The following is a 54,194-nucleotide window of genomic DNA, read 5'->3' as shown; positions in this document are numbered from 1 at the left end:
ATGATGACGACCAGCGCCATGAGCGCCAGAAGGACGAAGAGAAGTGCTACATCCATGGGGTTTCCGTTCCTCGTGTGGTTCTCGGTGGGGTGGTCTGGTCCTGCCGAACCGGTCGCATCTGCGCCGTCGGTCAGGCTTCTCGGGGTTCGGGGTCCTCCCAGGCGATGCCTGCGGCGGGCCGCAGGTAGACGATGGCACCGTCCACGGACTCCACGACGGCGGCCATGCCGGGCTCGATGCGGAAGTCGCCGGCCGCCCGCGCGGTCCAGGTGTCGCCGTCGACCTCCGCCAGGCCGGCGTCCCGGGTGACGGTCTCCAGCGGCTGGGCCTCCATGCCTGTCATCCGGTCCACATTGGTGAGCTGCTCCTGGGAGCCCTTCTTCAGATGCTTAAGCGCGACAGGGCGCACTGCGCCGAGCATCAGCAGCGCCGTCGCCGACCCGATGACCACCTGCATCCACCCAGGGCCTCCGGCCAGAGCGACAGTGGTCGCGGCGGCCGCCCCCGCGGCCAGCATCAGAAACAGCAGGTCGAGCATCAGCAGCTCGAGCACGAGGAGGACGAAGGTCAGGGAGAGCCAGGCCGCCCACAGATTCTCGCCGAACCATTCGATCATGCGATCGCCTCCTCCTGACCCCGATTCGTCGCCGACTCATCCAGTGCGTGCATCCAGTGCGTGCATCCAGTGCGTAGAGAAAACCCACAGGTGAGCCGCTTGTGCTCCTCATTCTGCCTGACGACAGTGCTCCCGTCATCCCCATCACAGCCGAACTGTGCACAACCCGCCGGCTCATGCGATCCACACGGTCACATCCAGGTCCACCGTCACCTCGTGCACACCGGCCTCGGCCACCGCGGCGGCCACGTCGGGGGCCTCACGATGATGGCCGGCCGGGCCCATCATCACCAGATCCACCGCCGTGGACTCGGCCACCGGCACGTGCGCGCGGACCCTGCGGCGCTCCACGGCATCTCCGAGGCGCCGCCCCATGTGGGCCGTGAGGTCCGCATGTTTGTCGGGACGCATGGCCAGCAGTCCGCCGTCAGCGAGCTCTGCCAGATGCCCCGGCCGCGGAGTGACGACGACGGCAGCCCCACCGGGGGCCAGCACGCGGGCATACTCGTCCACGTTCCGCGGAGCGAAGATGTCCAGCAGCAGATCCGCCGAAGAGCTCTGCAGAGGCAGGTCGCGCCACAGGTCCCAGGCCAGCGCGAGCGTGCGGGGATGCCGCGCCGCACGCTTCAGCCCGGCGGGGGAGAGGTCAAGAGCGATGCCGCGGGCGGAAGGGTGCGCCTCCAGCAGGCTCCGCAGGTGATGTCCGGTCCCGGCCCCGCAGTCCAGCAGCACGGGCCTCGACGATTGAGGCATCCTGAGGTCGGCGATCTCTCGGAGAGCCGAGGTTAGCGCCGAGAACACCCCGGCATCCTGGATGCGTTCGCGAGCCATGATCATCGCCGCCGTGTCGGGTGTGGCCCGAGATCCTGCGCCGACCAGCAGATTGACATAACCCTGACGTGCCGCATCAAAGCGATGCCCTGCGGCGCAGGTGAGCCCCCTGATGCGCGACCTGGCATGCAACTCGTCCGCCTCTCTCAGCTCTGTCAGCACCGTCAGTGGGGTCGGCGCAGTTGACAGGTGCAACGGGCAGCGCAGCGGCCAGCGGTCTTCACGCATCGGGTCGATCTGGTCGAAACTCTGGGGCGAGCAGGTCATGCCACCGAGCGTATCCGGTGGCATGACCTGCGGCACCGCGCCTGAGACCCACGGCCAGGTCACGGGAGATCAACTGCGGGAGATCGACTGTGGGCGTGACGGCGCCCGAATCGAGCAGAACCACATCACGCCAAATCGCCGATAATCTACATTATGTCAATCTACCGATGAGGGCGGGCATCCTCAGGAGGCCGTACCATGCCCGGAGGCCCCTGCCCCGTCCGGCGCCCGCCGCCTGCCCCGCGATCACCGGAGCGGGCCGGTGATCACTCCAGGTGAGCACTTCAGGCGAGCACTCCAGGATGCTCAGTTCGCCCGCGATCGGTGGATCTCCTCGGCGAGCAGGCGGATCCGGTCGAGTCGTGCATCCCAGCGCCGCCCGACATCCTGCAGCTGCGCCGTCGCGCGGGACAGCTGCTCCGGATCCACAGTGAAGCGTCGTTCTCGACCCTCCTGGCGAGCCTCCACGAGCCCGGCCCTCTCCAGGACGGCCAGATGCTTGGCCACCGCCTGTCGGCTCACCGGCATCTGCTCGCTGAGCCTCGTGGCGCTGCTCGGACCCGCGGCGATCATCACATCCATCAGAGCCCGGCGGGTCGGATCCCCCACGGCATCCCACAGCGTGTCGTCGATCCTGGACGATTCGCCGCCGCTGCGTTCAGAGGAGGCCGTCATGCCGCCGACACCAGCATCTCCGCATAGCTGGTCAGGCGCGGCAGGTAGGTGGTCCATCCGTGCACGTGGTCCTCGTACTCAGCCTGCACGGACGCCTCGCTCCAGCCGCGCTCCCGGAATCCGGCCTCAGTCATGGTGACCACACTCGACTGCTCAGCCTCGCCGGGCCGGATGTCGAAAGTCACCAGCAGCGAGCTCCCAGGTTCGGCGGATGCGTCAGCGTCATAGACCCAGCGGAATGCGAAGCGCTGCGGCGGATCCGCCTCCACGACGGCCATCGGCACTGTCTCTGCATGACCGCATGCGCTGGTCTCACCGAAGGTCAGTGTGCCGATCTCCCCCGCCTGGGGCGTGAAGTCCGCCCCATCCGGCCACCACTTCACGAGGTGGCCGGGGGTGCTGAGGACCTCGTAGACGATCTCCGGCGGCGCGGCGATCTCCATGGTTCGGGTGATGGTGCCCAGCTCGAGCTCTGTGATGCCCTGCCTACGGTCTTCCATGGCCTGCTCCCTGTGACGAGTGACGACATCCGGACCCCGGATGTGCAACCTAAAGTTGCATAGCGCTCACCATACCTCCGGGTCGCCAGATATGCAACATGTGGTTGCACAATGAGGATGTGATGCGCACGCGGCTCCCATCACCCCGTCAGGCCGAGTACGGCCACGCCGGCACAGGCCGCCGCCCACAGCACAGAGCAGAACGTACCGATGATGAATCTCTCCGCCGCCCCATTGGGCCGCTTCAGCTCGGAGTAGCGCGCGAGTCCCTTGACCGCGAGCACCACAGCCAGCCCCTCCGGCCAGGATGCAAGCAGAGTGGAGACCACCGCGAGGCGCTCGAGCAGGCCGATCCATGCACCTCCTCGCAGGACAGGACGGTCATCCTCGGCAAGGTCCTGAAGCGGCCTGCTGCGCGGCGCGACGGCACCCCAGGAGGCGTCACCTGAGAATTCCGCCCCTACGTCCGGGCGGCGGCGTGCATCGTGACGGGTCGCCGTGTCCAGCACTGCGGTGGAGATGCCGGAGCCACCGAGGCAGGCCGCCGTCGCTGCGGCGATGACCAGTCCGGCACGCCACCACGGGTCCCCGAGGTCCGAGACCTGCAGGGCGCACAGGGCGGCGGCTCCGAGCAGGGCCAGCTGAGCCGCCGCGGCGAGGTTCATCAGACCCACAGGTGGGCGCGCGACCCGCGGGAGGAGTGAGCCGGCGGCGGGGGCCGCCGACAGGAGCAGCAGGATCACGACGACGAGGATCATGCCTCCCCTCCCGGCCGCCCATCACCGACGCGTTCCTCCGGGATGTCGGTGGGATCGGTGGCATCGGTGGCATCGGTGACATCGGTGGCATCGGTGGCATCGACTCCATCGGTGGCATCCATGTCCTTCATGATGCCAGCAGCCACCGACAGGACCCGGCGAGTCTCTGTCCAGAGCCCTCTCTGCAGGCGCCTGGAGACCGCCTGCTGACTTGTGCCCAGCTCCTCCGCGGCGGCCGACTGCGAGAGCCCCTCGTCCACGAGCTTCCCAGCCTCCTGGCTCGAGTCCGTGCGCCGACGCTCAAGTTCGCAGAGCAGCTGCACCAGCGCCTCGGCCTGCTCCGCCGCCTCGGCGTCGGAGGCTGTGAGCGCCACTCCCCCGGATGCCCGCTTAGCCCGGGTGACGGCGTCGCGAGCCGCTTCGAACGCGGGGCCGCTCCCTGCGCGCGTCTCCTCAGGCAACGGGGTGCGCACCGCCCCGATGCCGATGCCGGTGCTCCACTGCTCGGTGCGCGCCACGGCGAGGGCGATCTCCAACACCGTCTGCGCGTCGTCCAGCACTCCCTGCACCTCGTCCCCGGCGGTGCGCTGGAATCGGCGCACCAGATGCGGTCCGGCCATCGCATCCAGCTCCGCGACGACTCGGTTCACCAGATCGGGCTGCCGCCGCGAGTCCTTCTGGTCGAGCGTCATGATGATCATGTGCACAACCTTAGCAGATTGTATCTACAGGAACACCCTTGAGGGGTTGTAAATTGCGGTACAACCTCCAGGAAGGACGGTCTAAGCTGGGCTGCGATGAAGACCGCCGACGACTCTGACATCACCCCCGGCCCCGTCCGAACCGCACCAGCGCCCGCTCCGCGGCACGCCGCGTGGCTCCTCGCAGCGGACGCGCTGCTGATCACGCTGTTCGCGGCGCTGGGGAACCGCACACATGTGAGCGGCCTGGGCCTGCTCGACATCCTCTCCACCGCCTTCCCGTTCCTCCTCGCCTGGGCGCTCGCCTCGACCCTGGTCCGGACGTGGCGTCGGCCGTCTCGGATCTGGCCCGACGGCGTCGTGGTGCTCGGAGTGACGGTGGCCCTGGGCATGCTGCTGCGCGTCCTGCTGGGGCTGGGCGGTGCACCGGTGTCCTTCGTCCTGGTCACCACCGTGACCCTGGCCGTCTTCCTCCTGGGACGTCGCGCACTGACCAGCCTGATCCGGCGCCCCGGCCGGGCCTGAGCTCCTCGACATCTTGGTCACGGACCCTGTCCGTGCCCCGCACCTGTCCCGCTGGCGTCTCGGTGGCCCGCTCCCCAGAACTTTCTGCTGATTTCCTGGGAGTTCCCTCACAATACGTCCCCACCCCGTTGACTGCGGAGGCCGACGGCGTAGGTTGGTGAGTGCAGGATCCCGCTGACGCGCGCCAGAGAGCTGACAGAAGGGAGACTTCCGGTGACATCGCATCACCCCCATCACGACACCCAGCAGGACCCACGCACCAAGCACCGTGGGGACGAGCTCCCCGCCCAGCAGCAGGAGGACCAGCCGGGACTGACCGGCCCGACGGCGCCCACGCCGGACCACGGCGAGGAGAGCTGGGTCGGCCACGGTCGGCTCACCGGGAAGAAGGCCCTGATCACCGGAGGAGACTCCGGCATCGGCCGGGCGGTGGCGATCGCCTACGCCCGGGAGGGCGCCGACGTCGCCTTCGTCCACCTTCCCGAGGAGGCCGAGGACGCCGCACAGACCCGCCGACTCATCGAGAGCGCGGGTCGGAATGCCTTCTCCTACCCTGCCGACATCACTGATGAGCAGAACGCGGTCGACGTCGTCGTACGTGCCGTGGAGGACCTGGGCGGGCTCGACGTCCTCATCCTCAACGCGGCCTACCAGCGGCAACGTGACGGCATCGACACCGTGCCCACTGAGGAGGTGCGCCGCGTCTTCGACACGAACCTGCTCGCCCATGTGGTGATGACCCGCGAAGCTGTGCCGCATCTGAAGCCAGGGGCCTCGATCATCACGACCACCTCGATCCAGGCGGTCGGCCCGAAGCCCCCGCTCTTCGACTATGCGATGACGAAGGCGGCACAGGTCGCCTTCACGGAAGCCCTGGCGCTGGAGCTCGGCGAGAAGGGCATCCGCGTCAACGCGGTGGCGCCGGGGCCCATCTGGACTCCGCTCATCCCGGCGACCGGGTTCCCCGACGACGCCGTCGAACAGTTCGGACAGGACACTCCCCTGGGTCGGCCCGGACAGCCGGCCGAGCTGGCCGGCGCCTATGTGTACCTGGCCAGTGAGGAAGCATCCTATGTGTCCGGCTCCGTGATCCCGGTGACCGGTGGAAAGGGGTTCTGAGATGGCCCGCGACAGCATCAAGGACGAAGAGCTCTACGAGCGGCTGCGCGATGAGGGCGAGTCCAAGGAGAAGGCTGCACGCATCGCCAACCAGGCGGCGGACGAGGGCCGCAGCGAAGTCGGTGAGAAGGGCGGGAAGTCATCGAACTATGAGGACCGCACCGTCGATCAGCTGCGGGACCGCGCCCAGGAGCTCGGCATCACCGGCTACTCCGACATGACCAAGGACGAACTGATCTCGGCCCTGCGCGACCACTGACCTGCGCGACCACTGATCTGCGACCGCTCACCCTCCCGGCGGGACGACTCGCCTCGGCCGCGGCGCAGGCGAGCTCGGCGGGCACGTGCCCGCACCGGAGCCCGTCGAAGCGGCCAGACCTCAGTCGCCAGGGACTCCGGTGGTCACCGCCGTGCTCAGACCGCCCCTGCGGCTGTCGAGATGCGCCAGCTGGGCGACCACCGGAACGTCGCTCACCAGGCAGAGGCCATAAGGCTCCCCCAGCGGGACGGCCTCGGGGTCGATGAGGTCATTGATCCGCACATGGGTGACCCGGCCGGCGCCCACCCTGATCCGGTAGGGCCCCACCGGCTCGCGTGCGGCGTGGTGGACCGTGACCTCCACACAGGCGTCAGCCGCCTCGGCGTTGAGCAGACACAGCACGTCTCGGCTGGTGAACTCCGGTTCGTGCCCGGTGCTCTCCGGCGGGATCCACCCGGCGGAGAACGCCCACCGACGGTGGCCGGGTCCTGCGGCGGCATCTCCTCCAGGGGGTGAGTGCCTCATCCTGTCTCCTGTCGTCGAGGACGTCCTCCGTGGGTCTCCACGCCGAAGATCTCTCCCAGATGGTCGTTGAGGAAGACGCGTTCCGGGTCCATCCGGTCTCGCACCTCCAGGAAGTCCTCCCATTCTGGATAGAGCTCTCGCAGCTCCGGGGCTCGGAGCGAATGCTTCTTCCCCCAGTGGGGCCGTCCTCCGAAGGCTCGCAGGAGCGGCTCCATGTCCGCGAAATACGCCTGGTGATCCAACGTGGCGTTCTGCAGCAGAGCGATGGTCATCGTGGGGCGTCGCTGCGCGTTGCTGATCATCGCCCGGTCCGGTGCGACCGTCCGGACCAGGATCCGCCAGCCCACGCGTGCCCGATGACGGGCCTTCACGCGCTCCCGAACGCGCCGGAACGCCTCCAACGACGCGTCTAGCGGGAGCATGTACTCCATCTCCTCGAACCGCAGATCGCGGGCATTCGGGATGATCTCGTAGGACGGCCCCGTCTCCTCGGTCTTCACAGTCCCGGGCGGGACAGCCCCCGGCTGGTCGGGGTCCGGCTCATGGCCCGGGATGTTCAGCATGCGCACCTGGGCCAGATCGCTGCGCGGATACCAGTAGAAGTCGACGCTGCGGTGCGCCGCGATGAGCGCGTCGAAGTTCTCCAGCACCCAGTCCACGTGCGTCATCACATTGACCCGGTGCAACTGATAGGCAGGTTCGACGCGCAGGGTCAGGCGGGTGAGGACCCCCAAGGCGCCGAGGGAGACCTGAGCGGCTCGCAGCAGGGGGTCGTCGGTGTCGCCGCCGGCATCCTCGCCGAAGGCGACGGTCTCTCCCCGACCGTCGATGAGCTCTCCGCCCACCACCGTCGAGGACAGGTTGCCCAGCCGCACGCCGGAACCGTGCGTCCCCGTCCCGACGGCACCCGCGATGGCCTGGTAGTCCACATCACCGAGGTTCTCCAACGCGACTCCGTGTACGGCCAGCTGCGCCCCGAGCTCGGCAAGCCCCGTGCCCGGCAGCACCGTGGCCCGGCCCGAGTCGACGTCGGCGCCGCAGACCCCGGAGAAGTCGTCCAGGCTGACGAGCACGTCCTCGGTGCTCATCAGCGGCATGGAGGAATGTCCGGATCCCACAGGACGCACAGTGCCCCCGTGGGCCGCCGTCTCGGCGACGGTCTCCGCCAACTCGTCCACGCCGACGGGGCGCAGCCACCGGGCGGGGCTGCATGACACGCTGCCGGACCAATTGGTGAATCTGGGCTCAGTCATGGATCTCCTGACGGCTGGGCAGACGGCACGGGGCACCGCCGCCACCGTAGCCACCAGCGGTCGCCCAGGTCAGCCTCCCGCGGCCCGGTGATTCCAGTGCGCACCTCCCACCCGATACGCTGATGCGGATGCACAGCCTCCAGGACGCCCTCATCGTCGGAGTGGACTTCGGCACCTCCGGAGTGAAACTCGTGGTGGTCGATCAGCAGGGTCGGCATCGGTCCTCCCACCGCGAGGACTACCCGACTGCGCACCCTCCGTCCGCGTCTGGGGACGTGATGACGGAGCAGGATCCCGAGCACTGGTGGGACGCCTTCCGCGCGGTGATCGCCGCCGCCGTGACGCGCCCCGGCCTGGCCGAGCGCGTCGTCGCCATCGGCCTCACCGGCCAGATGCAGGACGTGGTCCTCCTCGATGCGGCAGGCCTGCCCGTGGCCCCGGCGATCCTCTACTCGGACGTCCGCGCCCACGAGGAGTTCGACGAGCTGGCGGGGGACCTTCCCGACTGGGCGGCACGCAGCGGCAGCCTCCAGGACGCCAGCGGACTGATGCCGAAGCTGCTCTGGCTGGACCGTCACCGACCCCATGTCCTCGAGGACGCCGCCGACGTCGTCTTCGGGCCGGCCGCAGCCATCGCCCGCCGCCTCGGCGCGCCGGCGCTGACCGACCCCACCACCGCTTCCACCACAGGGCTGCTCGAGCTGAAGTCCCGCCGCTGGTGGACCGGCGGACTCCGGGCGCTGCAGAGCCGCAGCCGGTCAGCGCGCCTGGCCGCAGGCCTGCCGGACCTCCTCCCCTCTCTCGTCGGGCCAGGCAGCGTGGCCTGCCGCCTCCGTTCCGAGGACGCGGCCGAGCTCGGACTGGCCGCGGACACACCGGTGGTGCTGGGTCTGGGCGACGCGGGCGCCTCGACCGACGGGGTGAGCGGGGACTCCCCCGGCCGGGGTTACGCCTCCCTGGGCGGCTCCGGGTGGATCGCCGCCGTCACCGGTGATCACGACGTGGGACGCCCGGCGGACACGGCTTCGCCCATACATCGCCTGGCCCTCTCCGGTGACGCGGACCTGAGGATCGCGGCGGTGCAGTCTGCCGGGACCGTGGCCGAATGGGCGCGCCGAGAGCTCCTGGCGGGAGCCACCCCGCAGGAGGCCGACGAGGCTGCGGCCACCCGACTCGGCGTCTTGGCGCCGCGCCCCCTCTGCCTGCCGTCTCTGACCGGGGAACGCTACCCGGTCAGAGACGCGGCGGCCCGCGGAGCGTTCGTGGGGATCACTCCGGAGACGACCGCGGTCGACCTCTATCTGGCGGTCCTCGGTGGCGTCGCCTATTCCCTGGCCTGCGGCGTCGACGAGCTGAACCTGCGCCAACCCACGTTGCCGACGGTGGGCGGAGGAGCCTCCAGCAGAGTGTGGCGACAGCTCCTGGCGGACGCCACCGGAATGGACGTCCTGCACGTCTGCGGGGGCGAGGACGCCGCGGCACGCCACGCGGCCCGCGCAGCGGCCGAGACCGTGCTCCATCGGCACCAGATCCGACCGCTGGCGGACCAGTCGCGCCCCGCTCAGGACGCTGGGGAGGACTCACCCACGGCAGGAGCCGCTGCGGCGATATCGTCGGAGGTGCCGACGCGCCCCTCTCCCCTGGTGGCTGAGCATCAGCATCGGCGGCGGATGCACCGAGAGCTCCACGGTGCGCTGGAGAGCACGTTCTCCGCCTGGAGACGCTGAATCCGCCCCACCGCCACCGTCACCAGCGGGGGTGGATGACCTCCCGGAACGTCGTGTCGTAGAGGTCCCGGACGGCGTCCAGGAACTCCTGAGACAGCGGCTCGACCTCTCCGGCGGCGGCATTGGCCCGAGCCTGCTCCGTGGAACGGGCACCCGGGATCACAGTGCTCACGCCCTCCTGCTGAGCGACCCAGGCCAGCGCGGCGGTCGCCGGCTCGAGGCCGACGCCGCGGGCCAGCTCCGAGAACGTCGCGGCTGCTTCCACGCCGGCCGCATAGTCCACCCCGGAGAACGTCTCCCCGACGTCGAACGCCTCCCCGCCGCGGTTGAAGCTGCGATGGTCGTTCTCCGCGAAGACGGTCTCGGTGGTGTAGCGGCCGCTGAGGAGCCCACTGGCCAGAGGAACCCGAGCGATGATCCCGACGCCGGCGGACTGAGCGGCGGGCAGCACCTCATCCAGGGGCTTGCGCCGGAAAGCGTTGAGAATGATCTGTACTGTCGCCACGTGGGGCCGCGCGATCGCGTCGAGGGCCTGCCGGCAGGTCTCCACGCTGACGCCGTAGGAAGCGATCGCACCGTCTTCGACGAGGCGGTCGAGGGCTTCATAGACCGCATCGGAGGCGATGACGTCGCTGGTGGGACAGTGCAGCTGGACCAGGTCCAGGGTGTCCACTCCGAGGTTGCGGCGGGAACGGTCCGTCCATGCACGGAAGTTGTCGTAGGTGGCGTGCGCGAGGTCGGGCTCAGGCGCCCTGCGGATCATCTTCGTGGCGACGGTTCCGTCCCATGCCGGATTCTGCTGGAGCCAGCGCCCGATGAGGGTCTCGCTGCGCCCGTCCCCGTAGACGTCGGCAGTGTCGAAGAAGGTCACCCCTGACTCGGCGGCCTCATCCAGGACGGCCAGGGCGGCGGAGTCCTCCACATCGCCCCAGTCCGCTCCCAGCTGCCAAGTCCCCAGGCCGATGGCTGAGACCTCCCGACGAGTCCTGCCCAGAATCCTGTGGTCCACGTGTACTCCTGTGCGGTGTCGACGACATGTGGCGGCGCGATCGATCCGGCCGCCGAGGTCAACTCTAGTCCTTCCGCAGGACATAATCCGGTCGTCACACGCCACGGTCCCAGCGAGCAGCCGAGGAGCCGATGCCTGGAGGTCAGTCCCGCGAGCTCTCGGCTGCTCGGCGATCCCGCAGCTCGAGGAAGTGTGGGCTGTACATGAGGCCGAGGATGTTGCCGAACGGGTCGGCCACCTGGGCGGTCTCCCACCCTTCGGTGCCCCGTGGCGTCGGAGGTTCGAGCTCCGTGGCGCCGAGCTCGAGGAGGCGCCCGACCGCGCCGGAGACATCATCCACATGCCAGTACATGACCGCTCCCGCTGGACGGACCTCTCCATGACCTCCGGGACGGTACTGACTGCTGATCAGGCCGAGTTCGGCATCCTGGTCGCCGACCCGAAATTCCACGTAGGCCGGGTCCTCCCTCGACGGTCGGACGAAATAGGGCTCGATGCCCAGCACCTCCCGGTACCAGCTCGCGGCGCCTGCGACGTCGTCGACGTAGAAGTTGATGGTGGTGAATCCGTGGAGCATGGTGTTCCTTTCGGTCGTCTGTGGGGCCGCGGCTCTCCGAGGCGTTCAGGGATCGGGCGGCCTCCTCTTCTGGTACTCGACCAGCCCTGCTGGCCGCATCCGGTCCCCAGCGATGAGTCTCTCCGCCAGGGCGACGTTGCGCGCTGACCAACGGCTTCCACGACGACGGGGCGAGTAGCGCTGCAGATAGGTCTTGTCGTCGACGGCGCGCCGGTGACTGTCGATCCATCCGAAGCACAGGGCCGCTTCGGTCGCCTCCTCCGGCTGGATCGAGGGGATGCCGGAGGCCCGCTTGCCGATCAGGATCCACACCTCCGGTGCGGTGTCATGATGGGCCTCGAGCCAGCGCTCCCATTCGCCCGTGGTCTTCGCGGTGATCACATCCATGACGGAACGGCTCCTTCAGCGTGTCAGCGGTCTGGTCGCTCGCGGACTGCTCGGGCGGCTCCAGTTCGTGAACCAACGAAGAAGATGCTCCGCGGGTCCGTATCGGTGGCGCCGCAGCCACCATCGGCTCGCCACGACGGACCCGGCGAACACGATGCAGGCCGTCAGGATCAGCAGCGGCGGCGACACTCGGCCGGCCAGCCCGAGTCCGACTCCGGTGAACAGGAGGACGCCGACCACCGACTGCGCCAGATAGTTCGACAGCGCCATCCGACCGACCGGCGCGAACGCCTCGCGGATCCAGGCCGCCCGGTGCATGAGCTGCACCAGGGTCGACACGTAGGCGGCGGTCAGGAACGGCGCCGTCGCGACGCTCACGGCGACGGCGACTGTGTTGCTGTCGGCGCCCAGGAGGGCGTAGACGATGCCTCCGCCGAGGCCCACCGGGAAACCGACGACCTGGGCCTGCCGCAGCAGACGAGGGCGTTCGCTCAGCGCGGTGAACAGGCCGCGTCGTGCCGCGACCATCCCGAGGAGGAACATCGCCAGGGCAGTGGGTCCCTGGAGTGATGCCGCCTGCACCACCAGCAGATCGAGTCCGCTGAGGTGGTGCGCCACAACGTCGGCGGGACCGCCCAGCAGGAGCTGAGTCTGCTCCGCGGCGATGATCAACCGCTGAGCCTCTTCGGGCATGAACGCTGAGCGATCGATGAACAGAGCACTCATGATCAGGGACAGCAGCACGAAGGCGTAGATCGCCCCGGCGGCGCGGAGTGCGACGACGTCTCTCACGCGGTGCATCGCCACCAGGATCAGACCCACCACGGCGTATGTGGTCAGCACATCTCCGCCGTACAGCACCACGATATGCCCGACCCCGAGCAGGAAGAGGCCGAGGATCCTGCGCAGCATCCGCGGGACGAAGGCCTTCCCCGCTCGTCGGGACGCCTCCATCTGGAGGACGAAGCTGTAGCCGAAGAGAAAGGAGAACAGGAGGTAGAACTTCATCGAGAACAGCACCGCGACGAGGAAGCGTGCGATGTGGTCGACCGGCGACGAGAACGACGGGTCGTCCACCAGGTTCCCCGGGTAGGCCGATGCCATGAAAGTGATGTTGACGACGAAGATGCCGAGCAGGGCGAAGCCGCGCAGGGCGTCGACGTCATGCAGCCTCTGGTGTGTGGCGATGCGCGCCGTCTGGGGAGATTCTGGGGCCATGCGGAAACTATAACAGCTAAACTATATATTGTATACTAAGTGGCCTCAGGTATCCTGGGACGCGCCCGAAGCCATCGGGCGGACCAGCCACCGGATCGGGACCATGAACGACAGCACCGTGCCTGACCTCATGCGCCGCCAGTGGCGGCTCCCTGCGAGCCAGGCGCGTCAGGGACGCAAGCCGAGACTGGATCTCGAGACGGTGATCACGACGGCGGTAGAGCTGGCTGACACGTCAGGCCTGGATGCAGTGACTCTGCCCCGCATCTCCGACCAGCTGGGCGTCACGGCCATGTCGCTGTACCGGCACATCGGCTCCAAAGAGGATCTGCTCCACCTGATGATGGATGCCGCGAGCGAACTGCCCGGCACGTCGGCACCCCCTGGCGGATGGCGCCCCGGCCTGCGCCAATGGGCGCTTGACCTCTGGGACCTGTACGTCCGGCGCCCATGGATCCCTCGGATCCCGGTGCATCGCGCGCCGTCAGGCCCACATCAGATCGCCTGGCTGGAACGTGGTCTCGAACCCCTGGCCGCGACCCGGCTGACGTGGCGCGAGAAGATCCGCGTGATCACTCTGCTCAGCGGTTTCGTGCGACAGTCCATCCTGCTCATGCAGGACCTCCACGACGGCCGCCCCGCAGGTCAGGCCCAGGCTGAGGCCGAGCACGAGTACGGGTCGGCGCTGACGCAGCTCGTCACAGCGGACCGCTTCCCCCAGGTGGCCGAGATGCTCGCCTCGAGCGTCTTCCCCGAGACGGACGAGCCGACGCAGGTCACCGAGAGGAGAGAGTTCATCCACGGCCTCGACCTGGTGCTCGACGGACTTGAGGTGCGAATCGAGGAGGCGAGCGCCGCCGCGGGGTGAGCCCGCCTGCACCCCTCTGGGAGCGGATCATCTCCAGACGCAAAAATGCCCCGTCATCTGACGAGGCATCTCTGGGTAATTCATCTATCGGTGGAGGTAGTGCGACAGTGCTCTAACCTTGCCCCGGCCCTACAGTTGGCAGTCTCCTCACATCGAGCGATCCGGCGTCGGCACGGGTCAGCGGCGGCACCAGCCTTCTCGCTGCCGTTGCCGCACCCGGTTCCGCGGTTGACGGCGGCGATGATGGATGAGGCGGAGCGCCGATACAAGGGCGGCGAGATCCTGCGGGCGATCGCGGGTGATCTGGGCGTGAGTCGGCAGCGGATCGCTGACCGGTTGCGGGAGCGAGGCGTGCGGCTGCGCGGTGAGAAGCCGTCTTTCGAGCAGTTGCGCGAGATGTGCCTGCGCTACGAGCAGGGTGAGTCGTTGTCGAGAGTGGGCGCGCGCCTTGGATTCAACCCCAGTTCCGTGCGTGTCGCGCTCCTCGCTGCGGGTGTGAAGCTTCGGGACACTCATGGGCGAGTGCGGTGAGCCTCGGGGCCCTGTCTGGGTGTTACTCGATCGCCCCGAGGATCGATGCGACTCGGGGTGGCAGCAGAGGCTTCGTACCTGTGGTGTTCACAAGTGTGGCGAGGTTGCGCCAGGCGTGGGCTCGGATCTGAGCAGTGGTGACGCCGCGCTGCTTGGCGAGAGCTGCTTCGACGTCGCGGACGTTGCCAGGTTGATGCGGGCGGGCTCCGCTGCGGTTCCCATCTGGGTGGTCTGTTTCTAGGAGAAGACGGTCCATGGGGATGAGATCGATGGCGTCGCTTCGGCGCAGGGTGGCGGTGTTGATCGAGAAGTAGGCCCCGAGTTCAACTGCGCGCCTTGTGACGGCCCGCTCGCCCAGCCACCAGTGCAAGATCGCGCCGGTGATCGGGGTGCGTTCGAGATGCTCCACGACTTCGCTGGTTGCCCGGTAGCTGTGGATCGACGTGAGGCGAGGCGTCACTTGGAGTTGTGTGAGCAGCGCGGCCAACACCTCGTGCTGTTTGGCGAGGCGGGATGGAACTCTCGCGTCGAGTCCGATCTCGCCGACGTAGGGGGTGCGGGCGATGAGACGCTCGAACTCCTCTGGGTCGTAGCCGTCAAGTGCGGTCTTTACTCCTGGGTGAACACCGACGCCCCAGATCGCGAGCAAGTCGTGGTGCTGGCGATCGAGGGCGCGACGCGACTCGTCGAGGCTTCGGCTAGCAGCGAAGATCACAGCTCGGAGGTTCAGAAGGTCCCGAGGTGCGATCGTCGGGTCGATGTGGGCGTGGAGGTCAACGGCCGGCAAGTTGGTCATGTCAGCGTCTCCAGCTCGCGCGCGCCGCGGACGCACAAGTCACGGGCGTCGGTTGCGGAGTAGCCGTCGGGCAGGCGCATCGCTGCGATGTCGCTGACCCGGATTCCGCGGGCCAAGAATCCTCGGATGCTGGGAAGGATCGACGCTTTTTCGAGTTGGGATCTCGCGGCCTCGCTGGGAGGGGCGTCGATCACATACGTGCTTCGGTCGGTGAGCTCAGCCGCCGCGAACGATGCCCGGCGCACCAGGCACCCGAAGCACGTTCCGCAATGGTCGGTCGCTGTCACGCCGAGCCATCGTCGGTTGGTAAACGCGCACGAGTTAGTGGCGCTGAGGAGCTCCGAGGCAGGGTCATCGCCGACCTGATCCGCCAGCCACCGGAACATCTCGCCCTTCGTCTGTGCCGCGAATGGATTGGACAGGGTTCCCCATGCGCCAGCGGCGGAAATGAGTCTGGACAGTTCGGTGAGGAACCACGGGTGGGTGGTGCGGGTGGAGAGACTCCCGAGCTGGTCAGGGCCCAGGGGTGGGTTCAGTGACGCGAATCCGTTCTCGGGGATCCAGAGCTCCACCTCGTTGACCGAGGCAAGGGCGAGGCCGAGCGCAAGGAACAGGAACGATCGGGTTCGCGTGGTGTTCTCATTCTTGAACCGGTGGCCTCCGGGTTGCGTCTGGCGTCGGGTGAAGCGGATCTGCGCGTGCTGCTGCGTGATGCCCTCGGGGCAGAGGTCTCGTATACGTTCGGCGACGTCCTGCTGAATGGGTGAGATCGATGTCGCCCCGACGTGAGATACGAGCAGGTGCGGTTCGGGCCGGGTGCGCGCGAGGAATGCACCGGTGGCGGAGTCGGCGCCGCCGCTCATGAGCACCACGCGCTGCACGTCGGGATACCCGTTGGGCGCGATGTCCTCACGAGGGATGCGTGCTGCACGGAAGGTGAGCGTCCATCGGTCACCGGACAAGAAGTCGAGGAGCTGCTGCAGCTGGTTCGTGATGGCGTTCCAGGGTGCCGGGTCGTGGACGGGGACGCTCAGAGCGATGTGGCGTTGGGTCCAGTTCACGCCGCCGGCCCGGCGCGGAACGGAACGGTCTGCGGCGTACACCATCGCAGCGAGACGGAACAGTTCGATGTTCTCGCGTCGCACCGGGCCGAGCTTGCCCAGCCGGGGCCCCAGTGAGGTGTTGAAGGTGCCGGCCCCAGCGGTGGGCCAGTAGAACGTGCGCTCGGCGGATTCGGGAGTGAGCACCGATGGGACTTGGAAACGAAGGTCGAACTGCGTCATCTCAATCCGCCTCGTGAATGGTTCTGAGATATTCCAGTCCGTCTTCGATCGCGCGCGTGAACTCCTCCGCACTGGGTCCGCTAGGCGAGAGATCCGCGTGCGCGGCAAGCTCTTCCGCGGCCTGACGAATCCCGTCCTCGAACGCCGCGCGTTCGGCCCCTGACATGTCCTTGGCATTCAGAGTGGATGCGGTCTCCACGAGGTATGCCTCGGCCAGGATCAGGGCAACCGCTTCCTCGGCGATCTGCCCGAGCGACACGTCCGTTCCCGTGTTGTCGCTCTCGACGAGCCATTCGGCGAGTCTGCCGACGACCTCCATCTGCTCCGCAGTTTCGATCGTTCCCGCGGGGAGGTCCTCACAGACTTTCTGTGCGATCTGGTGGGCGACGTCGAAGATGTTCGGGTTGGCTCGAAGTGCGTCGTAGTCCAGGCCGAGATCGCGGAGAGTCTGCGCGTCGCCGCTGCGGTACGCGTATGCCGCTGCGGCTCCACGGCCGGCGGAACGCGCGGACGCTGTCGTCGATCGCGATAGGCTCTCGGTGCTCCGGCGGCCATTCCCCCCACTCCTTCCCCCTCCGCCGCGAGAGGAACGAAAGAGCGCGGCTGTGGGCAGCACCCTGCCGGCTGGTGAGCTCGGGGACGGCTTCAGCGGGGAGAGAAGCGAGGGCTGGCTGTCTGAGGGCGGCGGGGCCTGGCCGTCAGCCCCCGGGAGGCTGGCCAGCCAGTCGTCGAGTCCATCGCGCAGATCACCACCGGCGGCGCTGCCGGAGTAGGAGCCTTTTGTTCCCATCAGCGCTTACCGCCCTTCGGTGGCGGCGTGGTGAGCGCCTTCTTGATGTTGCCGTCTGGGAGCTGCGCAGCCAACGCGTTGATGACGTCCTTCATCCCGGGGATCTCGATCCCGGCGAGGATGACGGCGGTACCCGGCTGCAGATCGGAGGCCGGGAGCCGGCGAAACGCGTCAAGCGCGGCCGGTTGCACGGCGACATGTGCAGCGGCGAGCCTGACGATCCCGGAGACCGCGCCTCGTTGTTCCTGGACACGGTCTCGTGCACGCAGTGCCAGGTGCCGCAGCAGCTGATCGACATCGTCGGTCGTGAGTGCTCGCAGGCTCTCGTCGGTGAGCTGCCGCCTGTCCACCGTTCGGGTCGAGGCCAGCTGCGCGGCCAGATCGCGGAGATGTTGGGGAAGCTCAGCACTGACGAGGAGGTCACCGCGGAAGGATGCCGCCAAGTGCAGGTACGGGCTCAGGTCGTGGTCATGAAGATCCGGTGGGAGCTTGGCCCACCGAATCATGTCCTCGGCGAAGTGCGGTGCGACCGCGGATGCTGACATCGCTTGGGTCGGCGCTTCCTCCTCTTCGGGTGGTCGGGCTTCTTCTGCCGTGCCGGACGGTTCCGCTCCGGTCACCTCCGCAACCATTTCGGCGGGTTCATCCGGTGCGCGGTCGGCGAGGTCAGCTGGCGGAGCGGGGACTGGAGATTCCTTCGGACGGTTCGCTTGCGCTTCCAGCGACTCCAGTCGATCTCGAAGCTCACCGGTTCGCAACCATGACAGCACGGACTGGAACTGTTCCGGCAGGAGAACTTCAAGAACCATGAGCTTGGCGACGACGTCGAAGTCGAGCTCGATACCCCGCCGCGCAGCGATGGATCGACGAATGTTCAGGTCGTTGAGGAATCGCTTGATACGCCGCGGGTTGCCCCGGAGTTTCTCGTAGAGGATCGTGGTGAGCCGACGCGCGAAAGACAGCTCTCGCTGGACGTCGAGACCGTCAGGCGCCTGGAGGTCGTCGAGAGCACCGGCCATGCGGAGCCGGTGGCATTCGGTGATGACCTTTTCGAGTTGCTCATCGGTGAGACGCTGGTCAACGCGATTCTGCAACTGCAGCAAGAGCACATACGACTCAGTGTCGAAGGCACCCAGAGCCGGCAGTGGCACGGTCGTCTGGACGATCTTGTGCAGGTAGAGCTTCGACGGGGGCTCTGCCGGGAGAGCGTCTTCGTCCTCGGGGCGCTCCGTGGGCATGCTCGACTCCGGCAGGCGGGTGCGGATCGCATCAGCGACACGGTCTTCGTCTGCCGCGATGACGAACGCCATGCCCTCAACGCTCAGGAAGAGACGGATCGCTTCCAATGTCTCCACGACGGTATCCACCAGGCACCGGTCGAGGTCGTCGACCAGCACCGCCACCCGGCGCACGTGAGCCATCTCCTCGGCCCCCAACAGCTCAGCAAACTCAGCCTTGAAACCGGCCAGGCCCCGTGGCTGGTCGCCAGTATCAGTCCCCTCGGACGCCGGTTCTCGAATGAGATCCAGCACTTCGCTGACACCGGGGATCTGCAGGGTGAGCGAAGACTTGGCGGCGAGCTTGACCGCCTTGGCCCAGTCGACCCGATCAGAGAGTCTCTTCAAGAGCTTCTTGATCTTCTTGCCCTTGGACTCCTCGACGTCCTTGAGGCTTTCGGTGAGTTCGGCCGCGATAGCTTCGAGGACCTCACCGATCAGGCTCTCCTTCGCGCCCACGGCAGGGTCGTAACGCCAGGGATCGGTGCGGACGGTGATGATCTTGGCGTTCTCAGGGTCGCTACGGGAGTCAAGATCAGCCTTGATAAGTTCAAGGACGGTGGTCTTGCCGCTACCCCACGGGCCGGACAGTCCGATCGCCAATGGATCGAGTGCGTCATCGAGCACGGCGTCAGAGACCGTTTCCGCGATTGCACGCGCTGCGAGGAAGTCCACTTTCGACGGCTCATCGGACCAGAGGCGACCGCGAAGGTCCTCAATCGTGGACATCACGCCTCCTCACATTCAGCTGCGAAGGCGATTCCATGAGACATGCCGCGAGCCCGCCCGCCGCCGGGACGGTGCGCGAAGCGCCACAAGCATCCGACGGCCCAAGTTCTCGTCCAGGATCTCACGTCGGCCCTCCCACCCGGGTCCGACACGCAGGGAGCCCTCAGCAGTTGGCCGTAACGGGTCAGTCCGTGGAGTCGCTACCACCGGAGGGGAACGACCGCCGGGCCTCGGCATCGAGGTGTGCCTGCTTGAGGTTCTCCTCGACGGAACCCGTCGTGCGGTCTTTGGTGACGTGGATGTCGACTCCGGCGTCGTGGAGTTGCTGGACAACGGCGACGTGATCGGTGTACTTGGAGCCGAGCCGAGCAAGATCGGTGACAATGAGCCCGGTCACGTCCTCCCGCTCGACGGCATCGAGCACGCCACGCAGACCATAGCGACTGCGCCCGACGTCGGTGAAGACCTCGGTGATTGTCAGGCCGTGCTCGTCAGCGTAGCGGCGGCAGTCGGCTTCTTGCTGGTTCAACCAGGTCGGGTTCTCCGCCGCGCTGTACCGGTAGGTGACGGTCTTCATGATGCACCTCCGGCCATGACCAGAGCCTCATCCGGCGTAGCGCGTGGGACGGCTTCGCGGCGGGCGTTGCGGTGCTGGATGTGCTCGCGGTGTCGGACGCGGGTGAGGGCGAAGAGGCTCATCGGGCCGAGCCAGAGCATTTTGAGCGCGTTCCATGCGCACAGCAGGACGACCAGGTGGAGCCATCCCCACTCCGAGCCGGCCTGGTCGATGACGTCGCTCAGGAGCTTGACGGCGGCGATGTAGGGCGCGGCGAGCAGCATCGCGGGAACACCCCACTTGAGTCCGCGGCGGGTGTAGACGGCATCGCGGATGCGGTTCGTCGGGAAGAGACGGCGGGTCTTTTCCAGGTTCTGGGCGGTGTTCTCGCTCTGGCGCCAGCGGCGTCGGACGCGGTCGCTGAGGAACATTGCGGGCCTCCTTCAACACGGTCGAATGATCGAAGCGGCGTGTTGGTGGTGGCCCCACGGAGGGGCGATCCCGGAGGACCCTACAGATTGGAAGCCTGCGCTTCGCCTTCGAGTTTACGCCGGAGCCGCGCCAAGGGGAAGGTCTCCCCGCTGCTCCGGGTGCACCTGCTCGGTAGTGCCTGCGAGTGGAAGGACCCGATCATGGTTTCTCTGGCTGACCGCGCCCGCGATGAGCGGACGGCCCGCGTGATGCTCTCGATGATCGTCGAGCCCAATGACGCCAAGATCGGTCGCTTGCTGCGACGCGAAGGCGGCATCGAGACCCTCCGCCTACTCGACGCTGGCGGGCCCATGCCCGGCTTCCGGGCCGAGGAAGCGGCGATCCTGCACCACACCGCCCAGCAGTTCGGCTCGCGGGTCAGCTTCACGGACGACCTGGCCCACGCCGTCGACGGCTCATATACACCGCTGGTCCCTGGCGATGCGCACTGGCCCGTCTCGGTCGACGAGCTGAGCGATCGCGCCCCCTACGTACTGTGGGCGAGAGGGGCGACGTCGTACCTCGCGACCCGGAGCGATGCGAGGGTCACGATCACCGGGTCTCGGGCCGCGACCAGTTACGGGGATCATGTCGCCGGAGAGCTCGCCGCGGATGCGTCGATGGCCGAGCAGATCGTCGTCTCCGGCGGCGCCTACGGTATCGACGGCGCCGCACATCACGGCGCGCTGGCAGCCGATGGTGACACGATCGCGGTCATGGCCGGCGGCCCGGACCGGCTCTATCCCGCGGGGCATCGCGACATGCTCGAACGGGTCGGCGGTCTGGGGCTGCTGCTGAGCGAGATGCCGCCCGGCTCGGCTCCGACGCGGCACCGGTTCATCGCCCGCGGTCGGCTCCTCGCGGCGCTGTCCTCGGCGACGGTGATCGTGGAAGCCGGGGCGCGATCCGGCGCGCTGAACGTCGCCCGAGAAGCGAACGCCCTCGGCCGGGGCGTCGGGGCAGTGCCCGGCCCGATCACGTCCGCGGCGAGCACCGGCACGCATCTGCTGCTGCGCGAGGGCACCGCCACCCTCGTGACCGGCTCGCACGATGTCGCCGCCCTCACGACCAGCCGGCAGCAGGCACCGGCACGAGACCAGGGCCTGAGTACCGGGCAGGACCTCGATGCTCTCGATCAGGAGCTGCCCGGCCGTTCCCTGTGATCGAAGGCTCGTCGCTCAGAGCGTGCGCCCCTGCCGGGCCTCGATGTTGAGGTCCGGCTGTTCGGTGTCCGGGGTCTGCTGGCTGAGCTGCTTCGCCCGGCTCAGCGCGGCCTGGGCGCGGGCGGCGTCGATCTTCTGTGCCTCCGACCCGGCTACGGCGCCGAGCGGGTGATCGTCGGTGATCTGGTAACGGTCGCGGTACGCGGCAACGACCTGCCCGAACCTGCGCCACCGCCGCGCGGCACGCGCCTCCCCTGGCTTCGCGCCGAGCGCGGTCGTCCACGGCGCGGCCTCGTCGGTGTCGCGGTCGAAGACCGCGGCCGCGCGACGCTCGATCAGCTCCTGCCGCTCTACCAGTGTCCGGTGCATCTCCGGATCTGTGACTCCTGCGGCGTATGGGATGAGGCCGGCGATGAGCTGCGGCGCCTGCCTCGTGCGGCCGGACCCGGCAGGTCTGGTCGTGGCGCGAGCGACGCGGTGATGCAGGACGGAGGCGATGTCGTCGGCATCCTCGAATCCCCGTGCCGCCACCAGACGCGGGAGCAGGTCGTCGAGGTCGTAGCGGTTCGCCTCCGCGCGGCGCAGCTCGGTCGACAGGGCGCCGTAGGCGTCGGAGCCGAGCACGAGATCGACCTGCCCTTCCGTGAGGCCGGCGATCTCCAGGAGGGTGGCCCAGCGGTCGTGCTGGCCGGCCTGGGCGATGGTCTCGTACTCCGCGGCGAGCTGCCCGATCGAGCCCCAGCGTTCCTGCTCGGCGGTGATGGTCTCGTGCGCGGACAGCTCCGCGCCGACGTGCTGCAACACTCCATAGAGGACGCTGCGGGAGGTGGCGTCGGGGTTGTCGGAGGGGTGCGGGGCGACATGCTCGGTATCGGCGGTGTCGGTGGCGACGTAGGCGTGGTTCCCGTGGCGGCCGCGGGTCATTGCGACGTAGAAGTTCTCCCGCGTCGTCGTCGCGGTCACGACCGCGTGGGCGGTGTCGACGGTGATGCCCTGGGCGCGGTGCGCGGTGATCGCGTACCCGAGCTCGACCTGCTCGGCCACATACGAGGCCGGGAGCACCATCGACCCGCCGAACCGTCGACCGTCGGGGCGAACGGTGATCGACCCGTCCTCGCCCACGGCAGTGACCGTCCACCGGTCGCCGTTGCGCACCCACGATCTGCCGTTCTTCGAGCGCAGATGCCGGTTGTTCTCGCGCGTGATGACCCGGTCCCCGCGTGATGCGCTCGTCCCGTCATGCAGGACGGCCTCACGTCCGGGGGTGATGGTGCCGTCAAGGATGAGGTCGGCGCGGGCACGCTCGTTGAGCTGGGTCACCGTCTCCCGCGTCTCCGCGACCAGGATCGACGCCCGCCCCTTCTGGGAGTCGTGGCGCCAGGCGGCGTAGGCGGCATCGACCATCGTCTCCTGCTCTCCACCGCGGACCCGGCCGTGCTCGATGAGGACGTCGATCGCGCTCGTGCGGCCGTGGCGCAGGTTCAGAGAGTTCGTCTTCTCCCACGACGCCGAGAACCGATGCACATCGGTGAGCTCGGGGGCGTCGTCGCGGTCGTGCACGAGCATCCCGAACGCCCCGCCCGCGTCGACGGCTTGGAGCTGAGACCAGTCACCGACCAGGAGGACCTTCGCGCCGGCTTCTTCTGCCACGGCGGTGATGCGGTCGAGGGAGCCGGTGCCGGCTAGCGATGCCTCGTCGAGGATCACGAGCTGCCCCTGCTCGAAGGTGCGGCCCTGATGAAGATGCCGCTGCCACCAGCGGGCGGTGTTGTCGGTGGCGATGCCGAGTTCCTCGCCGAGGACCTGCGCGGCCGTCTCCGACGGCGCGAGGCCGATCACCGAGCCGGAAGCGTGTTCCTTCTCCCACGCTCGCTTCAAGGCGCTCATCGCTGTCGTCTTTCCCGCCCCTGCCGGCCCGACCAGGACGTCCACGACCCGGCCGGAGGCCGCGATCCGTGTGAGCGCCTCGGCTTGATCCGGTCCGAGCCGGCGCCCCTCAGCGTCGGGCTTGCCGGTGATCTTCTCCACGGTCGCAAGCTCGATCGTCGGACCGGTCATGGCGTGGGAGCGGTCGAGGAGGCGGTCTTCGGCGGCCAGCAGCTCCTCGGTCGAATACAGGATCGCCCCGGTGTGGCGGAAGCGGCTCGACCCGTCCGGTCGGCGGAACAACAACGGGCTCGACGCCAGCTCCGGCGGCGTCAGCCGCAGCGACGCTTGTTCGGCGGCATCGGTGACCATCCCCGTGATCGCCTCGCGATCCTCCGCGGTCGCGAACCTGATGCCCATGAGCTGGCGGCTCGCTTCGGCGTGCAGGTTCCAGCGCCGCCACGTCGACCGCTTCTCACCCACCACCTCGACCACGGAGCGGCCGAGGTCGGCGATCGTGTCCAGCGGCACGTCATCGGCCCGCAACAGTGCCGACTGCACCGCGGTCGTTGAGACGGTGCGTGCCCATCCGGTCGCATCCTCGCCCAGCAGCTCGGTGGCGCGGGTACGCCAGTCGGTGGTGAGGTCGGCGAGGGAATGCATCTGCTTCGCCGGCCGGGTCGCGAGCGTCGCCTGTGCACGGAGCTTCAAGACCGTCTTCGAGGACGGCTGGCGGCCGTGCCTGTGCACGTAAGCGTCGATCAGGCGGGTCTTCTCCTCCTCGATCTGCCGGGTACGAGAGGAGAACTCCGTCACCAGTGCCTCCGGCACCGGCGCGAGCTCCCACGCCGGGTTCCGATCCCGACCCCGCTCCCGCGCTTCCCACTCGATGCCGAACGTGCCCGTGATCCGGTCGGCCAACGTCGCGTTGTACAACTCTGAGAGGGCGACGATCGAGGCGTGCACGGGCCTGCCGGCGAGGGTGCGCCACTCCTGGTCCTGCACGGTGAGGACCTTGTTGCTCACGACGACGTGTGTATGCAACTGGGGGTCGGAACTGCGGGAATCGTAGTGGTCGAACGCGGTCGCCAAGACTCCGCCGACATCGGCGTGCGCGACCGCCCCCTCGGGGCCTGCCGCGCCGACGCGGGTGACCGCGACCTCTCGTTCGAGGAACGCGATCACCTCCGCAACCGCCTGATGATGAGCGTCCGCGATCAGCGATTGCGTGCCCGCGTCCGCAACCCCCCACAGCGCCGAGAGCGACTTCGGCACCGAGAACGTCAGATCGTAGCCGGCGACCGCCCGGCGGGTGCCGCGCTCGGCCTCCTCCGCCTCGATCGCCGCGACCTGCTCGGCACGAGAGACCGGGCCGAGCTCCGGATCGAGAGCCGCGACGCGCTTGTCGACGCGCTCCTGCACGCTCGCGTACTTCCGGTATGCCTCACCCAACGCCTCGCCCGTGATCGGGTCGCGGCCCATCCCGACCAAGAGCTGGAGCTGCGCCTCGGAGACCTGCCCGCCTTCGGCGAGCTCCCCGCCGCCAAGGAACGGCAGACCCGACCCCATCCAGAAACCGGGAGGTGTTCCCTCCTCGGTGTAATACCTCGTCAACGGCGTCGAGAGATCACGATCGCCATCGCCCGCGGCGACAGTGCGCAGGAGGTACTGGTAGCCGTCGCCGGCCGACATCACGCGCATTGAGACCGTCATAGCGACGAGGTGAGCCGTCGGCATCTCGCATCTCGACGCGATCGATTCCCGCACTGTCAACTCAGGTTGACGCGGCGGGCCTCTCTTGAAAGACGTGTGGCGGCTCATGAGGCGGGAGACGAAAACCCGGGGGCGGCGAACCGGACGGAGCAGCGGCGGACTCGCGGGGCGGGATTACGTCGCTGTGCTGAGGATGGTCCGTTCGGCACACGGCGGGCAGTGGTGCACCTGGCAGGTGTTCAGCCCGGCAGGTCGGCGTTCGGGTGACGGGATGTCGACCGCCGGGTTCACGAAACCTGCGGAGCCACTTCATGTCCGACCGCCTTTCGAGCGCCCGACCACTTCGGATCGGGTCGCTGTTCTCCGGATACGGAGGTCTTGACCTCGCCGTCGAATTCGCGACCGGTGGTGAGACGGTCTGGTTCTCGGAGATCAACGACCCCGCCGCGCGCGTCTTCGCTCACCACTGGCCGGGCGTTCCGAACCTCGGCGACATCTCGACCATCGACTGGGCCACAGTTCCACCGATCGATGTGCTGATCGGTGGGTTCCCTTGCCAGGACGTATCGACTGTCGGCAAGGGCGCCGGCCTGATGCCGGGCACTCGCTCGGGTCTCTGATCCCACATGGCGGCAGCAATCGACGCGCTGCAACCCGAGCTCGTCGTCATCGAGAACGTCCGCGGCCTGCTCACTGCACCCGCAATCCGAGCCGTTCTGGAAGGAACAACCCCTAAAGAACGCAACCCCAACGACGCAACCGACTAGCGTGCAACAGCCGTTCGCAACCTGGAACCCGGCCCGTGGCTGCTGGGAGACGAGCCAACACGACCTCTTCGGGCGCACGGAGCCGTACTCGGCGATCTGGCCGACTTCCGGCGAACTGAGCCATGGATCGGTCTACCGGCGTCACTGGCCGGCGCACCGCATCACAGGTTCCGGATCTTCATCACCGCCCACCGCCAAGACACTGTTCCGGACGCCACTCGCTTCGGACTCCTTCCGCGGCGGCGAGACCCTGGATCAAGTACGGGCTCGCCGGGGCACGATCGCTCTGAGCCATCAAGTGATCGACCTCGCTCTCCACGGACCGCGTGGCTCACCGGCCAGTTGGAACGAGTCGGAGACGCTGTTCGCACTGATCGAGGACATCTTCACAGCTGGGGGCAATACGCCGACGCCATCGCCCGATGGGAACACATCACTAGACGACCCGCGCCCGCTCCCGCCATCCTGAACGAGGCAAGAGGCCCGCGGCCAGCGCCAGAGTTCGTGTAATAGCTGATGGGCCTCCCGCAATCCTGGGTCACCGACCCCGCCCACGGGCTGACTGTGAACCAGGCGAACGCCGCGCTAGGCAACGGCGTTCTTCCTCTCCAGGCACTCCTTGCCCTTGACGCGATGCAGGCGGACTCAGCGCCACACTGAGAGCAGTGTCGCCTGGTGCCCCGGGGACATCCTGTCTGGGCGACGAGAACCCGGCTTGCTGACCTCGATGGTCTTCTGGGCCTGAGGGGGTCAAACGTGCCCTGCCAGATTCGGGGTCCGATTCCTACCGTGGAGTGACGGGCTTCGACGTTACGGCATCGATTCCGGCGACATCTGCACCCACCAGCACAGTCGCCGCACGCTGTCGGAGTCGGCTCAGAGAGTCTCTGACAGGAGGATCGAACCATGATTTCGCGAGACGACCACAGGGAAGCGGAGCACCAGATCGCCCGTTTGATCTATACCTACTGCCAGCGCCTAGATGCCGCGGACTTCACTGGGGCTGCGGCTCTGTTCAAGAACGGGGTCTGGCATATCACCACGGAGACCACGTGCCGGGGAAGCATCGAGCATGAGACGTGGCTGCGAGAGAACTTGGTCGTACACGGCGACCGGCTGGGCACTATGCATCTAGTCACGAACGTCGTAGTCGATGTCGCTGACGATGGCCAGACCGCCACGAGTTTGTCCTACGTCGCGGTCTCACAGGTGACCGAGGATTTTCCGCTGCAACTCGTCTCTCAAGCCCGTTATCAGGATTCCTTCACGCTGGGCACGAACGGGTGGGAATTCACCGAACGACGGGTCCATTTCGACGGTGGCGGCGACTTGCATGCGCACCGACGGGATCTCGCACCCGCACGATAACCCCGACGCTCACAGCTGACGCTACCTCACGAACAGGAAGACACATCTCATGACGAAATCAAAGCTGACCGACGGACAGCGCTTGCAGCGACTGGAGGACATCGAGGAGATCAAGCAACTCAAAGCTCGCTATGCCGAAGCTCTCGACGACCGCTTCAACGGCGACAAGATCGCCGCGCTGTTCAGCGAGGACGGCCGCTGGCAGGTCGGCGAGGACCAACTCCCGATGCAAGGCCGTGAGGCAATCAAGGCGCACTGCGTGACCCTCGCCGGAAACATCTCGTGGTCGATCCACTACTTCATGCCGTCCGTCATCACGGTGGGCGAAGACGGTCAGACCGCTCAAGGCAGCTTCTACATCCTCGACTTCCAGACCCTCAAGAACGAGGACGGTGAGGACGAGGCGTATATGTTCGCCGGCACCTTCCGCGACCAGTTCCGCAAGGTCGACGGCGTCTGGTACTTCCAGGACATCGACGGCAAGATCGACGTGGTCACACCGTGGACGGAGAGCTGGGTGAACAACCCGTACATCCCGGACTTCTTCGCCAAGGGGGAATGACATGGAATACCGCTACCTTGGACGCTCCGGCTTGAAGGTATCGGCCATCACCTTCGGGGTGATGACCTTCGGTGGAACCGGATTCTTCGCCAAGGCCGGCACCACCGGTCTCGACGACGCCCGCCGCCTGCTGGACCTCGCGCTCGACCACGGCGTGAACATGATCGACACCGCCAATGTGTACTCGCACGGAGTCTCCGAGGAGATCCTCGGAGAAGCGCTCAGAGGCCGTCGCGACCGCACCCTGGTCGCGACGAAGGTACGCATGGGCATGGGCGATGGGCCCAACGATGCCGGCCTGTCGCGTAAGCACATCATCGACCAGTGCGAGGCGAGCCTGAGGAGGCTCGGCACCGACCACATCGACCTTTACCAGGTGCACGAGTGGGATGGCCAGACCCCGTTGGAAGAGACCATGGAGGCTCTGGACTCGCTCGTGGGCTCAGGCAAGGTCCGCTACATCGGCAGTTCGAACTTCGCCGGGTGGCAACTGTCCAAGGCGCTTGGTGTCTCCGAGCGGCACGGCTACCAGCGGTTCATCTCTCAGCAGATCCACTACACCCTGCAAGCACGGGAAGCGGAGTACGAACTGCTCCCGATTGCCGAGGACTCCGGCGTCGGCGTGACGGTGTGGAGCCCCCTCGCGGCGGGCCTGCTCTCCGGCAAGTACCGGCGTGGACAGGATGCCCCGGAGGGTTCACGCCAGCTCACCGGTTGGGGCGAGCCTCCAGTGCGTGACGTGGACGCCCTCTACGACATCGTTGACGAGCTCGCCGCCATCGGTGATGCCCGCGGGGTCTCCGCTGCGCAAGTGTCGCTCGCATGGCTGCTCGGCCGTCCAGGCATCTCATCGCTGATCGTTGGTGCCCGCACCGAACAGCAGCTCACCGACAATCTCGCCGCGGCCGAACTCGTCCTCACCGATGAGGAACGGGCGCGGTTGGACGCCGTCTCGGCGCCGCCGCTCCTCTACCCGTACTGGCACCACGCGAAGTCCGCGTCGGACCGTCTCGGCCCACACGACATCGTCGCTAACGAAGCGCTGAGCCGGCCAGGCGGTCACTGACGACTTCGAGGCCCGGCCAGGAAAGCACATCGACGTGCCGAACTGACCGGGTTCGAGCCTCCCATCTGGCAACCGCCAGATGCTTCACGAAAATATGAACAATGCGCGGATCTCGTTCTGCGCACCATCATTCGGCGTTCACGCACAACGACGTGTCCGGGAATGGAGAAACATGATGTCGGATCGATTGAAAGGGAAGACGGCCGTCGTCACGGGTGCCGGCTCAGGAATGGGCCGCGTCATCGCGCAGCTGTTCGCCTCGGAGGGTGCGCAGATCGCAGTCCTCGATGTGTCCGAAGACAGCATGCGGGAGACGGTCTCGCTGATAGAGGCCGACGGTGGAGTCGCTCGCGCATACCAAGCGGACATCTCGAATGCCGCCTCCGTCGAGCATGTCAGACAGCAGATCGTCGCGGACTTCGGGCAGGTGACCACGCTCATCAACAACGCCGGGATCTTCGATAACAACAGTTCGTTGACCGAAACCGACGAAGCCGTCTGGGACCGTGTGATCGCAGTGGACCTCAAAGGCATCTTCTTGATGTGCAAGGCATTCATGCCCCACCTCCAGGACGCCCACAATGCGACTATTGTCAACACTGCTTCCATCGCCGGTCTCGTCGCCAATGGGGGCGGCATCGCCTATACGGCTGCCAAGCACGGCGTGATCGGGGTCACCAAGTCCATCGCGGCTGACTATGGCCCCGCTGTCCGAGTCAATGCCGTCTGCCCCGGGCTCGTGCGTACGCCCCAAACCGAGTACATCTGGGCTGACGGGTTCGGGGCTGAGTCCAAGGTCGCGTTCCTCGCGACGACCCCGGCGAAGCGGCACGCGGAATGTGAGGAGATCGCCCGAGCTGTGCTGTTCCTCGCGTCCGCCGACTCCTCGTTCGTCTATGGGCACTCTCTGCTCGTCGACGGCGGCTGGACCGTCTCGTAATCCGTGACCGGCGGTGATGGCAGGCATCACCTCCGGTTGCCGGCCATCGCTGCCTGTTCAGCGACCGTCAGAGGAGGTCGTAGCGGCCGTCCAAGGCGGCGACGTTACGCGGCCCGACCACCAGGGGCGATGCCGGTCATTCCAGCCAGTCGATGATGACCTCGTCGTTGGCGTAGATGTCCACGGCCTCGTAGGGGCCCAGCGTTCGGAACGTGTGCGGTGTCTGGGCGGGAACGACGATGACCTGGCCGGCTCGTCCGATCAGTTCTTCATCGCCGATGGTGAAGCGTGCACTGCCGCGCTGGATGACGAACGTCTCCGGGTAGGGATGCTGGTGTAGACGCGGACCGTACCCGGCTTCTTGCGTGCTGACCATCACTATGCAGATATCGGCACGGTAGGAGCCAAGGTCGAACTCTTCATCCCAGTGCTCACCGTCGGTGCGTCCGTCGGCACGATCGATCACGTGCCCGGTCATCGATCCTCCTTCGGCGCGACTGCGGCCCGCTTTCGGGCATCATTATCCGCGTCGTTGTCGAGGTGCTGACTCGCGGCCCAGCTCGCCAGCACAGAGAGCTTTTCCGCACTCGGGCTGCCGGGGTCGGCACTGTACGTCGTGATCGAGATCCCGTGCTCGCCCGGAAGTTCGAGCACATCGTATGCCGCTTCGATGGCGCCGACGGCGGGATGATGGAAGGTCTTGCGACCGGTGCGGTGCTCATGGACGTCGCTGGCAGCCCAGTGGGAACGGAACACCGGGCTGCGGGTAGAGAGCTCACCGATCAGGGCGGTCAGCTGTGCGTTGAGCGGGTCGCGCCCCGCCTCGTAGCGGAGCATCGCCGCGGTCAGGCTGCACGCGAGATCCCAGTCGTCGTAGAAGGCCGGGGCGCGGGAGTCGAGGAAGATGAACCGCGCCATGTTCGGCCGTTCCGCGTCGAACAGGGGCGCGAACATCGCCCGCCCCAGCAGGTTCGCCCCGAGAATGTCCTGAGTGACCCCGTAGACGAGTGCCGGCACGTTCATCCCGTCGAGCACTCGCTGCACCGATGCAGGTATCTTCCTCTTCGTGTCCGTCACGGCCGGCAGTTTTGGGGTCTCGCCGGGTTCGCGGAACAGGTCAAACAGGTGGGCGCGCTCGACATCATCGAGGCGCAGGGCGTCGGCGATCGCGGCGAGCACGCTGGCCGAGGCGGTGCGGAGTTTCCCTCGTTCGAGCTTCGTGTAGTAATCCGTGCTCACGCCGGCAAGCACCGCGACCTCCTCGCGGCGCAGACCGGGTACGCGCCGGTCCTCGCCGCCGGCGGGCAGACCGACCTCGGCCGGGGTGATGCCGGCCCTGCGGCTGATGAGGAACTCGCGAACCTCGTCTTTCCTGCTCATGGTTACTCCAGAATACGCGGTGGGTGCGGGCACGGGCCGGCTGAAACAGCCGGTCCGTGGCTCGCGTGGGTCAGGCCAGGGTGCTGGTGTCGATGACGAAGCGGTAGCGCACATCGGAGGACACGACCCGCTCGTAGGCCTCGTTGATCTGATCGGCACCGATCAGCTCGGTCTCGGGCAGGATGTGGTGCTCCGCGCAGAAGTCGAGCATCTCCTGAGTGACCTTGATACCGCCGTTGGCGGAGCCGGCAATCGAGCGACGGTGTGCCAGGAGGGCCATTGCGTCGACCTGGACAGGTTCCGTGGGGGCGCCCAGCAGCACCAAAGTGCCGTTAACGGCAAGCAGGCCCACGTAGTCGTTGTAGTCGATGCCGTCCGAGACGGTGCTCAGGATCAGGTCGAACTCGCTGTCGAGCTTCTGGAAAGTCTCGGGAACGGAAGTGGCGTAGTAATGGTCCGCGCCGAACCTGAGGCCGTCCTCCTGCTTGGCGAGCGTCCGGGAAAGCACTGTCACCTCGGCGCCGAGGGCGTGGGCGAGCTTCACGCCGACGTGACCGAGGCCGCCCATGCCGATGATCGCGACCTTCGTGCCGGGCCCGGCGTTCCAGTGCCTCAGCGGCGAGAACAGCGTCACGCCCGCGCACAGCAGCGGAGCGACCTGCTCGATCGGCAGCGACTCGGGTACGCGGAGCACGAAGCGCTCATGAACCACGGTGGCCTGGGAGTAGCCGCCCTGGGTGATCGTCCCATCGACATCGACGCCGCCGTAGGTCTGGATGTTGCCTCGCAGGCAATAGACCTCTTCGCCCTTGGCGCACTGCTCACACTCGCCGCAGGAACCGGACTCGCAGCCGACGCCGACGCGGTCACCGACCTGATGCGTGGTGACCTCTGAACCGATAGCGGCGACGTGGCCGACGATCTCGTGGCCGACGACCTGAGGGTAGTCGATCTGCCCCCATTCACCGCGCACGGTGTGGATGTCGGAGTGACAGATGCCGGCGTAGTCGATGGTGATGAGCACGTCGTGCGGTCCGAGGTCGCGCCGCTCAATGGTCAACGGCTCCAGCGGATCGGTCGCGGACACGGCACCGTAGGCGTTCACGGTGGTCGGCATGGGTGTTCTCCTTCGTTCGTGGCTGTTCGGGCGCACGGTCTACCGGTGCCCTGTATCCAGTATCGAGACGCCTCGGCCGGTGCGGGAGGGTCGACTCTGCCCCCTCACAGGGGGGCATGACCTGCCCTCCCACATAGGCGGCTGCACGAGCAGAGTGGAAAGTGAAGCAGTCACCGAAGAGGAAGACGAATCAACATGCAAGCATTCATCATCGGAGCCGCCGGCGGCATCGGCACCCGCCTGTCCGCCGCTCTCGCGAGGGCAGGAGACCAGGTGACGGGAATGTTCCGCAACCCCGAACACCAGGGACGCGTCGAGGAATCCGGTGCGACACCGGTGCTGGGCGATCTCGTCGCCGACACCGTTGACCAGCTGGCGGAGAAGATGACCGGACACGACGCCGTCGTGTTCGCCGCCGGAGCGCACGGTACCGGTAGGGATCAGACCACCCTCATCGACGGTAAGGGCGTCGAGAAGGCCGCCCAGGCCGCCGAGCAAGCCGGGGTGCGGCAGTTCGTGCTCGTCTCCGCCTTCCCCGAAGCTGCCGCAAGCACCGAAGGCATCAGCGATGGCTACGCGCACTACCTCGCGACGAAGAAAGCCGCTGAGGCGTTCCTCGTTCGCACGAACCTTGACTGGATCATCGTCCGCCCCGGTCACCTCCTCGACGAACCCGGTGACGGCCGAGTCACGGCCGGCCTCGCCCTCATCTCCACAGAAGACGGAGGGTCGTCTGCTGGAGGGCAGCCAGTGGAGAAGAACGTGCCCCGCGACGACGTGGCCGCCTTCATCGTCGCGGCCCTGCACGAGGACGCTCTGGCCCGCACCATCGTCGAGCTCACCGATGGCCCGACCACGGCAGCCGAGGCGGCTACTGCCGTCGCGGCCTCGGTCGGACCGCGCCGTTGAGGCACCGAGGCCCCTCGACTCTGCTGACGATCACGAGACAAGGAGAAGCATCATGACCCACACAGACGATTACACGTTCGCCCTCGCAGGCGGCGTCACCCGCACCCCGGTGCGCTACCGCAACCGGTACGGCATCGAGATCGCTGGAGACCTCTACGCCCCGGAGAACGCGGCCGGGAAGCTCCCCGCCCTGGCGGTGAGCGGCCCGTTCGGCGCAGTCAAGGAGCAGTCATCGGGCCTGTACGCGAACGAGCTCGCCCGCCGCGGCTTCATCGCTGTCGCGTTCGATCCCTCGTTCACCGGTGAGAGCGGCGGACAGGTGCGCGACGTGGCCTCCCCGGACATCTTCACCGAGGATTTCAGCGCCACCGTCGACTTCCTCGGTCTCCAGGAGAATGTCGATCGCGACCGGATCGGGCTGCAGGCGATCTGCGGGCTCAGCGGCATGGCGATCACCGCCGCCACCTCCGACAGCCGGATCAAGGCAGTGGCAACCGCGTCGATGTACGACATGTCGCGCAGCATCTCGTGCAGCCACGAGGACAGTTACACCCCTGAGAACCGGCGGACCGTGATCGACTACTACAGTCAGCAGCGCTGGACCGACGCGGAGAACGGCAGCTACGCCCGCGGGTTCCACGAGGTTCCCCTCGATGCGGACGGCGAAGTCGTCACCGGCGATCGCATCTTGCCCGAGACGCTGCCCGAGGGCGCGGACGCGGTCACATCGAGCTTCTTCGACTACTACCGCACCGAACGCGGCTACCACCCGCGCTCGATCAACTCGAACACCGCGTGGACGGCCACCACCCCGGCCTCGTTCTTCGCGTTCCCGCTCATGGCACGCCTGGACGAGATCATCGCCCCGGTGCTCATGATCTCCGGCGATCAGGCTCACTCGCTGTACTACTCCCAGGACGTCCACGGCGAGGCACCGGGCAAGACCGAGCTGGTCGTCGTGCCTGGTGCGGACCACGTCGACCTGTACGACAAGAAGGACCTGATTCCCTTCGACCAGATCGAGCAGTTCTTTCGCAAGAGCTTCGGCTGAGACCGTCTGCAACACACTCCAGGAGAGGAAGAGATGACCCGCATCGTGCTCATCACGGGCGCCAACCGAGGCATCGGACGTGAACTCGCCGCGCAGCTGGCACACTCCGGAGACACTGTGCTGCTCGGTTCCCGTGATCTGGAAGCCGGTGCTCAGGCCGCTGTTGAGATCGATGGCGAAGTGCATCTGGTGCAGATCGACATCACTGACGACGCGAGCGTAGAGGCTGCCGCTTCAGCTATCGAAGCCAGTCACGGGCGTCTCGATGTCCTCGTCAACAATGCCGCCGGCATCTTCGACCGTCATCAGTGGGCGCACAACGCCGATCTGACGATCGTCGCGCAAGCGCTCGACCTGAATCTCATCGGCGCCTGGCGGGTGACGCTGGCGATGCTGCCGCTTCTACGTCGGAGCGAAAGCGCGCGAATCGTCAACGTGTCCAGCGAGTCCGGGTCATTGGAGCGGATGGGAGGCGGAATCCCCGCTTACCGTGCCTCGAAGGCCGCGCTCAATGCGTTCACCCGCACGCTGGCCTCCGAGCTCGCCGACGATGGGATCACCGTCCACTCGGTATCTCCGGGTTGGACGGCGACCGAGTTCGGCGGGCCCAAAGGGCGTCCGGTGCCCGATGGGGCGGCGAGCGTGAGGCATGTCGTGGACCTTCCAGCCCGCGCCGGAACAGGAGGTTTCTACCAGGATGAAGCCCGCCTGCCCTGGTGAGGTCGAGATCCTGGTATCGGCCGCAGCAGAATCGCGCTGAACGCCAGACGTGTATGCCTGCGCGTCACAGCCACTCTTGGTTCGCAGGCCGGACCGCGTCGAGCTCTTGGCGGATCTTCTCGCCGATCTTGATCAGGCGGGCTTTGGGCAGCCGGCTGGTTGGACCGGCGACGGCGATCGCCGACCGCAGGGTGACAGCCACCGCGACACAGGAGATGCCCGCATTCTGGCTGTCCAGGTCAAGGGCGAACCCCAGCTTGGCCGCCTCGACGATCTCGCGCGCGTGCAGATTCCAGGCATCCGGATCATCGCCCCGCACGGTTTCGGCGAGTTCGGGATCGGTGGCGAGCAACGCGTGTCCGAGGGCCTCGACGACGAGCGGCTTACGCTCGCCGGGCCGCACGGCCAAGTGCAGGGGCTTATTCGAGAGCACCGCATCGACGCAGAGGTAGTCCATGCCGGAGACCAGGCCGAGGAAGGTCGATTCGCCCGAGGCTTGGCTCACCGCCTGCAAGACGGGGCGCAGACGCAAGCGCAGCGCTCGTTCGGCCTCGGCATCGAGGCGCTGGAGCCTGTTGACCTTCCCCGTCAGCCGGTAGGCGGCCCCCTTCCGGTCCTGCGCGATGTATCCAAGGGCTTCGAGTGATGCCAGCAGGTTGTGTGCGGTACTGCGGTTGAGGCCAGCGCCATCGGCAAGCTCGCTGAGCTTCGCCCCCTCGGGTTGCACAGCAATGCGTTCGAGCAGATCGAAGGCTCGCTGTACGGACTGCACGACACGCACGTTCTTCTCACCATGTTCCACGATGTTGAACTATAGCAGATTTCTGTTTGACATCGTGAACATACGGGATCGAAAGTGGATGCAGGAGCCGCGACCGGCTCCGCCCATCGACCCTCAAGTAAGGAAGAGATACCCAGGTATGGCACGCATCGTTCTCATCACCGGCGCGAACCGCGGCATCGGCCGCGAGCTCGCCGCTCAGCTCGCCGCCGACGGCGACACCGTTCTGCTCACTGCCCGCGACGAGCAGAAGGCGATCCAGGCAGCATCAGAGATCGGCGGCGACGTCCACGCGATCCAGCTCGACACTTCCGACCAGGCCAGCATCGACGCCGCAGCGTCGAAGGTCGAGACGGAGTACGGCCGTGTCGACGTGCTCGTCAACAATGTCGGTGGTCTCTTCGGCTACGACCAGCAGCCCTCGACCGTCAGCCTCGACAAGCTGCAGGAGGTGCTGGACATCAACCTGTTCAGCAAGTGGCGCACGACCCAGGCATTCCTGCCGCTGGTGCGCAAGTCGGAGGCCGGACGCATCGTCAACGTCTCCAGCGAGGCCGGCTCGATCGCCCGCGTCGGCCCGTACACGGCGGCGTACAGCGCGTCGAAGGCGGCACTGAACTCGTTCACCGCGTCACTGGCGGCAGAGCTCAAGGACGAGGGCATCACCGTCAACGCCGCCTCGCCGGGCTGGACCGCCACCGACCTCGGTGGCGAGGGTGGCCGCCCCGTTCCCGAGGGCGCGGCCTCCATCAAGCACGTCGTGAACCTGCCTGCCGATGCGGGCACCGGCGGCTTCTACCAGGACGAGGAAGTCGTTCCCTGGTAAGACCCCCATCCGCAGGGTCAGGGCCGCGACCGCGGTCCTGACCCTGCCGCTTTTCATCAGGCGTACTCCTCCGCACCGCCTGCCGGAACTCTCAACTCGGAGCATCATGACTGACACTTCACCTTCGCGCCCCGGCTCGATGCGGATCGGCTCGGCCTCCCGGCGGCTGGTGCCGGTGTGGTGGCTGGTGCTCATGGCTTCCCCGGTCGCTGCGGCCAACAACGCGACCGTGCTGATCCTCGACGACATCGGGGCGACCCTGGACACGACCGCCCCCAGTGCGGCCTGGCTGGCGACGGTATTCGGTCTGGTCCTCGCCGTCGCTACACCGTTGCAGTCGGCGCTGATGCGCCATCGGGGCCAGCGCACCGTCCTGTTCACCAGCGGCATCCTCGTCGCCGCAGGCACGCTCATCGTGCTGCTCTCGCCGTGGCTGCCGTTGGCGATAAGTGGCCGCGCCCTCCAGGCCGCCGGAGGTGCGGGGCTGAACGTACTCGCCATCGCCCTCGCCGGCAGTGCGCGCAGGGTCGGGGCGATCAGCGCGGGCATGGGGCTGTTCGGGGCGGTCAGCCCGCTGCTGGGCACTCAGCTCGCGTCTACGGTGTCCTGGCGGCTGGCGTTGTCGATGCTCGCGGTCACGCTCATCGCGGTGCCTTTCGTGAACCGTTACCTGACCCGCGGCACCGTCAGCCAGGATCGCTTCGACGCGTGGGGCGCGTTGCTCGTGGTCGTGCTCTCCTCCAGCGTGGTGCTGTTCACCATCAACCCGGCCGCAGCGATCATCGCCGCCCTCGCCGCGCTCCTCCTGCTCATCTGGCAGGTCCGTCGCCGCCCCGACGGGTATGTACCGGCCGCGACGATCACTTCCGGCAAGTTCCTCACTGCCGCAGGCCTGACGCTGGCGCTGTCGACCGGGTACTTCACCCTGCTGTTCGTCATCCCGCAACTGCTCGTCGCCCGCGCAGACTGGACCAAAGACGGGGCCGCGTCAGGGCAACTCATCGCGATGGTCTGCGCCTCAGCCGCGACCCTCGGCTTCACCGCCGTGGCCGCCCGCTTCACGCGCATCCAGGTCCGATCCGTTCTCGTGACTGCCGGTGCCATCGCGGTCCTCGCCGCGATCTTCGCCCACGCCCCCGCGCTCCTGCTGATAGGGATCTTCCTGGCCCTGTTCGCTGCGACCTCCGCCAACGCGACCCAGGTCGCCGCCGCGACCAGCGCCGTCCCCGACAAGGAAAGACCAACCGCGATCGGCCTGTTCACGCTGCTCTATCTCCTCGGCGGCGCGATCGGCCCGGCCCTGGCCTCCGTGCTCGTGCTCACCTGAAGCAATTCTGTCCTGATCCGGTCATCGAAAGGAATCCCGCCATGAAAGCAGCAGCCATCTCCCGCACCGGCCCCGCTGATGTCCTCACCTACACCGACCTGGACATACCCGACCTCGGACCAGATGAGATCCGCGTTAAGACCGCCTATGCGGCGGTCAACCCTGTCGACGTGTGGACCCGTATGGGCGTCACCGGTATCGACCTCCCGTTCCCTTGCATCCTCGGTTGGGATGTCGCGGGCACCCTTGAGGCCGCCGGTGCGGACGTGACGCAGTTCCGCGTCGGCGAGCCCGTGATGGGCATGGTCAAGCAGATGGCCCGCTTGACCGGCACCTACGCGGAGTACATCACTGCACCGGCCGAACTGTTCGCTCGTGTGCCAGCCGGGCTCAACCTCGATACCGCCGCCGCGGCACCGCTGACCGGCCTCACCGCCTCGCAACTCGTGGACAAGGCCAGACTCGACAGTGACTCGAACGTTCTCGTCACGGGGGCGGCCGGCGCAGTCGGACGGATCGTCGTCCAGCTCCTCATCCAGCACGGTCACCGGGTCTCGGGAATAGCCCGCGCCTCCGATGCAGACGACCTCACCGCGCTCGGCATCGCCGCCGCATACTCCTCACCGGACGATGCTTCCGCGCAGGCCTTCGACGCTGTCCTCGACACGGCGGGACTGCCCGAGACGATCAGGAATGTGCGTGACGGGGGCCAGTTCATCTCGATCACTGACAACGAGCAGCCCGAGCCCGAGCGCGGGATCGAGCCGGGCAAGAACTACGTCGAGGAAAGCGGCACCCAGCTGGCAGTCGTCGCACAGCAGCTGGCGAACGGGGAACTGTCGTTGCCGCTTCACCGCATCTACCCGCTCTCGGACGCCTCTGCCGCACACAAAGCCTTCGAGCAGGGTGGCGTGCGCGGCAAGATCTTGTTGGCTCCGTGAGGAGAGTACGGAAGCCGCTGGGATGAGACCGACTGAGATGCAGACGCTTGGATGGGAGAGTCCTATCAGCCGCTGATAGCGCGAACACGAGTCGTTCGACGTCCCATAATGCCGGTCGCCTACAACTGCGTGCAGGTGATCGTCGTCCGTGATGGGTCGGCGATCGTATCCAGCGCGTTCGGAGAGCGACCAGTCGGCATCGGCGACGTGCTGCTGCTCGGCTCGAACGTGCTCTGCGGGGGCGAACCCGAACGCGAGGTCGAGCTCACCCTCATCTGTCTGGATGTCGAGTTTGCCCTCGACCAATTCTTCTGGCAATACGCTCATCTGCTGCGTGACAGGTCCGAGGCCCGAGGCTTCGCCGACTCGGTGTACAGCGATCTCGCCCAGGTTCTCCGAATCGGTGAGGATCGCACTCTCTCGTTGTTGCCTCTGCTCGATGAGTTGGTCAGCCTCAGCATGACGGGCGGTTTCGTCGCGCACTTCCACCGGATGCAAGCGCTTTGGTTCTACGTAGCAGATGTGCTGGCGCCGTTCGTCGAGGCCTCTCCGGTTCGCTCCTCCTCTGGGCAACGTGAAGGGGAGCGCGATCCCCGGCCGCGCTTCGTACCCGTGCGGCGGGAAGTACGGCAGGTAGCCGATCTGTTGCGCGATTCACCTGAGCGGCCGTGGAAGCTGGACGAGCTCGCACGAGCCACGCACCTATCGGTCTCGCAACTCTGCAAGCTCTTCACTGATACGCATGCGATGACGCCGCTCGCGTATCAAACGACGCTACGAATCGAACGCCTCGCGGCTCTCCTCCGCGACACTGACCTTCCCATTGAGAAGGCGATCCACCGCGTCGGATGGAAAAGCCACAGCCACGCCGCTCGCCTGTTCCGGACTCGCACCGGTACGACTCCTGCCCAGTACCGACAGCGTCATCGTCGACAGAACACGGTCCGAGAAAAGTGATGCGATCTTCCGACTGATCAGCGCGATCTTCTCGTGATCGAGCCGGATCCTCCATAGCAGCCAAAGCGACTGTTACACCGGAGGGTCCACAACGTCAGGCGCCTCCGCAGTCCTGATGGCCAACCTACCTCGTTCTGTTGTTCCCTGACCGTCTCGACTCGCCGGAGGCTCCTGGCTCACCTCGCAGGTGCAAGGTCCTGCCGCTCTCATGCGGTGGGCCTGCCGAGAGGAGGCCGACGATGGCGACGAGGCAAGAGGAGGCCCGCCAAGCGCGGGAGGCGAAGCTCGACGAGCTCCACGAGAAGCTCACCGGTGCCGTCGAACGGCTGGTCACCGGTGAGGACTGGGCCGATGCGATGCGGTTCGCTGCCCGGTTCCGGTCGCGGAGCTTCAACAACGTCTGCCTGATCTGGGAACAGCACCAGGCCGCATTCGAGGCCGGCAGGGTGCCCGAACCGTTCCCCACCCTGGTCGCGGGGTACAAGCAGTGGCAGCAGCTGGGCCGGCAGGTCGAGAAAGGCCAGGCCGGGTATCAGATCCTCGCCCCGGTCACCGGCCGATTCGCCTCGACGAACCCTGCCGATCCGGATTCCTGGCGGCGTCTGAACCGGGGCGAGAAGCCGAAGCCCGGTGAGGTCGTGCGCTCCCGCATGGTCGGCGTGCGCCCGGCCTACGTCTGGGACGCCTCTCAGACCGCCGGCGATCCGATCCCCGAACGCCCGGCACCAGCGTTGCTCGCTGGCGAAGCCCCCGAGGGGCTGGGCGAGGGTCTGGCTGAGCGGGTCGCGGCGGAGGGGTTCGAGCTGTTGTGGGTACCGCACGAGGGCATGATCGGTGGCGCGAACGGGCTGACGAACTTCGAGACCCGGCAGGTCGCCGTGCGGACGAACATGGACGATGCCGCGCAGGTGAAGACCCTCGCTCATGAGCTCGGGCACGTGCTGATGCATGGGCCGGATCAGGAGGAGGCGCGGCAGCATCGCGGGATCGGTGAGGTCGAGGCCGAATCGGTGGCGCTCATGATCGGCGCCGCCCACGGCATGGACACCACGGATTACACGATCCCGTACGTCGCGGGCTGGGCGGCGAACGTCGACGGGAAGAACCCGGTCGAGGTCGTACAGGCGGCCGGTGAGCGCATCCGCAAGACCGCGCTCAGCATCCTCGACGGTCTCGACACCGCCCAGGTGAGTGACGGCACGCCGCCCGGGCTGGAGCGCGAGACGACGCGTCCGGACCGATCCGAGGCTCGTGCTGGGGTCCCGGTCGAGCCTGATCGTGATCCGGAGCTTGAATCGGCGGCGGTAGGTCGGGGATTGTGATGGCTTCCCGCTCCGCGCTCATCGACGTCCTCGCCCACCTGGGCGAGGAAGCCCCGCTGCCGGTGGCGGCACGGGCACTCGCCCAGGCGGGGGTGCCGGTGTTCCCGTGCGCGCCGAGCGGGAAGAGCCCGCTGATCCGCGACGGGCGCGGGTTCCACGACGCGACCGCCGACCTGGGCCGGGTCGAGTCGTGGTGGCGGCAGGCGCCGGCAGCGAACATCGGCGTCCCGACCGGGCGGGCGTCGGGGGTGTCGGTGGTGGACGTGGACGTGCACGGCGTCGACGGGTTCACGGCGTTCCGCCGGGCACGCCGGGCCGGGCTGGTCTCGGGGTGGGAGGCGATGGTGCGCTCACCGACCGGCGGCCTGCACGTCTACTACCCGTCAGCCGAACGCGAGCAGGCGTCGTGGCAGGCAGGCAAGGCCGGGGTCGACTTCCGCGGCGACCGCGGCTACATCGTCATCCCGCCCTCGCGCCGTGAGATCGACGGCGAGACCCGCCTGTACCGAGTCGCCTCGCTCAGCCCCGCCCCGACCGGGCCGGTCGACGCGCAGGGCCTGCGGAACCTCCTCGCCCCGCCCCCGCCGCCGCGCCCACCGCGGCCGGTATCGGACGCGGTGGGGTCGGAGGATGCGCGGCGGATGGCGTCGTGGCTGAGCCGGCAGGACACGGACCGGAACTTGAAGCTGTTCTGGGTCTCGTGCCGTCTGGCGGAGGGTGACCTGCCGTTGGCGGATGCACTGGATGCGCTGGTGACGGTCGCCCAGCCGGATTTCGGGGAGCGGGAGATCACCCGCACCGTGCACTCCGCGTACCGCACCGTCGCCACGGGCCCGACCCTCACCCGCACTGGGGAGCGGTCGGGTGGCGGGTTCGTCGAGCTGGACGCGCAGACGCCCGCACCGACCGGCAGGGGCCTGGGATGAGCATCGAGCGGTCGCGAGGGTGGGCGGTGGTCACGGCAGCGTCGGGCACCGTCCTCATCGGCGGCGGCGCGTTCTGGCTGTCCTTCACGGCGCTGGCCGATCTCGCCGTCCGCTCGGGCATCGGAGACGGGCAGGCGTGGATATGGCCGCTGCTGGTGGACGGGCTGATCGTGGTCGCCACCGTCGCCGTCGTCGCCCTCGACGGGCACCGGGCCGCCTGGTATCCCTGGACGCTGCTGATCGCCGGCGCCCTGGTCTCGGTGACCGCGAACGCCGCCCACGCCCTGGTCACCGCCGAGGCGACCGTGCCCGGCCTGCTCGCCGCGACCGTCGCCGCCGTCCCGCCGGCGGTCTTGCTCGCGTCCACCCATCTGACGACCGTCCTCATCCGCTCCACCCGCACCCCCGACGATCCGCCCGCCGACACGAAGACGGACGAAGCCCGCCCGCCCGAGTTCTTGGCATCGTCGAGCCCGCTGCCGGAGCAGTCCGCACCGGCAGCGCTGGAGACCCCGCCCCGAGATCCCGCATCAGGTGACGTCCTCGGCGTCGAACCGACCACGGAGTCTGCCTCGTCTGCTCCGTTCGAGAACGATCCGCCTGCGCGGGTGGGGCCGGGGGCGGGGCGGCAGGAGCGTGCGGCCCGGCTGCGGGAGGCGGGCTGGTCGAACAAGCAGATCGCCCGCGAGATGCAGGTGCACCCTTCGACCGTCGGCAGGTGGCTGCCGCTCCCTCCCACGCCCGACCCCGAGCAAGGGTCTTCTGAGACGTCCGGCCCGCACGGGGCCGGCATCCCCCACTGATCCGATCGAGTAGGAACCATCATCATGAACGCCGACCAGCATCCCCACGAACCCCCGCAGCAGCCGCCGCCCGAGACGAGAGCACCGGAGCGGGCGGACCTCTCGGCAGCGATGGCGCCGGAGGCGATCCAGGCCGCCGACGTCGACCGCGACGAGCAGGCCACTCAGACCCTGGACACCGACAAGCCCACGCGCGGCGTCGACTGGGTGCGCCCCTCCGATCTGATGTCCAGGGCCGGCGGTGCGCTCTCGCGTCGCGGCATCGACTTCCAGACTGAGATGTTCCAGCACGCCCGCGCGGGCATCGCGACCGGCGCCAAGCAGGTCGCCGCGTATGCGAAGCGGCTGCCGCCGCTGTCCGCGTTCGGCCGCGAGGAGCCCGCTGCCCAGGCCCGTGGCTTAGGGCGGGACTGAGCCGGGGTGAACGGTCATGCGAACGAACCGCCTTCTCCACCTTGAGCGTGGGAGCCGATGCGCATCTGCCTCCCAGGAGGTGCCGTCATGATCCCGCGCACGATGACCGCCGCCCCAGGAGGCGGCGAGGACTACACGACCAGCGAAGGGCTACGCGCTCTGCTGACCCGGCTGCACGTGGAAGGGGCCGGCGCATGGCGCACCGACCCGACCGCCGCGAAGCTGATGCAGTACGCGGCCGACAAGTACGCCGCCCTCGCCAGGAAGCACCATCTGGACCCGTGGGAGGCCGTCAGCGCGGCGTTCGAGGTGATGCGCACCCGCTCGGCGCGGGAAGCGTCCGACCCGTGGGCGGTCATCACGCACGCGGTGCGGATCACCTGCATCGCCGAGGAACGCGGGCAGGGGCTGCTGTGCTCCACGCACCAGGCGCGCCGCCCGCACTACTCGATCTTCCACGACGCCGAACGCCTCTCCGAGCGTGAGAACCCGCTGGATGACTACCATCCCGCGTTCCACGTCACCGACCCCCACCCGGGCGACCCCGACCCGGAGGAGCCGGCCGGGGCGCGGACCACGGCGGGCTCGGCGGTGGAGGACGCGATCGCGTTCATCACCGTGCTCGGCTGGCCGCCGCAGACCGCCCGCGCCGCGGTCGAGCACGTCTGCCACGCCCTCGCCCGCGCGGGCTCGCGCCAGTCCGCGTTCGAGGTGCTGCGCCGCGACCAGCACTCCCGGCTCCTGCTCGACCTGCCCGCCTCGTCGTGGACCGGGCTGCTGCGGGCGCTGCTGGGCAACCCCGCACCGGGGGTGAGCGCGACCAGCGCCGGGCGGGGCATCCTTTTGCGGCTGCTGATCGGCGAGTCGCTGCCGGTGCTGCTGCACGACGACGATCTCGTGCTCACCGTGTCGCTGGCTGCCCCGAGGCACGGAGGCCCGTCATGAGCGGCGGCTACCTGGAGATGAAACGCGCCGTCTCCTCGATCCGGGTCGGTGCCCGACACCGCAAGGACCTGGGAGACATCGACGCGCTCGCGGAGTCGATCGACCAGCACGGGCTGCTGCAGACGATCACGATCGCCCCCGACGGGCTGCTCGTGTGCGGCAGGCGCAGGCTCGAAGCGATCCGGCGCCTGCACTGGCGCACCGTGAACCCGTGGGTGCGGCAAGGCCTCTCCGACCGGCTCGGGCAGCTGCTGTCCGAGAACGACGACAACCTGCTGCACAAGGCGCTGACCCCGCTGGAGGCCGCCGGCCTCTACCGGGAGCTCAAAGAGGTGCTCGCCGAGGACGCCGCCCGCCGCCAGGAAGCCACCCGATTCAAGGCACCCGGCCCCGAGGCTGCGGGCGGGGTGGACGGTGGCGGAAATTTTCCGGCACCGTCCACCCCTGCCGGGGAGACCCGGCAGCAGGCGGCGGCGATGATCCCCGGCGCCGCCTCCTACCGCACGCTCGACAAGATCGAGTTCGTCCAGCAGGCCGCCCTGCGAGAGGATCTCCCGGCCGAGGCGCATGCGCAGATCGCCGACGCGCTGGCGCGGATCGAGGCGGGCGCTCCCGTGCATCCGATCTTCGAGGAGGTCCGCGCCGTCGCCGGCGATCCCTGCCGCTCCAAGGACGCCGAGCTCGATGCGCTGGCGCAGGAGGCCATCGCCCGCGTCACGGCCAAACCCTCACGCCGCAAGCAGCCTCCCGTAGCGGCTGTGGCCGGGATGACGGTGTGGACGACGCGCTCGTTCCTGGTGATCTGGGGCGAGCTGACGGGCTGGTGGACGCACTACGACCCCGCGCAGCTGGCACGGGAGCTCAGCGATGAGCAGATCGAGCAGTTCCTGGCGATCGCGGACGGCACCACGCAGTTCGCCGCCGACCTCGCACAAGCCCGCGACCGCGCCCATGACAGCGGCGACGGCGGGAGCGCCAACGCGGGTGAGGGTGGGGTGCGGCACCTGCGTGCCCTGTGATCCCGCGTTCTCGCCGCCCCGGACCCCTCATGGTGCCGGGGCGGATGTGCGCCGGGGTGCACCTGGCGACCATGAACCCGACAGATGCCCCTCGCCCTCGTCGTCGCCTCATCGCCCTGATCGCGACCGCCGCCATCGTTCTGTTCCTGGCCGGCGTCGGGGTGTACGGGCTGCTCTCCGGCCCCCGCACCGCCGACGCCCCTCCACCGGCGGAATCGACCGCGCCCTCCGGCCCGGTCGGCCCCGCTCCTGCTCCGCGGGAGCTGGCCCCGATCCTAGAGACCGACGACCCGGAGGAGTTCGCCCGCCACGTCGCCGAGGCGCTGTTCGGCTGGGATACCACCAGCGGGCTCATGCCGCTGGACTACACGAGCGCGATCCTGGCCGTCGCCGACCCGAGCGGCGTCGAGCAGGCCGGCCTCGCCTCCGACATCGCCAGCTACCTCCCGAACCGTGCGACTTGGATCGAGCTGCGCCAATACTCCACGACCCAGCATCTGGAGATCACCGACGTGTACGTACCCGGCGCGTGGGCCGACGCCGAGGCGCAGGCGCAGCCGGGCCAGCTCCCCGAGGGCACCACGGCGTACACGATCGAAGGCGTCCGCCACCGCGCCGGCATCTGGAACGACGAGCCCACCACCAGCGAGCACGACGTGGCGTTCACAATCTTCCTGACCTGCCCGCCCGACGACGCCGACGAGCAGGCCTGTTATCTATTGCGGCTGTCCGTCCTCGACCAGCCCCTGCGCTGAGACGAGGAGGCGACGATGCGCAAGCTCATCGCAGCACTGGCCGCCTTGGTTCTGCTCGGCCCGATGGTCCTCCTCGTCTCGGTCGGGCTGCTCGTCAACCCTTCCGCCGCGTCCTGCGCCGCGCCCGGCGGCCGGGTGCAGGTCGGCGACATCCCCGACGAGCTGACCTCGACCACCCGGCACGGGGAGACGGTCACGCTCGGGCGCACCGAGCTCACGCACGCCGCGACGATCATCGAGACCGGCTCCGCCACCGAGGGCGTCGACCGTGACGGGATCGTGATCGCGCTGATGGCCGCGCTGACGGAGTCGCGGATGCGGATGCTCGCCAACACGTCGGCCTACCCCGACAGCGCCGACTACCCGCACGACGGCGACGGCAGTGACAACGACAGCTTGGGGCTCTTCCAGATGCGGCCCGCCGCCGGGTGGGGAACGGTCGCCGAGCTCATGGACCCCGACTACCAGGCCGCCGCGTTCTACGGCGGACCCGACGGCCCAAACCACGGCTCCCCACGCGGCCTGCTGGACATTCCCGGCTGGGAGCAGATGGGCAAAGGCGAGGCCGCCCAAGCCGTCGAGGTCTCCGCGTTCCCGGACCGGTACGACAACTACGAGCCCGTCGCCGAGCAGATTCTCACCACCCTCACCGGCAGTGGGCAGCCCGGCCCCGCCCAGGCTCTGGCGCTCGTGCCGGCGGAGCCTGTCGAGTCGGCGCGGGTCGTCTTTCCGCTGCCCGAAGGCACCTGGGTGCCCACCAGCCCGTTCGGACGCAGGGTGCATCCGATTACCGGCGAGCAGTCCTTCCACACCGGCAGCGACTTCTCCGCGCCCGACGGCACGCCGATCCTCGCCGCCGCCGACGGCACCGTGACCGTCGCGGAGTACACCGAGGCCTGGGGCGGGCAGGTCGTCATCGAGCACCGCATCGACGGGAAGACGATCGCTACCGCCTACATCCACTCCTGGGAGCACGGCATCCACGTGAGCGTGGGCGACACGGTGCGGGCCGGGCAGCACATCGCCGACGTCGGCAGCAGCGGGATGTCCACCGGGCCGCATCTGCATTTCGAAGTCCGCGACGGCGGCACCGACGGCGAGTACATCGACCCCGCCGCGTGGCTGAACGACCACGACGCCGCCGACCTCGACGAGTCCGGCGTCACCCCCGCCGGGCAGGAGGACTGCGACACCGAGACCGGCTCGCCGGGCGATCCCTCGCCGGTGGAGGGCGACGGCGACGAGCTCGTGGACGACCCCACCAGCGACGGGCAGATCACCGTCAGGATGCGCAGCGTCTACGAGCAGACCCTGGCGGCGTTCCCCGACTCGACCTGGGCGTGCTACTCACCCCGGCCCGGCACGACCTCGGAGCACCCGATCGGACGGGCCTGCGATGTCGCGTTCGGGAACGCGATCGGCCAATACCCGACCCCGGACCAGCTCGAATACGGCTGGCAGGTCACGAACTGGCTGATGGAGCACGCCGACACCCTCGGCGTGGAATACCTCATCTGGCAGGGAAAGATCTGGTCCCTCGCGCGCGCCGACGAGGGCTGGCGCGACTACGGCGGCGGTGGGATGCACGACCCCACGGATGTGACGGGCGGGCACTTCGACCACCTGCACATCACCGTCCGGCAGGAGGCGGCGTGATGGACGTGTTTCCCGATTTCGAGGGCCTGTCGGGGATCAGCGAGCTGCGCGAGGTCGCCGGCGCCCTGTTGATGTTCGCGCTGATCGTCGCGGTGCTGATGCTCATCGTCTCCGCGATCTGCTGGGCCGTCGGCGCATCGAACGGCAACTACCAGACCGCGACCAGAGGCCGGATCGGAGTGTTCGTCGCCCTGGGCGCCGCGATCCTCGCCGGCGCAGGCGTCGCCTGGCTGAACTGGCTCATCACGATCGGCGACCAGCTCTAACCGCCCCGCCTCCTCCTTCTCGCGGCCCGCCCCTGGGGTGCTTTGGCACCACCGGGGGTGGGCCGCTTTCTCGTGTGCAGGGGGCGGGGGTGCACCTGGCGGTCGGAACTGTCTGTCGTCTTCTGAAAGGGCACTCATCGTGATCGACATCGACCCCAACTCCGATGGCCTCCCCGGTATCGAGCAGCTGCGCACCATCGTGGGCGCCGTGATGACCGTCGGCCTCGTCCTGGCCGTGCTCGCGCTGATCGTCAGCGCGGTCATCTGGGCCTACGGCTCCAACTCCTCCAACCCCCACCTGGCGGGAAGGGGAAAGACGGGCCTGCTGATCTCCTGCGGCGCGGCCGTGATCTGCGGCGCCGCCGTCGCGCTGGTGAACTTCGGCTGGACCGTCGGCCAGCAGGTCTGACCCCTCTCTCTGTGCGTGTGAAAGGAGGGGCCTGCCGTGAGCGTGTGCGACATCCCCGTCATCTCCTCAGTTTGTGATGCGGTCGGCGAGGGCACCGCGTCGCTGATCGCCGCCCCGTTCGACTGGCTGGCCTCCTCGATGGCCGGGGCCGCGGCCTGGCTGATGGAGACCATGTGGCAAGTTTTCGACACCACGACCCTGGTCGACCTCAACCAGGACGGGTTCGTGTCCGTCTACAACATCGTGTTCGGGATCGCCCTGTTCATCGTCGCGATCTTCTTCTTCCTCCAGCTCATCACCGGCATGATCCAACGCGACCCCGGCGCCCTCTCACGAGCGGCGCTGGGGGCGGGGAAGTCGATCCTCGGGTCGTTCGTCGTCATCACCCTCACCACGGTGCTGCTGGAGATCGTCGACCAGCTCTGCATCGGCCTCATCCAAGCCGCCGGCGAGACCACCGAGTCGATGGGCAACCAGCTCCTCCTGCTCGCCGGCGCCTTGTCGGGGCTGAACATCACAGCTCCCGGCGTCGGCGCGATCATCTCGATCTTCCTCGCCGGCCTCATGATCGCCGCGATCGGCATCGTCTGGTTCTCCCTGCTGATCCGCAAGGCGCTGATCCTCGTCACCGTCGTCCTCGCCCCGCTCGCCCTCTCGGGGGCGTCGTGGGATGTGACCAAGGGGTGGATCGGGAAGTGGGCGACGTTCCTGATCGCCCTGATCGTCTCCAAGCTGGTGCTGGTCGTCGTGTTCCTCGTGGCGATCACGCAGGTCGCGACCCCGGTCGACGCGGGCCTGACCGCGGTGACCGAGCCGATCGCGGGCATTGTCTTGCTCGGAATCGCGGCCTTCGCCCCGTACATGGTGTACCGGCTGATCTCCTTCGTCGGCTTCGACCTCTACAACTCGATGGGCGCCGAGCAGGACGCGAAGAGCGCGATGAACCGGCCCCTGCCGATCCCCGGCAAGCCCAGCGGCGAGGGCACCAAGAAGATCCTCGACGGCTCCGGCGACGGCGGCGGCGACTCCGGCAGCGCCGACGCAGGCGGGGGCGATGGGGGCGGGAAGCCTCCGGCCCCATCCGGGCCGCCCGCCGGCACGGAGACCGCGACCGCCGAGGCCGGCACCGAGACCGCCGCGAGCTCCGGCCCGGCAGCGCCCGTGGTCGCCGGGGCGCTCGTGGCCAAGGAGTCCGCCGAGGCCGGCCCGAAGGCCGGCAACGAGGTCGGCAGCCAGGCCGACGCCGCCGCGAGCGGAGCGCAGCACACCGGAGGCGACAACACGCCCGGCAGCCCAGGCGACGCCGGCAGCAACGGGAGCGGGTCGGGTGGCACGCCGCCTCCGCCCTCGCCGCCGATGCCGAACACCCCGACCGACCCGCAGCCGGGTCCTGCCGGCGGGAAGGAGTAGACCATGCCACGCACGGACGATCCGCAGACGGCCGGCGAGCTGGTGCCGGTGAAGTTCTCCCGCCTCACCCGCCGCGGCCTCATCCTCGGCCTCTCCCTGTCGCAGATGATCGCCCTCGGTCTGGGCGGGGCGTCGCTGATCGGGGCGCTCTACGCCGGCGGCGGCATCCTCATCGCCTACTCCGCCCCCGTCTGGATGCTCGCCATCGCCCTGGCCTGGGTGAAGGCCGCCGGCCGGCCCTTGGTCGAATGGATACCGGTCTGCACGTGGTGGCTGTGGCGCACCACCGGCGGGCAGCTCCTCTACCGGCGCCGCATCACCACGCCCCGACCCGAGGGCACCCTCGCCCTGCCCGGCGACATGGCGCGGCTGCGGGAGTACACCGACCCCGACACCGGGGCGGGCATGATCCACGACCCGTCCGCGAACACGCTCACGGTCGTCGTGGCCGTCTCCCATCCCGCGTTCGTGCTCCTGGACCCGTCCGAGCAGAACCGCAGGGTCTCGGCCTGGGGCAGGGTGCTCGCCACGATCTGCCGCTCCGGGCGAGTGTCCGCGTTGCAGGTGCTGGAGCGGACCCTGCCCGAGGCGGGGCAGGGTCTGGCGGAATGGTGGGCCGAGCACGGCACCCACGACGGGTCCTGGGCCTCGACCACCTACGGTGAGCTCATCGAGCGCGCCGGCCCCGCTGGGGAGCGGCACGCCACGACCTTGTCGCTGTCCCTGGACATGCGCGCGGCCGGCCGGCAGATCCGCACCGCCGGCGGCGGCATGAAAGGCGCCGCGAACGTGCTGCGCCAGGAGATGACCACGCTCGCCTCGGCGCTGCGGGCGGCGGACCTCGACCCGTCCGGGTGGCTGTCGGCCGGGCAGCTCGCGGTGATGCTGCGCACCGCCTACGATCCGGCGATCGGCCCGACCCTGGAACGCCACGGGCAGCTCGGCCACGACCTCGCCACCGCAGGTCCCGTCGCGGTCACCGAGACCTGGGATCGGCTGCGCACCGACTCCGGCCACCACGCCGTGCTCTGGATCTCGGAGTGGCCGCGAGCGATGGTCTATCCCGGCTTCCTCGCCCCGATCGCGCTGTCGACGGGGATTCAGCGGTCGATCTCGCTGCTGTGCACCCCGCTGCGCACCGACCAGGCCGTGCGCGACCTACGCAAGAAGAAGGTCGAGTACATCAGCGACCGTGCACAGCGGGCGAAGATCGGGCAGATCCAGGACGCCTCCCAGGCCGCGGAGTACGAGGACGTCCTGCGGCAGGAAAGCGATCTGACGGCCGGGCACGGCGTGGTGCGCTACACCGGGCTGATCGCCGTTACCGCCCCGACCGTGGAGGAGCTCGACACGGCGGTCGCGGCGATCGAGCAAGCCGCGATCCAGGCCTCCTGCGAGACCAGGCGCCTGGTCGGGCAGCAAGCGGCCGCGTTCACCGCCGCTGCTTTGCCGATCGCCCGCCGCGTCTGACCCCGCCTGCGCTCGGTGCGCGCTCGGGTGCACCTGGCACACAGCAGCGCCCCGACCTCTCCTTCACCTCCGGAGGTCGGGGCGTTGCCACACCCGATCCCTGAAACCTGTGAGAGGCGCCGATCATGCCGACGTTCAACGACCCCAATGCCGATGCCCGCGAGAGCGCTGAGGCCCTGCGCGGACTCGCTCACGCCAGCCAGCGCGTCGAGGACCCCGAGGTGCTGTACCCGGTGATCGGGGAGCTCATGGCGACCACCCGGAACCTGTCACAGGTGCTCGACCAGCTCGGACGTGCCTACCAGCGCCACACCGCCCGCGCGACCACTGATGCCGGCGACCGGGAGACCGGCAGCCGGTTCACGTTCGAGGCTGCCGCCGCGCTACAGGAGGCTTCCGCTCGTCTCCGGCAGGCCGACACGGTCCTCGACCGGGCCTCGAACCGGGCCGCCCGCATCGCCTGGCAGCCCGAGGATGCTCCGCACCGGTGGGTCAGCGTCGTGTTCCTCCAAGGCGAGGAGGCCGAGCCGGTGATGGAGATCATCGACCGGCAGGGCACCGACCCCGCGATCGAATACCTCGCCGGCTGGGACCACGGCGAGGACACCATCGCCGATGCGATGGAGAACGGGTACGTCTACGACGCCGCCCCGCAGACCCCCGCAGACCGGCTCGCCACCCGAGACGACTACGCCCTCACCTACAGCCCGGACCTCGGCTACGTCGGCCTGGCCCGACGCATCGACGCCCCCGACCCCGAACCATCGGCGCAGCCCGGCGAGCACCCCGTCCATGACGGGGCGGGCCGGCACCGTGGGCCGCGCCGGGCGGATGGGGCCTCGTGGTTCCTGCCGGATGCGATCGCCGAGGTCGCTGAGGAGCGAGGACTGTACCGATGACCCGGCCGGAGTCCGAGCGGCTGCACACCGCCGTCCTCGTCACCCCGTCCAAGGAACGGCGCCGACTGCGCAAACAGCGCCGGCACGCGGCCGCGAAGCTCATCGCCGAGCAGCGCAGAAAGCAGCAAGCCGAGGCGAAGGCGAAGCAGGCCCGCGACCGCGCCGAGCGCCGGGCGGCCCGGTATCTGCCCACCGCCGGCGAGCCCGGCCCCGCCATGCTGCGCACACCGGGAAGGTTCCGGCTACCCAGACACCAGGACACCTCCGCGATGCTCGCCGGCGCCTACCCGTTCCTCGCTGAAGGCGGCCTCGGCTCGCAGGGCGTGTTCATCGGGCAGGACCTCTACTCGGGCGGGAGCTTCGTCTACGACCCGTGGGTGCTGTATGCGAACGGGGTCATCACCGCCCCGAACGTCGTCGTCGCCGGGATCGTCGGATCAGGGAAATCCTCCCTCGCGAAATCGCTCTATACGAGGTCGTTAGGGTTCGGGCGGCGGGTCTACATTCCCGGCGATCCGAAGGGCGAGCACAGCGCCGTCGCCGAGGCCGTCGGCGGTCGGGCGATCAAGCTCGGCCACGGCCTGCCCGCCCGCCTGAACCCTCTGGATGAGGGGTACCGGCCGGGTGGGATGGATGATGAGCAGTGGACGGCGACGGTCACCTCCCGCCGTCGTGACCTCATCGGCGCCCTGACCGAGACGGTGCTGGCGCGGCCTATGTCGCCGTTGGAGCACACCGCGATCGATACCGCGTTGGCGGCGACGATGCGGGAGAACACGGTGCCGATTTTGCCGATGGTCGTCGACCATCTCCTCGACCCCGCAACGGATCAGGACGGCCGGCTCAAGGAGGACGGCCGCATGGTCGGCCATGCGCTGCGGCGTCTGGTCCGCGGTGACCTGGCCGGCCTGTTCGACGGACCCTCGACGGAGGTGTTCGACCCGTCGCTGCCGATGATCTCCCTGGACCTGTCGCAGGTCACGGAGAACTCCACGCTCATCTCGGCGCTGATGACCTGCTCGTCGGCGTGGATGGAGGCCGCTCTGCTCGACCCGTCCGGTGGGCAGCGCTGGTGCATCTACGACGAGGCCTGGCGGCTCATGTCCCAGCCGGCCCTCCTGCGACGGATGGATGCGCACTGGAGGCTCGCCCGTGCGTATGGGATCGCGAACGCGATGATCTTCCACAAGGTCTCCGACCTCGACAACGTCGGCGACCAAGGCTCGGCGATGCGGGGGCTGGCGAACAGCCTCCTGGCGAATGCGGAGACCAGGATCATCTACAGGCAAGAATCCGACCAGCTCGGCCCGACCTCTCAGGCGCTGGGGCTGACCGGCACCGAGCAGTCCCTGCTGCCCACGCTCGGGGTCGGGCAGGGCCTGTGGAAGATCAAGGGCAAGTCCTACGTGATCCAGCATCAGCTACACCCTGCCGAAAATCGGCTCTTCGACACGAGCTCGCGGGCAGCGGCACGCAGCTAGGACACGCAGGCGGTGCGGGCGCACCTGCCGGCATGAGACATGCCCCGAACCCTGATTCGTCAGCCCCGATCTCGGTGCCGCATCTCGTGCTCGACGTGCACGAGGACGGCACCCTGGCCGCCACCTTGAACACCCACCCGGTCGCCGCTCCCGAGGAGTCGGGGGCGTGGCGGCGGGCGATGTTCGCGCAGATCATCGACCACGTCACCCATGACCGGGCGATCCCGGTGCGGGTCACGGTACACGAGTCCGACGGCACCACGTTCACCGACATCCTCCCCGCCGCCCCACGCCCCGCCCCGCAACCCGAAGCGGCGCCGAAGCCGGAGCCGGTCAAGGCGGCCAAGCGTCGCCGCGGCACCGATCCGATCCGTGTCGACGGTGGGGATGGGTTCATCGCCGGGGAGGACGTCGCGGTCGCGCTGATCGTCGCCCACACGGACGCCACCCCCGACGGGCAGGCTCGTGCCCTGCTCGATCCCGCCCAGGTCGCCGCAGCGAAGGCGGGCGAGGTGGTGCTGGTCGGGCGGGTCTCCGGCACGATCGCCGTCCGGGGCCTGTCGTGACCGGCCAGCCCGCCCGCTCCGGGAACGGCGGGGCGATGGGCGACGAGCTCACCAACATGATCCTCATCGCCATCGGCGCCCTGCTCGGGGTCGCGTTCGTGCTGCGGATCGCCGGCAGCGTGGCCGCGTTCCTCACCGGCACCGCCCAGCC

Annotated in this window: 59 protein-coding genes and 1 pseudogene (2 of these 60 cut by a window edge); 35 read left to right on the top strand and 25 right to left on the bottom strand. The window is 68.2% G+C overall.

From position 1 onward, the window contains the following. From Q7C18_RS04145 to Q7C18_RS04115, 8 genes and pseudogenes are all read right to left on the bottom strand, one after another. Positions 1 to 56: the 5' portion of an SPFH domain-containing protein gene (locus Q7C18_RS04145; protein ID WP_083277683.1), read on the bottom strand. Its footprint begins 1,399 nt before the window's first position; only the first 56 of its 1,455 coding nucleotides appear in the window; the start codon lies at positions 54 to 56; the stop codon falls past the left edge of the window. 74 nt (positions 57 to 130) lie between these two features. After that, complete coding sequence (locus tag Q7C18_RS04140; RefSeq protein ID WP_070161568.1) at positions 131 to 616, bottom strand: NfeD family protein; 486 nt, start codon at positions 614 to 616, stop codon at positions 131 to 133. A 174-nt stretch (positions 617 to 790) separates the two neighbouring features. Then, the gene (locus Q7C18_RS04135; protein WP_311024315.1) at positions 791 to 1,447 is read right to left on the bottom strand and encodes a methyltransferase domain-containing protein; all 657 of its coding nucleotides are present in this window, start codon (positions 1,445 to 1,447) and stop codon (positions 791 to 793) included. A gap of 51 nt (positions 1,448 to 1,498) precedes the next feature. Next, positions 1,499 to 1,675 (bottom strand): annotated as a pseudogene (locus tag Q7C18_RS16765) (putative RNA methyltransferase); the annotation flags it as partial. Between the two features lie 345 nt (positions 1,676 to 2,020). After that, entirely contained in the window at positions 2,021 to 2,389 is a 369-nt protein-coding gene (locus tag Q7C18_RS04130) for a metalloregulator ArsR/SmtB family transcription factor (RefSeq protein ID WP_311024314.1), read from the bottom strand. Next, positions 2,386 to 2,889 carry an SRPBCC domain-containing protein gene (locus Q7C18_RS04125; RefSeq protein ID WP_311024313.1) on the bottom strand — a complete coding sequence of 168 codons (504 nt, stop codon included), beginning with the start codon at positions 2,887 to 2,889 and terminating at the stop codon, positions 2,386 to 2,388. Before Q7C18_RS04125 ends, Q7C18_RS04130 begins: the two co-directional genes overlap by 4 nt. 140 nt (positions 2,890 to 3,029) lie before the next feature. After that, a complete protein-coding gene (locus Q7C18_RS04120) occupies positions 3,030 to 3,647 on the bottom strand; it encodes a hypothetical protein (RefSeq protein ID WP_311024312.1) in 618 nt (205 codons plus the stop codon). Continuing rightward, complete coding sequence (locus Q7C18_RS04115) at positions 3,644 to 4,348, bottom strand: SatD family protein (protein WP_311024311.1); 705 nt, start codon at positions 4,346 to 4,348, stop codon at positions 3,644 to 3,646. Before Q7C18_RS04115 ends, Q7C18_RS04120 begins: the two co-directional genes overlap by 4 nt. A 96-nt stretch (positions 4,349 to 4,444) precedes the next feature. Here Q7C18_RS04115 and Q7C18_RS04110 point away from each other — a divergent pair, with 96 nt between their 5' ends. The 3 genes from Q7C18_RS04110 (at position 4,445) to Q7C18_RS04100 (ending at position 6,251) form a co-directional block, all read left to right on the top strand. Continuing rightward, positions 4,445 to 4,873, top strand: a complete 429-nt coding sequence (locus Q7C18_RS04110; protein WP_083277684.1) for a DUF3054 domain-containing protein — start codon at positions 4,445 to 4,447, stop codon at positions 4,871 to 4,873. A 213-nt stretch (positions 4,874 to 5,086) separates the two neighbouring features. Then, the gene (locus tag Q7C18_RS04105) at positions 5,087 to 5,992 is read left to right on the top strand and encodes an SDR family oxidoreductase (protein ID WP_139827535.1); all 906 of its coding nucleotides are present in this window, start codon (positions 5,087 to 5,089) and stop codon (positions 5,990 to 5,992) included. Position 5,993: 1 nt separating this feature from the next. Further along, the gene (locus Q7C18_RS04100) at positions 5,994 to 6,251 is read left to right on the top strand and encodes a Rho termination factor N-terminal domain-containing protein (RefSeq protein ID WP_070161581.1); all 258 of its coding nucleotides are present in this window, start codon (positions 5,994 to 5,996) and stop codon (positions 6,249 to 6,251) included. Between the two features lie 120 nt (positions 6,252 to 6,371). Here the strand turns inward: Q7C18_RS04100 and Q7C18_RS04095 are convergent, their stop codons facing one another. Further along, complete coding sequence (locus Q7C18_RS04095) at positions 6,372 to 6,776, bottom strand: sensory rhodopsin transducer (RefSeq protein WP_070161583.1); 405 nt, start codon at positions 6,774 to 6,776, stop codon at positions 6,372 to 6,374. Then, on the bottom strand, positions 6,773 to 8,029 hold the full coding sequence (locus Q7C18_RS04090) for a D-arabinono-1,4-lactone oxidase (protein WP_311024310.1): 1,257 nt from the start codon (positions 8,027 to 8,029) through the stop codon (positions 6,773 to 6,775). The genes Q7C18_RS04095 and Q7C18_RS04090 overlap by 4 nt, the downstream gene beginning before the upstream one ends. A 128-nt stretch (positions 8,030 to 8,157) precedes the next feature. On the opposite strand from Q7C18_RS04090, the gene Q7C18_RS04085 reads away from it, so the two are divergent. Further along, positions 8,158 to 9,756 carry an FGGY family carbohydrate kinase gene (locus Q7C18_RS04085; protein WP_311024309.1) on the top strand — a complete coding sequence of 533 codons (1,599 nt, stop codon included), beginning with the start codon at positions 8,158 to 8,160 and terminating at the stop codon, positions 9,754 to 9,756. Between the two features lie 19 nt (positions 9,757 to 9,775). On the opposite strand, the gene Q7C18_RS04080 is transcribed toward Q7C18_RS04085, so the two are convergent. From Q7C18_RS04080 to Q7C18_RS04065, 4 genes are all read right to left on the bottom strand, one after another. Further along, the gene (locus tag Q7C18_RS04080; protein ID WP_070161589.1) at positions 9,776 to 10,765 is read right to left on the bottom strand and encodes an aldo/keto reductase; all 990 of its coding nucleotides are present in this window, start codon (positions 10,763 to 10,765) and stop codon (positions 9,776 to 9,778) included. Positions 10,766 to 10,907: 142 nt separating this feature from the next. Continuing rightward, positions 10,908 to 11,342 (bottom strand): VOC family protein, encoded by a 435-nt coding sequence (locus tag Q7C18_RS04075; RefSeq protein ID WP_311024308.1) that lies wholly within the window; start codon positions 11,340 to 11,342, stop codon positions 10,908 to 10,910. 45 nt (positions 11,343 to 11,387) lie between these two features. Beyond that, positions 11,388 to 11,729, bottom strand: coding sequence for a hypothetical protein (locus Q7C18_RS04070; protein WP_311024307.1), 342 nt, complete (start codon positions 11,727 to 11,729; stop codon positions 11,388 to 11,390). A 15-nt stretch (positions 11,730 to 11,744) separates the two neighbouring features. Beyond that, positions 11,745 to 12,947 (bottom strand): DUF418 domain-containing protein, encoded by a 1,203-nt coding sequence (locus tag Q7C18_RS04065; RefSeq protein WP_311024306.1) that lies wholly within the window; start codon positions 12,945 to 12,947, stop codon positions 11,745 to 11,747. 103 nt (positions 12,948 to 13,050) lie between these two features. Here Q7C18_RS04065 and Q7C18_RS04060 point away from each other — a divergent pair, with 103 nt between their 5' ends. Both Q7C18_RS04060 and Q7C18_RS04055 read left to right on the top strand, forming a co-directional pair. Continuing rightward, the gene (locus Q7C18_RS04060; RefSeq protein WP_311024305.1) at positions 13,051 to 13,815 is read left to right on the top strand and encodes a TetR/AcrR family transcriptional regulator; all 765 of its coding nucleotides are present in this window, start codon (positions 13,051 to 13,053) and stop codon (positions 13,813 to 13,815) included. A gap of 240 nt (positions 13,816 to 14,055) precedes the next feature. Next, complete coding sequence (locus tag Q7C18_RS04055) at positions 14,056 to 14,346, top strand: hypothetical protein (protein WP_311024304.1); 291 nt, start codon at positions 14,056 to 14,058, stop codon at positions 14,344 to 14,346. A gap of 22 nt (positions 14,347 to 14,368) precedes the next feature. Here the strand turns inward: Q7C18_RS04055 and Q7C18_RS04050 are convergent, their stop codons facing one another. From Q7C18_RS04050 to Q7C18_RS04025, 6 genes are all read right to left on the bottom strand, one after another. Then, positions 14,369 to 15,142 (bottom strand): TatD family hydrolase, encoded by a 774-nt coding sequence (locus Q7C18_RS04050; protein WP_311024303.1) that lies wholly within the window; start codon positions 15,140 to 15,142, stop codon positions 14,369 to 14,371. Further along, positions 15,139 to 16,425: a hypothetical protein gene (locus Q7C18_RS04045; RefSeq protein ID WP_311024302.1), complete on the bottom strand. Its 1,287-nt coding sequence runs from the start codon at positions 16,423 to 16,425 to the stop codon at positions 15,139 to 15,141. The genes Q7C18_RS04050 and Q7C18_RS04045 overlap by 4 nt, the downstream gene beginning before the upstream one ends. A 1-nt stretch (position 16,426) precedes the next feature. Continuing rightward, a complete protein-coding gene (locus tag Q7C18_RS04040) occupies positions 16,427 to 16,744 on the bottom strand; it encodes a hypothetical protein (RefSeq protein WP_311024301.1) in 318 nt (105 codons plus the stop codon). 470 nt (positions 16,745 to 17,214) lie between these two features. Next, positions 17,215 to 19,221 carry a P-loop NTPase fold protein gene (locus Q7C18_RS04035; RefSeq protein ID WP_311024300.1) on the bottom strand — a complete coding sequence of 669 codons (2,007 nt, stop codon included), beginning with the start codon at positions 19,219 to 19,221 and terminating at the stop codon, positions 17,215 to 17,217. Positions 19,222 to 19,405: 184 nt separating this feature from the next. Next, on the bottom strand, positions 19,406 to 19,798 hold the full coding sequence (locus Q7C18_RS04030) for a recombinase family protein (protein WP_311024299.1): 393 nt from the start codon (positions 19,796 to 19,798) through the stop codon (positions 19,406 to 19,408). Next, the gene (locus Q7C18_RS04025; RefSeq protein ID WP_311024298.1) at positions 19,795 to 20,208 is read right to left on the bottom strand and encodes a hypothetical protein; all 414 of its coding nucleotides are present in this window, start codon (positions 20,206 to 20,208) and stop codon (positions 19,795 to 19,797) included. The genes Q7C18_RS04030 and Q7C18_RS04025 overlap by 4 nt, the downstream gene beginning before the upstream one ends. A gap of 201 nt (positions 20,209 to 20,409) precedes the next feature. Here Q7C18_RS04025 and Q7C18_RS04020 point away from each other — a divergent pair, with 201 nt between their 5' ends. After that, positions 20,410 to 21,411, top strand: coding sequence for a DNA-processing protein DprA (locus tag Q7C18_RS04020; RefSeq protein ID WP_311024297.1), 1,002 nt, complete (start codon positions 20,410 to 20,412; stop codon positions 21,409 to 21,411). 15 nt (positions 21,412 to 21,426) lie between these two features. On the opposite strand, the gene mobF is transcribed toward Q7C18_RS04020, so the two are convergent. Continuing rightward, on the bottom strand, positions 21,427 to 24,990 hold the full coding sequence (mobF, locus tag Q7C18_RS04015; protein ID WP_311024296.1) for a MobF family relaxase: 3,564 nt from the start codon (positions 24,988 to 24,990) through the stop codon (positions 21,427 to 21,429). A 311-nt stretch (positions 24,991 to 25,301) separates the two neighbouring features. Between mobF and Q7C18_RS04010 the strand changes: the two genes are divergently transcribed. From Q7C18_RS04010 to Q7C18_RS03990, 5 genes are all read left to right on the top strand, one after another. Next, a complete protein-coding gene (locus Q7C18_RS04010; RefSeq protein ID WP_311024295.1) occupies positions 25,302 to 25,610 on the top strand; it encodes a DNA cytosine methyltransferase in 309 nt (102 codons plus the stop codon). Positions 25,611 to 26,663: 1,053 nt separating this feature from the next. Further along, on the top strand, positions 26,664 to 27,125 hold the full coding sequence (locus tag Q7C18_RS04005; RefSeq protein WP_311024294.1) for a nuclear transport factor 2 family protein: 462 nt from the start codon (positions 26,664 to 26,666) through the stop codon (positions 27,123 to 27,125). Between the two features lie 49 nt (positions 27,126 to 27,174). Beyond that, positions 27,175 to 27,687 carry a nuclear transport factor 2 family protein gene (locus Q7C18_RS04000; protein ID WP_311024293.1) on the top strand — a complete coding sequence of 171 codons (513 nt, stop codon included), beginning with the start codon at positions 27,175 to 27,177 and terminating at the stop codon, positions 27,685 to 27,687. 1 nt (position 27,688) lies between these two features. Beyond that, complete coding sequence (locus Q7C18_RS03995) at positions 27,689 to 28,753, top strand: aldo/keto reductase (RefSeq protein ID WP_311024292.1); 1,065 nt, start codon at positions 27,689 to 27,691, stop codon at positions 28,751 to 28,753. A 172-nt stretch (positions 28,754 to 28,925) separates the two neighbouring features. Next, the gene (locus Q7C18_RS03990; protein ID WP_311024291.1) at positions 28,926 to 29,693 is read left to right on the top strand and encodes an SDR family oxidoreductase; all 768 of its coding nucleotides are present in this window, start codon (positions 28,926 to 28,928) and stop codon (positions 29,691 to 29,693) included. 136 nt (positions 29,694 to 29,829) lie between these two features. Here Q7C18_RS03990 and Q7C18_RS03985 read toward each other — a convergent pair whose 3' ends face one another. The 3 genes from Q7C18_RS03985 to Q7C18_RS03975 form a co-directional block, all read right to left on the bottom strand. Further along, positions 29,830 to 30,171 carry a cupin domain-containing protein gene (locus tag Q7C18_RS03985; protein WP_311024290.1) on the bottom strand — a complete coding sequence of 114 codons (342 nt, stop codon included), beginning with the start codon at positions 30,169 to 30,171 and terminating at the stop codon, positions 29,830 to 29,832. Further along, on the bottom strand, positions 30,168 to 31,073 hold the full coding sequence (locus Q7C18_RS03980) for a helix-turn-helix transcriptional regulator (RefSeq protein WP_311024289.1): 906 nt from the start codon (positions 31,071 to 31,073) through the stop codon (positions 30,168 to 30,170). Before Q7C18_RS03980 ends, Q7C18_RS03985 begins: the two co-directional genes overlap by 4 nt. A gap of 70 nt (positions 31,074 to 31,143) precedes the next feature. Beyond that, on the bottom strand, positions 31,144 to 32,190 hold the full coding sequence (locus Q7C18_RS03975; protein ID WP_311024288.1) for an NAD(P)-dependent alcohol dehydrogenase: 1,047 nt from the start codon (positions 32,188 to 32,190) through the stop codon (positions 31,144 to 31,146). Between the two features lie 195 nt (positions 32,191 to 32,385). Between Q7C18_RS03975 and Q7C18_RS03970 the strand changes: the two genes are divergently transcribed. The 3 genes from Q7C18_RS03970 (at position 32,386) to Q7C18_RS03960 (ending at position 34,870) form a co-directional block, all read left to right on the top strand. After that, on the top strand, positions 32,386 to 33,099 hold the full coding sequence (locus Q7C18_RS03970; RefSeq protein WP_311024287.1) for an NAD(P)-binding oxidoreductase: 714 nt from the start codon (positions 32,386 to 32,388) through the stop codon (positions 33,097 to 33,099). Positions 33,100 to 33,208: 109 nt separating this feature from the next. Continuing rightward, entirely contained in the window at positions 33,209 to 34,150 is a 942-nt protein-coding gene (locus Q7C18_RS03965) for an alpha/beta hydrolase (protein ID WP_311024286.1), read from the top strand. A 33-nt stretch (positions 34,151 to 34,183) separates the two neighbouring features. After that, a complete protein-coding gene (locus tag Q7C18_RS03960; RefSeq protein ID WP_311024285.1) occupies positions 34,184 to 34,870 on the top strand; it encodes an SDR family NAD(P)-dependent oxidoreductase in 687 nt (228 codons plus the stop codon). A gap of 64 nt (positions 34,871 to 34,934) precedes the next feature. On the opposite strand, the gene Q7C18_RS03955 is transcribed toward Q7C18_RS03960, so the two are convergent. Beyond that, positions 34,935 to 35,672: an IclR family transcriptional regulator gene (locus Q7C18_RS03955; protein ID WP_311024284.1), complete on the bottom strand. Its 738-nt coding sequence runs from the start codon at positions 35,670 to 35,672 to the stop codon at positions 34,935 to 34,937. A gap of 118 nt (positions 35,673 to 35,790) precedes the next feature. Between Q7C18_RS03955 and Q7C18_RS03950 the strand changes: the two genes are divergently transcribed. From Q7C18_RS03950 to Q7C18_RS03855, 20 genes are all read left to right on the top strand, one after another. Then, entirely contained in the window at positions 35,791 to 36,477 is a 687-nt protein-coding gene (locus Q7C18_RS03950) for an SDR family NAD(P)-dependent oxidoreductase (RefSeq protein ID WP_311024283.1), read from the top strand. 106 nt (positions 36,478 to 36,583) lie between these two features. Next, positions 36,584 to 37,804 (top strand): MFS transporter, encoded by a 1,221-nt coding sequence (locus Q7C18_RS03945; protein ID WP_311024282.1) that lies wholly within the window; start codon positions 36,584 to 36,586, stop codon positions 37,802 to 37,804. 41 nt (positions 37,805 to 37,845) lie between these two features. Continuing rightward, on the top strand, positions 37,846 to 38,745 hold the full coding sequence (locus Q7C18_RS03940) for an NADP-dependent oxidoreductase (RefSeq protein WP_311024281.1): 900 nt from the start codon (positions 37,846 to 37,848) through the stop codon (positions 38,743 to 38,745). A gap of 108 nt (positions 38,746 to 38,853) precedes the next feature. Beyond that, the gene (locus Q7C18_RS03935) at positions 38,854 to 39,702 is read left to right on the top strand and encodes an AraC family transcriptional regulator (RefSeq protein WP_311024280.1); all 849 of its coding nucleotides are present in this window, start codon (positions 38,854 to 38,856) and stop codon (positions 39,700 to 39,702) included. 239 nt (positions 39,703 to 39,941) lie between these two features. Continuing rightward, positions 39,942 to 41,024 (top strand): ArdC-like ssDNA-binding domain-containing protein, encoded by a 1,083-nt coding sequence (locus tag Q7C18_RS03930; protein ID WP_311024279.1) that lies wholly within the window; start codon positions 39,942 to 39,944, stop codon positions 41,022 to 41,024. Further along, complete coding sequence (locus tag Q7C18_RS03925) at positions 41,024 to 41,950, top strand: bifunctional DNA primase/polymerase (protein ID WP_311024278.1); 927 nt, start codon at positions 41,024 to 41,026, stop codon at positions 41,948 to 41,950. The genes Q7C18_RS03930 and Q7C18_RS03925 overlap by 1 nt, the downstream gene beginning before the upstream one ends. After that, complete coding sequence (locus Q7C18_RS03920) at positions 41,947 to 42,753, top strand: DUF2637 domain-containing protein (protein WP_311024277.1); 807 nt, start codon at positions 41,947 to 41,949, stop codon at positions 42,751 to 42,753. The genes Q7C18_RS03925 and Q7C18_RS03920 overlap by 4 nt, the downstream gene beginning before the upstream one ends. Positions 42,754 to 42,777: 24 nt before the next feature. Then, positions 42,778 to 43,167 (top strand): hypothetical protein, encoded by a 390-nt coding sequence (locus Q7C18_RS03915; RefSeq protein ID WP_311024276.1) that lies wholly within the window; start codon positions 42,778 to 42,780, stop codon positions 43,165 to 43,167. Positions 43,168 to 43,254: 87 nt separating this feature from the next. Further along, the gene (locus Q7C18_RS03910) at positions 43,255 to 44,112 is read left to right on the top strand and encodes a hypothetical protein (RefSeq protein WP_311024275.1); all 858 of its coding nucleotides are present in this window, start codon (positions 43,255 to 43,257) and stop codon (positions 44,110 to 44,112) included. Then, positions 44,109 to 45,131 carry a ParB N-terminal domain-containing protein gene (locus Q7C18_RS03905; protein ID WP_311024274.1) on the top strand — a complete coding sequence of 341 codons (1,023 nt, stop codon included), beginning with the start codon at positions 44,109 to 44,111 and terminating at the stop codon, positions 45,129 to 45,131. Before Q7C18_RS03910 ends, Q7C18_RS03905 begins: the two co-directional genes overlap by 4 nt. Before the next feature lie 71 nt (positions 45,132 to 45,202). Next, complete coding sequence (locus tag Q7C18_RS03900; RefSeq protein ID WP_311024273.1) at positions 45,203 to 45,886, top strand: hypothetical protein; 684 nt, start codon at positions 45,203 to 45,205, stop codon at positions 45,884 to 45,886. 15 nt (positions 45,887 to 45,901) lie between these two features. Beyond that, positions 45,902 to 47,542 carry a M23 family metallopeptidase gene (locus Q7C18_RS03895; protein ID WP_311024272.1) on the top strand — a complete coding sequence of 547 codons (1,641 nt, stop codon included), beginning with the start codon at positions 45,902 to 45,904 and terminating at the stop codon, positions 47,540 to 47,542. Further along, positions 47,542 to 47,808 (top strand): DUF6112 family protein, encoded by a 267-nt coding sequence (locus Q7C18_RS03890; RefSeq protein ID WP_311024271.1) that lies wholly within the window; start codon positions 47,542 to 47,544, stop codon positions 47,806 to 47,808. The genes Q7C18_RS03895 and Q7C18_RS03890 overlap by 1 nt, the downstream gene beginning before the upstream one ends. Positions 47,809 to 47,947: 139 nt before the next feature. Then, positions 47,948 to 48,217 carry a DUF6112 family protein gene (locus Q7C18_RS03885; RefSeq protein WP_311024270.1) on the top strand — a complete coding sequence of 90 codons (270 nt, stop codon included), beginning with the start codon at positions 47,948 to 47,950 and terminating at the stop codon, positions 48,215 to 48,217. A gap of 36 nt (positions 48,218 to 48,253) precedes the next feature. Continuing rightward, the gene (locus tag Q7C18_RS03880) at positions 48,254 to 49,627 is read left to right on the top strand and encodes a conjugal transfer protein TrbL (protein WP_311024269.1); all 1,374 of its coding nucleotides are present in this window, start codon (positions 48,254 to 48,256) and stop codon (positions 49,625 to 49,627) included. 3 nt (positions 49,628 to 49,630) lie between these two features. Further along, the gene (locus tag Q7C18_RS03875) at positions 49,631 to 51,097 is read left to right on the top strand and encodes an SCO6880 family protein (RefSeq protein WP_311024268.1); all 1,467 of its coding nucleotides are present in this window, start codon (positions 49,631 to 49,633) and stop codon (positions 51,095 to 51,097) included. A gap of 125 nt (positions 51,098 to 51,222) precedes the next feature. Continuing rightward, positions 51,223 to 51,996: a hypothetical protein gene (locus Q7C18_RS03870; RefSeq protein ID WP_311024267.1), complete on the top strand. Its 774-nt coding sequence runs from the start codon at positions 51,223 to 51,225 to the stop codon at positions 51,994 to 51,996. After that, a complete protein-coding gene (locus Q7C18_RS03865) occupies positions 51,993 to 53,477 on the top strand; it encodes an ATP-binding protein (protein ID WP_311024266.1) in 1,485 nt (494 codons plus the stop codon). Before Q7C18_RS03870 ends, Q7C18_RS03865 begins: the two co-directional genes overlap by 4 nt. Positions 53,478 to 53,509: 32 nt before the next feature. Further along, entirely contained in the window at positions 53,510 to 54,043 is a 534-nt protein-coding gene (locus tag Q7C18_RS03860) for a hypothetical protein (protein WP_311024265.1), read from the top strand. Between the two features lie 35 nt (positions 54,044 to 54,078). After that, positions 54,079 to 54,194, top strand: the 5' portion of a protein-coding gene (locus Q7C18_RS03855; protein ID WP_311024264.1) for a TraM recognition domain-containing protein. The gene runs 1,639 nt beyond the window's last position; 116 of the gene's 1,755 nt are visible here — the first part of the coding sequence; its start codon is at positions 54,079 to 54,081; its stop codon lies off the right edge, out of view.

The organism is Nesterenkonia sp. CL21, from assembly GCF_031705515.1.
Taxonomy (GTDB): Bacteria; Actinomycetota; Actinomycetes; order Actinomycetales; family Micrococcaceae; genus Nesterenkonia; species Nesterenkonia aethiopica.
The sequence above is the reverse complement of the archived record's forward strand: the minus strand, read 5'-3'. Positions and strand labels throughout refer to the sequence as shown.

What these genes read in the sequence shown, in the direction of transcription:
- Q7C18_RS04140 (WP_070161568.1), bottom strand. Translation starts at nt 616, where the DNA reads ATGATCGAATGGTTCGGCGAGAATCTGTGGGCGGCCTGGCTCTCCCTG.
- Q7C18_RS04135 (WP_311024315.1), bottom strand. Translation starts at nt 1,447, where the DNA reads ATGGCTCGCGAACGCATCCAGGATGCCGGGGTGTTCTCGGCGCTAACC.
- Q7C18_RS04130 (WP_311024314.1), bottom strand. Translation starts at nt 2,389, where the DNA reads ATGACGGCCTCCTCTGAACGCAGCGGCGGCGAATCGTCCAGGATCGAC.
- Q7C18_RS04125 (WP_311024313.1), bottom strand. Translation starts at nt 2,889, where the DNA reads ATGGAAGACCGTAGGCAGGGCATCACAGAGCTCGAGCTGGGCACCATC.
- Q7C18_RS04120 (WP_311024312.1), bottom strand. Translation starts at nt 3,647, where the DNA reads ATGATCCTCGTCGTCGTGATCCTGCTGCTCCTGTCGGCGGCCCCCGCC.
- Q7C18_RS04115 (WP_311024311.1), bottom strand. Translation starts at nt 4,348, where the DNA reads ATGATCATCATGACGCTCGACCAGAAGGACTCGCGGCGGCAGCCCGAT.
- Q7C18_RS04110 (WP_083277684.1), top strand. Translation starts at nt 4,445, where the DNA reads ATGAAGACCGCCGACGACTCTGACATCACCCCCGGCCCCGTCCGAACC.
- Q7C18_RS04100 (WP_070161581.1), top strand. Translation starts at nt 5,994, where the DNA reads ATGGCCCGCGACAGCATCAAGGACGAAGAGCTCTACGAGCGGCTGCGC.
- Q7C18_RS04095 (WP_070161583.1), bottom strand. Translation starts at nt 6,776, where the DNA reads ATGAGGCACTCACCCCCTGGAGGAGATGCCGCCGCAGGACCCGGCCAC.
- Q7C18_RS04090 (WP_311024310.1), bottom strand. Translation starts at nt 8,029, where the DNA reads ATGACTGAGCCCAGATTCACCAATTGGTCCGGCAGCGTGTCATGCAGC.
- Q7C18_RS04085 (WP_311024309.1), top strand. Translation starts at nt 8,158, where the DNA reads ATGCACAGCCTCCAGGACGCCCTCATCGTCGGAGTGGACTTCGGCACC.
- Q7C18_RS04075 (WP_311024308.1), bottom strand. Translation starts at nt 11,342, where the DNA reads ATGCTCCACGGATTCACCACCATCAACTTCTACGTCGACGACGTCGCA.
- Q7C18_RS04070 (WP_311024307.1), bottom strand. Translation starts at nt 11,729, where the DNA reads ATGGATGTGATCACCGCGAAGACCACGGGCGAATGGGAGCGCTGGCTC.
- Q7C18_RS04065 (WP_311024306.1), bottom strand. Translation starts at nt 12,947, where the DNA reads ATGGCCCCAGAATCTCCCCAGACGGCGCGCATCGCCACACACCAGAGG.
- Q7C18_RS04060 (WP_311024305.1), top strand. Translation starts at nt 13,051, where the DNA reads ATGAACGACAGCACCGTGCCTGACCTCATGCGCCGCCAGTGGCGGCTC.
- Q7C18_RS04055 (WP_311024304.1), top strand. Translation starts at nt 14,056, where the DNA reads ATGATGGATGAGGCGGAGCGCCGATACAAGGGCGGCGAGATCCTGCGG.
- Q7C18_RS04050 (WP_311024303.1), bottom strand. Translation starts at nt 15,142, where the DNA reads ATGACCAACTTGCCGGCCGTTGACCTCCACGCCCACATCGACCCGACG.
- Q7C18_RS04045 (WP_311024302.1), bottom strand. Translation starts at nt 16,425, where the DNA reads ATGACGCAGTTCGACCTTCGTTTCCAAGTCCCATCGGTGCTCACTCCC.
- Q7C18_RS04040 (WP_311024301.1), bottom strand. Translation starts at nt 16,744, where the DNA reads ATGGAGGTCGTCGGCAGACTCGCCGAATGGCTCGTCGAGAGCGACAAC.
- Q7C18_RS04035 (WP_311024300.1), bottom strand. Translation starts at nt 19,221, where the DNA reads ATGTCCACGATTGAGGACCTTCGCGGTCGCCTCTGGTCCGATGAGCCG.
- Q7C18_RS04030 (WP_311024299.1), bottom strand. Translation starts at nt 19,798, where the DNA reads ATGAAGACCGTCACCTACCGGTACAGCGCGGCGGAGAACCCGACCTGG.
- Q7C18_RS04025 (WP_311024298.1), bottom strand. Translation starts at nt 20,208, where the DNA reads ATGTTCCTCAGCGACCGCGTCCGACGCCGCTGGCGCCAGAGCGAGAAC.
- Q7C18_RS04020 (WP_311024297.1), top strand. Translation starts at nt 20,410, where the DNA reads ATGGTTTCTCTGGCTGACCGCGCCCGCGATGAGCGGACGGCCCGCGTG.
- mobF (WP_311024296.1), bottom strand. Translation starts at nt 24,990, where the DNA reads ATGACGGTCTCAATGCGCGTGATGTCGGCCGGCGACGGCTACCAGTAC.
- Q7C18_RS04010 (WP_311024295.1), top strand. Translation starts at nt 25,302, where the DNA reads ATGTCCGACCGCCTTTCGAGCGCCCGACCACTTCGGATCGGGTCGCTG.
- Q7C18_RS04005 (WP_311024294.1), top strand. Translation starts at nt 26,664, where the DNA reads ATGATTTCGCGAGACGACCACAGGGAAGCGGAGCACCAGATCGCCCGT.
- Q7C18_RS04000 (WP_311024293.1), top strand. Translation starts at nt 27,175, where the DNA reads ATGACGAAATCAAAGCTGACCGACGGACAGCGCTTGCAGCGACTGGAG.
- Q7C18_RS03995 (WP_311024292.1), top strand. Translation starts at nt 27,689, where the DNA reads ATGGAATACCGCTACCTTGGACGCTCCGGCTTGAAGGTATCGGCCATC.
- Q7C18_RS03990 (WP_311024291.1), top strand. Translation starts at nt 28,926, where the DNA reads ATGATGTCGGATCGATTGAAAGGGAAGACGGCCGTCGTCACGGGTGCC.
- Q7C18_RS03985 (WP_311024290.1), bottom strand. Translation starts at nt 30,171, where the DNA reads ATGACCGGGCACGTGATCGATCGTGCCGACGGACGCACCGACGGTGAG.
- Q7C18_RS03980 (WP_311024289.1), bottom strand. Translation starts at nt 31,073, where the DNA reads ATGAGCAGGAAAGACGAGGTTCGCGAGTTCCTCATCAGCCGCAGGGCC.
- Q7C18_RS03975 (WP_311024288.1), bottom strand. Translation starts at nt 32,190, where the DNA reads ATGCCGACCACCGTGAACGCCTACGGTGCCGTGTCCGCGACCGATCCG.
- Q7C18_RS03970 (WP_311024287.1), top strand. Translation starts at nt 32,386, where the DNA reads ATGCAAGCATTCATCATCGGAGCCGCCGGCGGCATCGGCACCCGCCTG.
- Q7C18_RS03960 (WP_311024285.1), top strand. Translation starts at nt 34,184, where the DNA reads ATGACCCGCATCGTGCTCATCACGGGCGCCAACCGAGGCATCGGACGT.
- Q7C18_RS03950 (WP_311024283.1), top strand. Translation starts at nt 35,791, where the DNA reads ATGGCACGCATCGTTCTCATCACCGGCGCGAACCGCGGCATCGGCCGC.
- Q7C18_RS03945 (WP_311024282.1), top strand. Translation starts at nt 36,584, where the DNA reads ATGACTGACACTTCACCTTCGCGCCCCGGCTCGATGCGGATCGGCTCG.
- Q7C18_RS03940 (WP_311024281.1), top strand. Translation starts at nt 37,846, where the DNA reads ATGAAAGCAGCAGCCATCTCCCGCACCGGCCCCGCTGATGTCCTCACC.
- Q7C18_RS03935 (WP_311024280.1), top strand. Translation starts at nt 38,854, where the DNA reads ATGCCGGTCGCCTACAACTGCGTGCAGGTGATCGTCGTCCGTGATGGG.
- Q7C18_RS03930 (WP_311024279.1), top strand. Translation starts at nt 39,942, where the DNA reads ATGGCGACGAGGCAAGAGGAGGCCCGCCAAGCGCGGGAGGCGAAGCTC.
- Q7C18_RS03925 (WP_311024278.1), top strand. Translation starts at nt 41,024, where the DNA reads ATGGCTTCCCGCTCCGCGCTCATCGACGTCCTCGCCCACCTGGGCGAG.
- Q7C18_RS03920 (WP_311024277.1), top strand. Translation starts at nt 41,947, where the DNA reads ATGAGCATCGAGCGGTCGCGAGGGTGGGCGGTGGTCACGGCAGCGTCG.
- Q7C18_RS03915 (WP_311024276.1), top strand. Translation starts at nt 42,778, where the DNA reads ATGAACGCCGACCAGCATCCCCACGAACCCCCGCAGCAGCCGCCGCCC.
- Q7C18_RS03910 (WP_311024275.1), top strand. Translation starts at nt 43,255, where the DNA reads ATGATCCCGCGCACGATGACCGCCGCCCCAGGAGGCGGCGAGGACTAC.
- Q7C18_RS03905 (WP_311024274.1), top strand. Translation starts at nt 44,109, where the DNA reads ATGAGCGGCGGCTACCTGGAGATGAAACGCGCCGTCTCCTCGATCCGG.
- Q7C18_RS03900 (WP_311024273.1), top strand. Translation starts at nt 45,203, where the DNA reads ATGAACCCGACAGATGCCCCTCGCCCTCGTCGTCGCCTCATCGCCCTG.
- Q7C18_RS03895 (WP_311024272.1), top strand. Translation starts at nt 45,902, where the DNA reads ATGCGCAAGCTCATCGCAGCACTGGCCGCCTTGGTTCTGCTCGGCCCG.
- Q7C18_RS03890 (WP_311024271.1), top strand. Translation starts at nt 47,542, where the DNA reads ATGGACGTGTTTCCCGATTTCGAGGGCCTGTCGGGGATCAGCGAGCTG.
- Q7C18_RS03875 (WP_311024268.1), top strand. Translation starts at nt 49,631, where the DNA reads ATGCCACGCACGGACGATCCGCAGACGGCCGGCGAGCTGGTGCCGGTG.
- Q7C18_RS03870 (WP_311024267.1), top strand. Translation starts at nt 51,223, where the DNA reads ATGCCGACGTTCAACGACCCCAATGCCGATGCCCGCGAGAGCGCTGAG.
- Q7C18_RS03865 (WP_311024266.1), top strand. Translation starts at nt 51,993, where the DNA reads ATGACCCGGCCGGAGTCCGAGCGGCTGCACACCGCCGTCCTCGTCACC.
- Q7C18_RS03860 (WP_311024265.1), top strand. Translation starts at nt 53,510, where the DNA reads ATGAGACATGCCCCGAACCCTGATTCGTCAGCCCCGATCTCGGTGCCG.